Source organism: Aromatoleum tolulyticum (assembly GCF_900156155.1).
Lineage (GTDB): Bacteria > Pseudomonadota > Gammaproteobacteria > Burkholderiales > Rhodocyclaceae > Aromatoleum > Aromatoleum tolulyticum.
Genome location: NZ_FTMD01000015.1, coordinates 57672 through 115342, shown reverse-complemented (window position 1 = coordinate 115342; position 57671 = coordinate 57672). Strand labels below are relative to the sequence as shown.

The following is a 57671-nucleotide window of genomic DNA, read 5'->3' as shown; positions in this document are numbered from 1 at the left end:
GTACATCGGCGGGATCTGCTCGATCTCGCCGGTGAGGCGCCCCAGCGCCGTGCGTACATCATTCTCCGCGACCGACACCGGCGCTTCGGCAATCGGACGCCCTTCGGCATCGCCGGTGTCCGTCTCGATACCCAGACGAACCGTCGCCTCGTATTCCTTGTCGGCGTCGAGGAGCATCTGCGAGAACTTCGTCGCCTCCCCGAAAGTCAGCGGCAGCAGCCCCGTCGCCATCGGATCGAGCGTGCCGGTATGCCCGGCCTTGGCCGCATTGAGCAGGCGACGCGCCGTCTGCAGCGCCGCATTTGACGTGATGCCCTGCGACTTGTCGAGCAGCAGGACGCCGTCCAGCGCGCGGCGCTGGTGCCTGAATTGCTTCTGCGCTTTCAAGACCGCTCAGCTTTCCGGATCGTCCTTGTGGCGCGCATCATCCTCGCGCACCACCTGGTCAATCAGTTGCGACATGCGGCTGCCGCGCTCAACCGACGGGTCGTAATGAAAATGCAGCTCGGGCAGCGTGTGGATACGCACACGCTTTCCGAGCTCCCGGCGCAGGAAGCCGCTCGCGCGACGCAGGCCGGTGAGGATTTCGTCGAGCCCCTCCTCGCCGTGCATCGAGGTGAAAAACACCTTGGCGTGCGCGTAGTCGGGGGTGATTTCGACATCGGTCACGGTGATGAAGCCCACGCGGGGGTCCTTCACTTCCAGCCGGATCAGCTCGGCCAGTTCGCGGCGGACCTGCTCCGCCACGCGCTGGCTGCGGGAATACTCCTTGGGCATCTCTTACAGCGTCCGGGCAATTTCCTGGATTTCGAACACTTCGAGCTGATCGCCTTCCTGGACATCGTTGTAGTTCTTCACTGACAAGCCGCATTCAAAGCCGAACTTGACTTCCTTGACGTCGTCCTTGAAGCGCTTGAGCGATTCCAGCTCGCCCGTGTGGATGACCACGTTGCCGCGCAGAACGCGGATCTGTGCACCACGCTTGACGACACCCTCGAGCACGTAGCAGCCCGCGACGGTACCGATCTTGGGCACGCGGAACACCTGGCGGACTTCGACGAGACCCAGCTGATTCTCGCGCTTTTCCGGCGACAGCAGACCCGACAGCGCCGACCGAACATCATCCACGGCATCGTAGATGATGTTGTAGTAGCGGATATCCACACCGAAGGTCTCGGCGAGCTTGCGCGCACCGGCATCGGCACGGGTATTGAAGCCGATGATGACTGCGCCCGAAGCCTGCGCCAGGTTCACGTCGGACTCGGAGATCGCGCCGACTGCGGAGTGGATCGCATTGACACGGACCTCGTCCGTGGACAGCTTGTTGAGCGACTGCACGAGAGCTTCCTGCGAACCTTGCACATCGGCCTTGATGATGAGCGGCAGGGATTTGACCTCGCCTTCGGCCATCTGCTCGAACATGCTCTCGAGTTTGGCCGCCTGCTGCTTGGCCAACTTCACCTCACGGAACTTGCCCTGGCGGAACAGTGCGATTTCGCGCGCCTTCTTCTCGTCGGCGAGGACGATTGCCTCGTCGCCGGCAGACGGCACATCCGAAAGACCGAGGACCTCCACCGGAATGGACGGACCAGCCTCGTCGATCGCCTTGCCATTCTCGTCCAGCATCGCGCGGATGCGGCCGAAGGTGGCGCCCACCAGCATGACATCGCCCTTGCGCAGGGTGCCGGACTGGACCAGCAGCGACGCGACCGGGCCGCGCCCCTTGTCGAGGCGCGCCTCGATGATGAGACCCTTGGCCGGCGTATCGACCGGCGCCGTCAGCTCGAGCACCTCGGCCTGCAGCAGAACGGATTCGAGCAGGCTGTCGATCCCCACGCCGGTCTTCGCCGAGACGTTGATGAACATGACCTCGCCACCGTATTCCTCGGGCACGACGCCCTCGGCGATCAGCTCCTGCTTGACGCGATCCGGGTTGGCCTCGTGCTTGTCGATCTTGTTCACCGCAACGACGATCGGCACTTGCGCGGCCTTCGCGTGATGGATCGCCTCGCGCGTCTGCGGCATCACGCCGTCGTCGGCAGCGACCACGAGGATGACAATGTCGGTGGCCTGCGCGCCGCGGGCACGCATGGCGGTGAATGCCTCGTGACCCGGGGTATCCAGGAACGTGAGCATGCCGCGCGGCGTCTCGACGTGATAGGCGCCGATGTGCTGCGTAATGCCGCCGGCTTCACCCGAGGCGACCTTGGTACGCCGGATGTAGTCGAGCAGCGATGTCTTGCCGTGGTCGACGTGACCCATGACGGTCACGACCGGCGCACGCGGTTCCACCGTGGCATCGGCCTGCGCAGCAGCGTCCTCGAGGAAGGCGTCCGGGTCGTCGAGCTTTGCAGCGAACGCCTTGTGGCCCATTTCCTCGACCAGGATCATCGCGGTTTCCTGATCCAGCACCTGGTTGATGGTGACCATCGATCCCATCTTCATCAGGGCCTTGATCACTTCAGCAGCCTTCACGGCCATCTTGTGAGCCAGGTCGCCGACAGTGATGGTTTCGGGCACGTGAATCTCGCGCACCACCGGCTCGGTCGGCATCTGGAATGCCTTGTGATCGTCCTGCTGTCCCCGACCCTGGCGGCCACCACCACGGGCACCGCGCCATGAGCCGGTCGTGGCTCCGACTTCACCGCGGGTCTTCAGACCGCGGCGCTTTGCGCTGTCGCCGGCACCCGCGTCCGCGGCACCACCGCGTGCACCGCGCTTGGCGTCCTTGCCGCCCGCCTTTTCATCGGTCTTTGCCGGGCGATGCAAGGTACCGGTGGGCGCCTTGGCGGCCTCGCGGGATTCAGGCTTGGCGGCTTCCGCGCGCTTCTCGGCTTCCGCCCGGGCGCGCGCCTCCTCTTCCGCACGGCGAGCCTCGGCGGCTGCACGTGTCGCGGCTTCGCGCTCCTGCTTGGCCTTCAGATCGGCCATCTGGCGCGCGCGCAATTCCTCGTGCCTGCGGGCCTCGCGCTCGCGCGCGGCGCGCTCCTCATCGCTGAGAATGGAAACGCGCAGACGCTGCGTGGACGCCGGCGCGGCGGGAGCATCGTCGACCGCCTCCGTGGCGGCTTGCTGCTCGGGCTCCTCGGCGGCGGCTTCGATGACCGGCTCGGGTTCAGGCTCGGGTTCCGGTTCGGGCTCCGGAACGGACTCGACGACCGGCTCGGGTTCTGCTTCGACCACGGGAGGAATCTCTACCGCAGGAGCGTCGGACACGGTCTCGGCCACGGGCTCGATGAACTCCTCGACTGCGGCAGCAAGCACTTCCTCGACTGCGGGCATCTCGCCGGCGCCGGATTCTCCACCGAGTTCGTCGCGCTTGACGAACACTCGTTTCTTGCGCACTTCGACCTGAACGGTACGGGCTCGGCCGGACGAGTCGGTTGCGCGGATTTCGGAGGTCTGCTTGCGGGTCAGCGTGATCTTGCCCTTGGGCTGGCTGTCACCGTGCGAGCGACGCAGATACTCGAGCAACCGCGCCTTGTCCTGCTCGGTCAGCAACTGGTCGGGGCTGGTCTTCTCAACACCGGCTTTCTGCAACTGCTCGAGCAGTACCGCTGCCGGCATTCTTAGTTCGCCGGCGAACTGGTTTACGCTCATTTGTTCCATCAGTCAGAGCCCTCCGCTCATTCTTCGAACCAGTGCGCACGCGCGATGGATATCAGCGCGCTGGCACGTTCTTGTTCGATTCCGGCGATTTCGACGAGCTCATCGACTGCGAGATCGGCCAGATCATCGCGGGTGCGTACGCCATGCTCGGCCAACTTGGCAGCGAGCGGCTTGTCCATCCCATCGAGATTGATCAGATCGTCGGAAACATTTTCCAGCTGCTCTTCGGTCACGATGGCCTCGGTGAGCAGGACGTTGCGCGCACGATTGCGCAGCTCGTTGACCGTCTCTTCATCGAAGGCTTCGATCTCGAGCATTTCAGCGAGCGGCACGTACGCAATTTCCTCGAGCGACGAGAAGCCTTCGTCGATCAGGATGTCGGCAAGCTCCTCGTCGACATCGAGCTTTTCCATGAAGAGCTCGCGCAGCCCCTGGCGCTCCTGCCCGGACTTCTGCGCCGACTCCTCTTCGCTCATCAGGTTGATCGTCCAGCCGGTCAGCTCGGACGCGAGCTTCACGTTCTGCCCGTTGCGGCCGATCGCGATCGCGAGGTTGTTCTCGTCGACGACGACGTCCATGCTGTGGCTTTCCTCATCCACGACGATGGACACGACCTCGGCCGGCTGCAATGCGGAGATCACGAACTGAGCGGGATCCTGCGACCATACGATGATGTCGATCTGCTCGCCGGCGATCTCGTTGCGCACCGCGGTCACACGCGAGCCGCGCAGACCGACGCAGGTGCCGATCGGATCGATGCGTGCGTCGTTCGACTGCACCGCGATCTTCGCGCGCAGGCCGGGATCGCGGGCGCACGCCTTGATGGCAAGGAGGCCATCCTCGATCTCCGGCACCTCGAGCTCGAACAGCTTGCCGAGGAATTCCGGAGCCGTGCGCGACAGAATCAGCTGGGGACCGCGGGCACCACGGTCGATTCGCAGCAGGAAGGCCTTGACGCGGTCGCCGACGCGCAGGTTCTCGCGCGGGATCATCTGGTCTCGCGGGATCATGGCCTCGAGGCGCCCGACTTCGATGATCGCGTTGCCACGCTCCATGCGCTTGATCGTGCCGGAAACGAGGTGTTCCTTGCGATCGAGGAAATCGTTGAGCACCTGCTCGCGCTCGGCGTCACGAATGCGCTGCAGGATCACCTGCTTGGCAGCCTGGGCACCGATGCGGCCGAAATCGATCGGCTCGAGCGGCTCTTCGATGTATTCGCCGACCTGGATGCCGGGCTCGACTTCGCGGGCATCGATAATGCCCATCTCGGCCTCGTCGTTGACGACCTCCTCGTCCGGCAACACGACCCAGCGGCGGAAGGATTCGTAATCGCCGGTCTCGCGGTCGATCGTCACGCGCACGTCGGCTTCGTCATTGATCCGCTTCTTCGTTGCGGAGGCGAGCGCCGTCTCCAGGGCACCGAACACGATGTCCTTGGCTACATTCTTTTCGCGCGCCAGCGCATCGACAAGCAGCAAAATTTCGCGGCTCATTAATCAAAATCTCCAACTCGAATTCAAAATCTGGGCACGAGACGCGCTTTCTCGACTTCGTCGAAGGGAAGGGCGACTTCGCCCTTCTCGGTGCTCAGATGCACCACACCTTCGGCAAAGCCCTTGAGCACGCCGGCGAAATTCCGTTGATTGCCGATCGGCATGCGCAGGCGAACCTGCACGTCGCTACCGACGAAGCGCTCGAAGTCGGCTGCCTTCTTGAGCGGCCGGTCGAGGCCGGGCGAGGAAACCTCGAGGCGGTCGTAGTCCACATTCTCGACTTCGAAAACGCGCGTCAGCTGGTTGCTGACCGTTGCGCAATCATCGACATCCACACCGCATTCGATATCGATGAACACGCGCATCAACCGCCCCTTCGGGGAAGTCTCGAAATCCACCAGTTCGAAACCGAGGCCGGTGACCACCTGCTCGACCAGACGTTCGACGTCCATTTCCACGCCCACAAATAAAAAATGGGCTAACGCCCATCTTTGTTGATTCCATCCACAAATACGATGCCGACACGAAGCCGGCATCAAAGCTTTGCAATGATAACAGCCCCATTGAAAACAGGCAATTGCGAAGCCGGCCGCGCGGCCCGGCTCTCAGCCCCGTCCGCGCGGCGCGGTGCGGTGCAACCTGACCTGGCGCTCCTTCTCGGCGGTTCGTGCCGAAACCTGGCGTTGCGGCCGCGGGACTCCGGCGAGCTTGCACACTTCTTCCTCGGGCAGCTCCATCCACATGCCGCGCTTGAGCCGGGGCGACAGCGTCACCGGGCCGTAGCGCACGCGCATCAGGCGGCTGACCGTCAGCCCCACTGCCTCGAACATGCGCCGCACCTCGCGATTGCGCCCTTCGGACAGTGTGACCTTGTACCAGTGGTTGGAGCCCTCGCCGCCCTGGTCGGTGAGGTCCGTGAAGCGGGCCAGCCCGTCCTCGAGCTGTATGCCGGCCTTGAGCGACTCGATCTGCTCGTCGGTGAGTTCGCCGAGCAGGCGTACCGCATATTCGCGCTCCAGTTCGTAGCGCGGATGCATGAGACGGTTGGCGAGTGTGCCGTCATTGGTGAACAGCAGCAGGCCGGAAGTGTTGAAATCGAGCCGGCCGACGGCGATCCAGCGCCCCTTGCGCAGCAGCGGCAGGCGTTCGAAGACGGTCGGCCGCCCTTCCGGATCTTCGCGCGAAACGATTTCCCCTTCGGGCTTGTGGTAGATCAGCACGCGCGGCGCACGCGTGGTGAATCTCACCGAAACGAGTCTGCCATTGACCTTGACGCGATCCCCGGGACCGATCTTCTGACCCAGTTCCGCCGGTTCGCCGTTGACGGTGACGCGCCCGGCGACGACCCATTCCTCGATCTCGCGCCGCGAGCCGACCCCCAGCCGGGCGAGAACTTTCTGCAGCCGTTCCGGTTCGTGCTCTTCCTGCGGCGCTCCACGCCCCGCGGCCTGCCCCCGCCGGGGCGGATGTTCGCGCCCCTGCTCTGCCGGCATGCCGACGCCATCCTGCTGACGAGCGCCGTGTGCGCGCGCGGACTGAGGCCCGGCAGCAGGCTCAGCTTTCTTCTTCGTTGGCGGCCGGAGCGGCCGATTCGATTTCTTTGGTGTCGACAAGGTCCATGATCCTTTCAATTTCGGTTAGCGCGGGCAATTCGGTGAGGCTTCGCAGACCCAGATCGTCGAGAAACCGCCGCGTCGTCGCGAACAAGGCCGGGCGCCCCGGGGTATCGCGATGCCCGACGATGTCTATCCATCCCCGCGACTCGAGCGTCTTCAGCACGTTGGGGGACACGGCGACGCCGCGGATATCCTCGATGTCGCCGCGCGTGACAGGCTGACGATAGGCGATGATCGCCAGCGTTTCCAGTACGGCGCGCGAATACTTCGGCGGCTTTTCTTCCTTGAGGCGATCGAGGAAGAGCTGATACTCCGGTCGCGTCTGGAAACGCCAGCCGGAGGCGATCTGCACCAGCTCGACCCCCCGCCCGCTCCACTCGCCACGCAGTTCGTCGAGCAGGCGCCGGACGAGATCCGCCCCGGGATCGGGATCGAAGAGGCGCCGGACATCCGCCACCTGCAACGGCGCAGTGGCCGCCAGCAGCGCAGTCTCGATCACGCGCTTGAAGTCCTCAGGCGTCGTTGGCAGCATCGGCGAGTTTCACATAGATCGGAGCGAAGGGCTCGTTCTGGGCGACCTGCACGAGCTTTTCCTTCACGAGTTCGAGCACCGCGAGAAAGCTCACGACCACGCTCGCCGGACCGCGCGCGGCGTCGAACAGGGAGTCGAAGACGACGAAGCTGCCGTCCGCCAGCTTGCGCAGGATCGTCGTCATGTGCTCGCGCACCGACAGTTCGTCGCGCTTCACCTGGTGGTGCTGCGTGAGACGGGCCTTCTTCATGATCTTGAGCCAGGCGAACTGCAGGTCATGCAGACTGACGTCCGGCAGGCGCTCGACGACCTTCTCGGCCACGAAGATGCTGACCCACTCGTGATCGCGTTCGATCCGCGGCAAGGCGTCGATCCGCGCTGCCGCCATCTTCATCTGTTCGTATTCGAGCAGCCGGCGCACGAGTTCGGCGCGCGGATCGAGCGACTCATCCTCGCTCTCGCGCGGCGGACGCGGCAGCAGCATGCGCGACTTGATCTCCAGCAGCGTCGCGGCCATCAACAGGTAGTCGGCCGCAAGCTCGAGGTTGTGCCGGCGCATCGCCTCGACATAGCCGAGATACTGCGCCGTGAGCGGCGCCATCGGGATGTCGAGAATGTTGAGATTGGCCTTGCGGATCAGGTACAGCAGCAGGTCGAGCGGCCCCTCGAAGGCTTCGAGGAACACCTCCAGCGCGTCGGGCGGGATGTAGAGATCCTTGGGCAGCTCGAGGAGCGGCTCACCGTACAGGCGAGCGAAGACCTCGACCGGGACGGGCGTCTCGGCCGGGGTCAGTGCGAGCGGCAGGGTCATACCGAACTCATCCTGCAAGCCACCCTTTTCCGGCGCGTCAGCGATACGAGAGCCCCATCGCCTCGCGCACGTCGCGCATCGTCTCTTCGGCCAGCACGCTTGCCCGTTCGCAGCCATCGGCGACGATGCGCCGCATCAATGCGGGATCCTCGATGTAACGCTGGGCGCGCTCGTGCATCACGACCTGCTCCTTAAGTACGCCGTCGATGACCGGCTGCTTGCACTCGATGCAGCCGATGCCGGCGCTGCGACAGCCTTTCTGGACCCAGCTGCGCGTATCGTCATCGGAATAGATGACGTGGAACTGCCACACCGGGCACTTGTCCGGATCGCCCGGATCGGTACGGCGAACGCGCGCCGGGTCGGTCTGCATGGTGCGGATCTTCTTCGTGACGGTATCCGGATCCTCGCGCAGGAAGATGGTATTGCCGTAGCTCTTCGACATCTTCTGGCCGTCCAGGCCGGGCATGCGGGCCGCCTCGGTGAGGAGCGCGCCCGGCTCCACCAGGATCATCTTGCCGCTGCCTTCGAGATAGCCATGCAGACGCTCGAGATCGACATGCCCCACGCTGCCGGCTTCGCGCAGGATGAGCCGGGCCTGCTCGAGGGCCGCGGCGTCGCCCTCCTGCTGGAAACGCTTGCGCAGCTCCTCGAACAGCTTGCCGGTCTTGCCGCCCAGCTTCTTCACGGCATCCTTCGCCTTGTCCTCGAAGCCGGGCTCGCGCCCGAAGAGGTGGTTGAAGCGGCGGGCGATCTCGCGCGTGAACTCGATATGCGGCACCTGATCCTCGCCGACCGGAACCTTGTCGGCACGGTACAGGAGGATGTCCGCGGACATCAGCAGCGGGTAACCGAGGAAGCCGTAGGTCGCCAGATCCTTGTGGGCGAGCTTTTCCTGCTGGTCCTTGTAGGTCGGGACGCGCTCGAGCCAGCCGACCGGCGAAATCATCGACAGCAGCAGGTGCAACTCGGCATGTTGCGGAACCTTGGACTGGATGAAGATCGTCGCCTTCTCGGGGTCGACGCCGGCCGCGAGCCAGTCGACGAGCATGTCCCACACGCTGTCTGCGATGACCTCGGGGCTGTCATAAACCGTGGTCAGCGCGTGCCAGTCGGCGACGAAGAACAGGCAGGGATATTCTTCCTGCAGCTTGACCCAGTTCTTGAGCACACCGTGGTAGTGGCCGAGATGAAGCCGCCCGGTCGGGCGCATGCCAGAGAGAACGCGTTCTGCGTACATGATTTAGAACCCGAAAAGCGTCGCGAGAAGTGTCTGGAAGATTGCGATCAGCGGCCACAGGATGTGACCGAGGATGCCGGTAAAAAGGAGCACGAGAAGAATCGGAAAGCCGTAGGGCTCGATGCGCGCGAACTTCCATGCCAGCCGGTGCGGCAGCAGGCTGACCACGATGCGACCGCCGTCGAGCGGCGGGATCGGCAGGAGATTGAGCAGCATCAGCACCGAATTGATCTGGATGCCGGCCATCCCCATCTCGCGCATCGGCTCCGCGTAGGTGCCGAGCGGATCGGACAGGCCGAACTTCAACAGCAGGGCCCAGCCGAGGGCCATCAGGAAATTCATGAACGGACCCGCCGCTGCCACCCACAGCATGTCCGCCTTCGGCCGGCGCAGGCGGTTGAAGTTGACGGGCACGGGCTTCGCCCAGCCGAACAGCATTCCGCCGCCGCCCAGCAACGAACTGAGTGCAAGGATGGCGCCGGGCACGAGCACGGTTCCGACCGGGTCGATGTGCTTGAACGGGTTGAGCGTGATGCGCCCCTCCTGCTCCGCGGTGGGATCGCCGAAATGCCGTGCCACATAGCCGTGCGCCGCCTCGTGCAGCGTGATGGCGAGCAGCACCGGCAAGGCCCAGATGGCAAGGGTGGCGATCAGCGATTCCATGAAGTCAGGGGGCAAAACGCCGCATTCTAGCAGAGCGGGCAAATCCGCTCCGCTCCCACGCGCAGTCCGCCCGTGCGCTCAGTCGGCTTCGAATCCGAACGGCGCCAGGTCGCCGCGGCCCGCGCGGATCAACACCGGCGCGCCCGACGTGAGGTCGATCACGGTCGTCGCCTCGGGGCCGCAATAGCCGGCCTCGATGACCAGTTCGACCTGCTTCTCGAGCCGGTCGCGGATCTCCTCGGGGTCGGTCAGGGGGAAGTCGTCGCCCGGCAGCAGGAGCGTCGAGGTGAGGATGGGCTCGTCCAGTTCCTGCAGCAGGGCGGCCACGACGGGATGCTCGGGAACGCGCAGGCCGATCGTTTTGCGCTTCGGATGCAGCACACGCCGGGGCAATTCCTTCGTACCCTCGAGAATGAAAGTGTATGGGCCGGGCGTGACCGCCTTCAGCAGACGATACTGGGCGTTATCGACCCTCGCGTACTTCGCGATCTCGGAAAGATCGCGACACATCAGCGTGAAGTTGTGTCGTTCATCCACGCCGCGCAACCGCCGGATGCGCTGCAGCAGATCGGCGTCGCCGGTGATGCCGCCGAGCGCATAGGCCGAATCGGTCGGAAATGCCACCAGCCCGCCGGCGCGCATGATCTCGGCCGCCTGACGGATCAGCCGCGGTTGGGGAATTTCGGGGTGAAGCGAAAAGAACTGGGCCATGAATGCTTCCGGATCAGGAGTGCAGGTGGGCGGCCGGCGCAGCAGCGCGAAGTCGCGACCAGACGGGAACGAGGTCGGGCGGCAGCGGGTCGCAGCGGCCGAGATCGACGGGACTTTCGCTGCCGCCGTGGAAATCGGAGGCGCGCGAGGCGAGCAGCCCGCGGCGGCGCGCGATGCTTGCAAAGCGCAGCACATCGGAATCCGCATGGGCACCGGAAACGACCTCCAGCGCCTCGCCGCCGCAGGCGACGAAGCCGTCGAAGAGCGCCTCCATGTCGCTTGCGGAGAGCCGGTAACGCCCCGGATGGGCGATCACCGCGATACCACCCGCCGCACGGATCCAGCCCACCGCGTCCTCGAGCCGCGCCCAGACGTGCGGAACAAAGCCGGGCTTGCCGCGGGCGAGGTAGTAGCGGAACACCGTCCCGACATCGGGCATCAGTCCACTCGCAACGATGTGGCGGGCGAAATGTGCACGGCCGACCATCGCCGGATTGCGCGCAAAGCGGCGCGCGCCCGCGAGCACGCCGTGCAGTCCGACGGCGTCGAGCGCATCGCTCATTGCCTGCGCCCGCTGCTCGCGACCACTGCGCACCTGTGCCAAGCCGTCGAGCAGCTGCGCATTGCGGTGGTCGATGCCAAGACCGACGACATGGATCGTCTCGTCGCGAAAGGTCACCGAAATCTCGACCCCCGGCACCAGGCCGATGCCACACTCATGCGCGACCGCTACCGCTTCGTCGATCCCCCCGACCTCGTCGTGATCGGTGAGCGCAAGCAGTTCAACGCCATTGGCCGCGGCGCGCCGCACCACCTCGGTCGGAGTCAGCCAGCCGTCCGATACGGTCGAGTGGCAGTGAAGATCGGCATTCGGGGACATTGTCGGGGGCCTGCGGTGCTATCCCGGCGGGCAGCCGGGACTGATGTTTTTTTCATGATAGCAAACCGCACGGACGCCCCGGTCGTTGCCAGCCCCTCACCTTGGTGCTATCGTCCGCCCGTCGCGCGGGGGAGCTTCCTGCCAAGGGAGTCGCCAATGGCAATGCCCCGAAGATCGCGCAGGCAAGTGGACCGACGACCGAATGCCGGCCCGGGGAACGACGCGAGCATGTGAACGCATGCAGCAGCCGGTGCATCGACCGGATCGGCTGCGGCCTCGACCGAAATCTCCCGGGCCCGGAGTCGGGCGAGCACGGCTCTGCAACGCGGGCCCCAGGGCATTGCGCTTGCAGTCTCGACAACCCGCAGTTCCGACAACGAATTCCGCGTTTCGGCAGGAGCGCCCCGTTCCCATGCAGACGCCTTTTCACTCAGCCCGATCCGTCGCCCGTTTTTCCCCACCCCACAACGTCAAGCTCGTGCCGTCCGCCGATCGTCCCGACCAGATGAACCGGGCCGCAAACGACGCCTCGGCGCTGAAGGGCGGCACGGTCGCGCACCGGGCGAGCAGCGCCTACGGCCCGCCAGCCTGACGCCGATCTTCCGATATTTCCCGACGCAACACTGCATCCGGACCGACAGCCCGGCATACGAACCTTCCATCACTGGAGCCCGCCATGAGCAACATTCCCGCAAATCTGAAGTACACCGAGTCGCACGAGTGGATCCGCGTCGAAGCCGACGGCACGCTGACCGTGGGCGTGACCGATCACGCCCAGGAGGCGTTGGGCGACGTGGTCTACCTCGAGCTGCCCGAAGCGGGCCGCACCCTTGCTGCGGGTGAAGCGTGCGCGGTGATCGAGTCGGTCAAGGCGGCATCGGACATCTACGCTCCGGTAGCGGGCGAGGTCGTCGAATCCAACCAGGCGGCCGTCGATGCGCCCGAGTCGGTGAATGCCGACGCCTATGCGGCCTGGCTGTTCAAGATCAGGCCCGACGCAGCCGCCGATCTCGGCAAGCTGCTCGACGCCGCCGGCTACGAAGCCGTCGTCGCCAACGCCTGATCCCGCCGCACGCACCTCCCTCCCGGGCCGACGACGCGCGGCCCGGCACACCAGTCGAGTTTCCTTCATGTCGAACACCCCTGTCTCCTCCTCCGTGCGCGCCCCCCTTTCCCGGCTCGAGCAGCGCGACGCCTTCATCGCCCGCCACGTCGGACCGAATCCCGCCGAGGCCGCGCAGATGCTCGCGGCCATCGGCGCCCCAACGCTGGACGCGCTGATCGACCAGACCGTCCCCGCGGCGATCCGTCTGCCTGCGCCGCTGCCCCTGGGCGCGGCGAAACCGGAGCACGAGGCGCTGGCCGAGCTGCGAGCGATCGCGCAGAAGAACGTCGTGAAGAAATCGCTGATCGGCATGGGCTATTACGGCACCCATACGCCGGCGGTGATCCTGCGCAACGTGATGGAAAACCCGGGCTGGTACACCGCCTACACCCCGTATCAGGCGGAAATCTCCCAGGGCCGCCTGGAGGCGCTGCTGAACTACCAGCAGATGGTGATCGACCTCACCGGGCTGGAACTCGCGAACGCCTCGCTGCTCGATGAGGCCACGGCGGCCGCCGAGGCGATGACGATGGCGCGACGGGTGAGCAAATCGAAGGCGAACGCCTTCTTCGTCGACGAGGCCTGCTTCCCGCAGACCATCGATGTCGTGCGCACCCGCGCGACGTATTTCGGCTTCGAACTGGTGTTCGGCCCGGCCGCCCGCGCGGCCGAGCACGAAGTGTTCGGCGCGCTGCTGCAGTATCCGAACGAGCGCGGCGAGATCGCCGACCTCGGCGACGCGATCGCGGCGCTGAAGGCAAAGGGCGCGGTGACCGCCGTCGCATCGGACCTGATGGCGCTGGTGCTGCTGAAGTCCCCCGCTGCGCTGGGCGCCGACATCGCGCTCGGCTCGGCCCAGCGCTTCGGCGTGCCGATGGGCTTCGGCGGCCCGCACGCCGCCTTCTTCGCCACGCGCGAAGCGAATGTGCGCGCGATGCCGGGCCGCATCATCGGCGTATCGAAGGACACGCGCGGCAAGACGGCACTGCGCATGACGCTGCAGACGCGCGAGCAGCATATCCGTCGCGAGAAGGCGAACTCGAACATCTGCACCTCGCAGGTGCTGCTGGCGAACATGGCCGGGTTCTACGCGGTGTATCACGGCCCGGACGGACTGCGCACCATCGCGGCACGCATCCACCGCCTCGCCGCGATCCTCGCCGAAGGCCTGCGCCGGGCCGGATTCCCGGTGCCGACGGCGGCCTTCTTCGACACGCTGCAGGTCGAAACCGGCGCACGGACCGGTGCGATCGCCGCCGCGTGCGCCGCTGCCGGCTTCAACCTGCGCAAGGTCTCGGACAAGGTGCTCGGCATCTCGGTAGATGAAACGACCACGGCCGCCGACATCGCTACCGTGCTGCAGTGCTTCGGCGCGAGCGCCGACATCGCCGCGCTCGACGCCGTCGTCGCCGCCAACGGAGGCGCCATCCCGCCGGCGCTGCTGCGCGACGATGCGATCCTGAAGCACCCGGTGTTCAACACACATCACACCGAACACCAGATGCTGCGCTACCTGAAGAAGCTGCAGAACCGCGATCTCGCCCTCGACCACTCGATGATCTCGCTCGGCAGCTGCACGATGAAGCTCAATGCGACGAGCGAGATGATCCCCGTGACCTGGCCGGAATTCGCGAACATGCACCCGTTCGCGCCGCGCGAGCAGGCGGCCGGCTGCCTCGAGATGATCGAGGGCCTGGCTGACTACCTCAAGGCGGTCACCGGTTTCCCCGCGATCTGCATGCAGCCGAACTCGGGCGCCCAGGGCGAGTATGCCGGGCTCGTGGCAATCGCCCGCTATCACGCCAGCCGCGGCGAAGCACACCGCAACGTGTGCCTGATCCCGAAGTCCGCGCACGGCACGAACCCCGCGACGGCGCAGATGTGCGGCATGGAGGTGGTGGTGGTCGCGTGCGACGACAAGGGCAACGTGGAAGTCGCAGATCTGCGCGCGAAGGCCGCGCTGCATGCCGACCGCCTCGCCGCGCTGATGATCACCTACCCATCGACACACGGCGTGTTCGAGGAGGCGATCCGCGAGATCTGCGCCATCGTGCATGAACACGGCGGCCAGGTTTACATGGACGGCGCCAACCTCAACGCCCAGGTCGGGCTGACCTCGCCCGCGCACATCGGCGCGGACGTCAGCCACATGAACCTGCACAAGACCTTCTGCATCCCGCACGGCGGCGGCGGACCGGGCATGGGACCGATCGGCCTCGCGGCACACCTTGCCCCCTTCATGGCCGATCACGTCGTTGCTGCGACCGGCGGCGAGGACCGCCCGAACAAGGGACAGGGCGCCGTCAGCGCGGCGCCGTTCGGCTCGGCGAGCATCCTCCCGATCTCGTGGATGTACATCGCGATGATGGGCGGGGAAGGTCTCCGACAGGCCACCCAGGCCGCGATCCTCAATGCGAACTACATCGCCGGCCGCCTCGGCGACCATTACCCGGTGCTTTACACGGGCTCGAAGGGGCGCGTCGCGCACGAGTGCATCCTGGACGTCCGCCCGATCAAGGCGGCGACGGGAATCAGCGAGGTGGATATCGCCAAGCGCCTGATGGACTACGGCTTCCACGCGCCGACGATGTCCTTCCCGGTCGCCGGCACGATCATGGTCGAGCCCACCGAGTCGGAAGACCTGGGCGAACTCGACCGCTTCATCGACGCGATGATCTCCATCCGCAACGAGATCCGCGAAATCGAAGCCGGCCGCTGGGCCGCCGAGGACAACCCGCTGAAAAACGCGCCGCACACCCAGGCCGACTTCCTCGGCGAGTGGACGCGCAGCTACACCCGCGAGCAGGCGGTCTTCCCCCTTGCCTGGGTGGGCGAGAACAAGTTCTGGCCCAGCGTCAATCGCATCGACGACGTGTACGGAGACCGCAATTTGTTCTGCGCCTGCGTGCCGGTGGAAGACTACGCAGGCTAAAATCGCGCCGCTTCTAGCCCACGGAAGCCACGCCACACCGGCGTGGCTTTTTTTCGACCATCGCAGTACAACCCAGAACGCATTTCCATGCCCAAGCACAGCCCGTCCCCGCTGAACGACCGCAACTGGCTCGGCCTGCTCGTCGCAAGCCTCGTCGTCCTGCTGGTCCTGGGCATCGTGCTCGTGCAGCAGACCCGGCCGGTGCCGATGCATGACCTCAGGCTCGCAGACGGCGAGCGGCTGAAATGCGTCTCCTACGCCCCTTACCGGCTTCCCGGCCAGACGCCCTTCGACGAAAAGCTCATGATCTCGCGCGAGCAGATCGCGGCCGACCTCGCCGCGCTGGCGAAGATCACCGAGTGCGTACGCATCTATTCCGTCGACCAGGGACTCGACCAGGTGCCCGCGGTGGCACGCGAGGTAGGGCTCAAGGTGCTGCTCGGCGCCTGGGTCAACGCCGATCCCAAGCGCAACATGAAACAGCTCGACCACGCGCTCGGACTCGCCAACGAATACGCCGACGTCGTTCGCATGCTGATCGTCGGCAACGAGGTGCTGCTGCGCCGCGAGCGGACCGAAGCGGAGATGCGCGAGCTGATCGAATATGCGCGCGCCCGCGCGAAGGTGCCGGTGACGTACGCGGACGTATGGGAATTCTGGCTCAAGCACCCGAAGCTCGCGGAGTCGGTCGACCGGGTCACGGTCCACATCCTCCCCTTCTGGGAGGATCACCCGGTCGCGATCGAGCGCGCCGTCGCCCACGTCGCCGAGGTGTTCGACGAGGTCCGCGGTCATTTCGACAAGCCGCTGATGATCGGCGAGACCGGCTGGCCCAGCGCCGGACGCCAGCGCCAGGGCTCGGAGCCCTCCCAGGTCAATCAGGCGCGCTACATCCGCGAGTTCGTGCATGTCGCGCACGCGAAGGGCTGGAACTACAACCTCATCGAGGCCATCGACCAGCCATGGAAGCGGCGGCTCGAGGGCACGGTCGGCGGCTACTGGGGCATGCTCGGCACCGACCTGAGCCCGAAGTTTCCCCTCGCCGGCCCCGTCACCGAACGTTCCGGAGTCACCGCCCCGCTGGCCGGCGCTGCGCTGGGTGCTGCCCTGTGTCTGCTGCTGACGCTCGGCACGCACGGGAGTACCGTACGCCGTGCCGCACTGGGTGTAACCGGCGCCGTCGCCGGGCTCGGCGCGGTGCTCGGGTGGGAGCATGCGCAGCTTGCCTGGCGCGATCCGTTCGAGTGGTGGCTGCTCGGCGGCATCGGCGCCCTGGGCCTGATGGCCGCCTTGGCCGCTGCGCGCTGGTCGGCCGCTACGCCCATCGCCGCGGCGAACGAGGCCTGGACCGCTGTTCGCGCGGGCAGCATAACGGGCCCGGCTACCGGACAGTGGCTCGGATTGCTGCGGGGATTCCTGCTGTTCGCCGCGGCGGTCGCTGCCCTGCTGCTGTTCGCCGACCCGCGCTACCGCGACTTCCCGGTGTTCCTGTACCTCGCTCCCGCCCTCGTGTTCGGCGTCACCGGCTGGTGGACGGCGACCCGTTTCGGCGTCGAGGAAAAGGTGTGCGGCCTCGTGATTGCCGCATGCGTCGTCGGCCGCTGGTTACCGGAGCCCCTCAACCCGCAGGCCATCGCCTGGCTCGCGACCGGCCTGTTCCTCGCCGCGCCGTGCCTGTATGCCATCGCGCGCAAGGACCAGTAGCGACAGCATGGCGCCGACGGCGGCGTAGTCGAAGCTGTAGAGCACGAGTCCGGCGATCCCGCAGAGCCATCCGCCCCAGGCGACGGACCGCCGGCGCGACACGAAGGCGAGCACGCCCAGAATCAGGCTCGCCCAGCCGAGCCGCTGCTGCATGAAGGTCTGGACGAGCGCCCATTTCGCGAGACACAGGCCCTCCGGACCATCGGCCAGCAGCGGCTTGCAGTCGGACGGGAACACGCCCGCCTCGAGCACTGCGTAACGCAACAGTAGGACCGCAACCAGCACGATCGAACTCACCCAGAGCAGCCTCACGACTGCGCCGCGCCACCGCATTTCGTTTCCTGACAACGCCGTTTTTCCTTATTTATCAACTTCCCCGATACCGGGTGGCAAGGTGTTGCAAATTAACCCACATTCTCTTTGCTAAGCGGAAGAAAAAGCGCATAAACTCCGCGGCCAACGGCTGTACGGGCCCGTATGCATGAATTCTGGCATAGCTTGAAGTATTTTATTGCACCGCAAAGCCCGGTGCCTCGCCCGTCGGGCGCTGGCGCCGCGGTGTTTGACGCAGTCCTCGAGGGACATTGATCCTGATGAAAAACGCGGCTTCGCTGATTTACCGAATTGTCGTAGCACTGATACTTGCCGGAATCGTCGCCGGCGCGCAGTACCTGATCGCAGAACGCTGGAACCGCGGCACCGAATTCGTCGGCGCCGCCAACAGCATCCACGGATACGCCTACAGCCCCTTCCAGCGCGACCAGAATCCGCTGCAGGGAACCTACCCGAGCGAAGCCGAGATCGGGGCCGACCTCGATCTACTCTCCCAGTCTGCCGAACACATCCGCACCTACGGCAGCCTGGAAAACCCCTCCATCGTCCCGCTCGCGCTCGATCGCAAACTGACCGTGATGGCCGGCGCGTGGATCGGTCCCGACGAGGAAAAGAACGCGAAGGAGGTCGACGCGGTCATCGAGTCGGCGCGCAAGTATTCCCATGTCGATCGGGTCATGGTCGGGAACGAGGCGCTGCTGCGCGGCGACCTCACCGTGAAGGAGCTCGCCGTACATCTCGACAAGGCGCGCAAGGCGCTGCGACGGGCGAAGAAGCCGGTGTCGACCGCCGAACCCTGGCACGTGTGGCTGAAGAATCCCGAGCTTGCCGACAGCGTCGACTTCATCACCGTGCATCTCCTGCCCTACCACGAGGGGGTGCCGGTCGAGAACGCCGTCGATTACGCCCTCATGCGCTATGACGAACTCGTGAAGCGCTTCCCCAAAAAGAAGATCGTCATCGGCGAAATCGGCTGGCCCAGCCGCGGGCCGGTCATGGACAGCCTGGGCGGCGGCGACACCAAGGGCATCGCCTCGGCCGAAAACCAGGCGCGCTTCATACGCGAATTCCTCGCGCATCCGCGTTCGGCCACGCTCGACTACTACATCATGGAAGCGATCGACCAGCCATGGAAGATCGAGATCGAAGGCTGGGCCGGCGCGTACTGGGGCATGTTCAATGCCGACCGCCACCCGAAATTCGCGCTCGACGGCCTCGTCGTGAAGGATGTGCGCTGGCACGAGAAGGCGCGCACCGCGGGGCTGATCGCTTTCCTGCCGATGTTCCTGATCGCGTTCTTCCTGCGCGACTGGAGCGTGCTGGGGCGCCTGTGGCTGGCCGCCCTGGTGCAGGCGTGCGCGACGACGCTCGTCATCGGCATCAACGTACCGGCCGACTACTACCTCACGCAGCGCGACCTCATCGGCCTCGCAATGCTGATCGGCGCAACGGTGCTGACCATCGCGGTGCTGCTGTCGCACGGCTTCGAGTTCGGCGAGGTGCTGTTCAAACGCAAGTGGAACCGCCGCTTCCTGCCCCTGCCTCCGCACGATGCGGACAGGGAGCCCTTCGTCTCGATCCACCTCGCCTGCTGCAACGAACCGCCGGAGATGGTCATCGCGACCATCGACAGCCTCGCGGCGATGAAGTACCAGAACTTCGAGGTGCTCGTCCTCGACAACAACACCAAGGACGAGGCGCTGTGGAAGCCGTTGGAGAAGCGCTGTGCCGAGCTGGGACCGCGCTTCCGCTTCTACCATCTGGACAACTGGCCCGGCTTCAAGGCCGGCGCGCTGAACTTCGGTCTGCGCCAGACCGACCCGCGCGCCGAAGTCGTCGGCGTCGTCGATGCGGACTACGTCGTGTCGCCCGACTGGCTGTCGTGCCTGATCCCGCATTTCGACGTCCCGGACGTCGCCGTCGTGCAGGCGCCGCAGGCACATCGCGACTGGGAAACCCATCCCTTCCGCCGCATGTGCAACTGGGAATTCGACGGTTTCTTCCGCATCGGCATGCACCACCGCAACGAGCGTAATGCGCTGATCCAGCACGGCACGATGACGCTCGTGCGCCGCCTGGCGCTCGACGACGTCGGCGGCTGGTCGGAATGGTGCATCTGCGAGGACACCGAACTGGGTCTGCGGCTGATCGAAAAGGGTTACGACACCCGCTACGTCGACCACATTCTCGGCCGCGGCCTCACGCCGGCGGACTTCCCGGCGATCAAGAGCCAGCGCTTCCGCTGGGCGTTTGGCGCGATGCAGATCCTCAAGCACCACCTGCCGGCGATGATCGGCCCGAGCCGGCTCAACCTCGCCCAGCGCTACCACTTCCTCACCGGCTGGTTCGCGTGGCTTGGCGACGCCCTGCAGCTCGTGTTCGCGTTCGCCAGCCTGGCGTGGACAGTCGGCATCCTGTTCTACCCCAAGGCCTTCGGTCTGCCCGTGACCTCGCTGGCGCTGCCCATCCTCGCCTTCATGGCGTTCAAGGCCGGCTTGGGCCCGATCCTTTATCGGCGCACGATGGATGCGCCGTGGAAGGACATCCTCGGCGCGTCGGTGCTGTCGGTCGGCCTCGCGCATGCGATCGCGCGCGGCGTGTTCGCCGGTCTCGTCAAGCGGCGCGGCGAATTCGTGCGCACGCCCAAGGGGTGGAAGGACAAGGGCACCCTCGCCTTCTTCTCGCCGCTGCGCGAGGAGATCGGCCTGCTGCTTGCGCTGGTGCTGGGTGGCGTCGTGCTGGTGCTGCAGCGTGGCTACGACGACCTCGAGGTGCAGCTGTGGGTCGGCATCCTCGGACTGCAATGCGTACCCTACCTCGCCTCCATCGCCTGCCAGGCTGCCTCCTACATGCCCGAGGCGGAGCCTTCGAAGCCGTTGGCGGCCGGCCACGGCGGCACGGCAGGACAAGCCGGCTGAGCCGCTCACTACCAAAGACCACACAGGGCGCCGCAAGGCGCCCTTTTCACGTCTGCGAACGCCTTGGCGCCGATCGCCCCCGGAAGATCAGGGGATGTAGGCGAGCGGAATCTCGTCGCTGGTGCGTGCGCCCGCAGTCATCTCGCGACACAGGGCAATGAAGGCGCGCATGCCCGGCGTCGTGAACTTCTGGCGGTGCCAGAGGAAATGGAAGGAGCGCTGGAGGTCCAGTTCCGGCGTATCGACGGGCACCAGACTGCCGCGCCGGAACGCCTCCCGCAGCGCGAGGCGCGAAATGCAGCCGATCCCCAGCCCGGACTCCACCGCCCGCTTGATCGCTTCCGTATGCTCCAGTTCCAGGCGTACGTCGATGCGCGCCGCGATGTGGCGCGTGGCCTGATCGAAGGTCTCGCGCGTGCCGGAGCCTATTTCGCGCAGGATCCACGGCTGCCGGGTCAGATCGTCGAGGCTCGCCCGGCGCGCGCTCGCCAGGGGGTGCGAGGGTGAGCAGAACACCACCAGTTCGTCTTCCAGCCAGGGCACGGCCTCGAGGTCGGGATGGTGACAGCTGCCCTCGATCATGCCCATGTCGAGCTCGAAGCCCGCGATCTGCTGGACGATGGTTGCCGTGTTGTGCACGCTCAGGTGGATGCGGCTCTCGGGATGGCGCTGCAGGAAGGTCGCCACGATCAGCGTGCCGAGATAGTTGCCGATCGTGAGCGTCGCGCCGATCCTCATGCTGCCGAAGCCCATGCCGCCTTGCAGCAGATCCTCGATATCCTCGGCGCGCGCAATCAGTTCGACCGCGCGCGGCAGCAGGCGCTGACCGAGTTCGTTCAGGCGCAGTGACTTCCCGACACGATCGAAGAGGCGCACGTCGAACTGGCGCTCGAATTCCGCAAGACTGCTGCTCGCGGCGGACTGCGACATAGCGAGATGCTCGGCCGCCTTCGATACCGTACCTGCACGAGCCGTCGCGACGAAGATCTCCAGCTGCCTTAGGGTATGCCTCATATCGATTTCTCAGATATTGATTATCTGAATTATCCACGCATCAGCTTAGCGTCGGTAACTAGAATCGCACCATCTGACACCGGAGCGGAGCAAGACCCGAGATGAGCAACCTGGCGACCGAACGCGTCCTGAGCGTGCACCACTGGAACGATTCCCTCTTCAGCTTCCGTACCACCCGCGACCGGGCGCTGCGATTCACGAACGGCCAATTCGTGATGATCGGGCTCGAAGTCGAAGGCCGTCCGCTGACACGTGCGTACAGTATCGCGAGCCCGAACCACGAAGAGCACCTCGAATTCTTCAGCATCAAGGTGCCCAACGGTCCGCTGACCTCGCGTCTCCAGCACCTGCGGGAGGGCGATCCGATCGTCGTCAGCAAGAAGCCCACCGGCACCCTGGTGCTGCACGACCTCAAGCCGGGCAAGCACCTCTACCTGCTCTCGACCGGTACCGGGCTGGCTCCCTTCATGAGCGTGATCCAGGATCCCGAGACCTACGAGCGCTTCGAACGCGTCGTGCTCATCCATGGCGTGCGCACCGTGTCCGAGCTGGCGTACCGCGACTTCATCACCAACGAATTGCCGCAACACGAATTCTTTGGGGAATTCGTGCGCGACAAACTCATTTACTACCCGACGGTCACGCGCGAACCGTTCGAGAACCAGGGCCGCCTCACCGACCTCATCAACAGCGGCAAGCTGTTCCGCGACATCGGACTGCCCGAGCTGGATCCCGCCATCGACCGCGCCATGATCTGCGGCAGCCCCGCGATGCTCAAGGATTGCTGCGACCTGCTCGACTCGCGCGGTTTCCACATTTCGAAGCACATCGGCGAGCCCGGCGACTACGTGATCGAGCGCGCATTCGTCGAGAAGTGAGATCGAGAAGCGAGCGCCCGTCCGGCGCAGGACGCCGGATGAGCGCCCGTTACGTGCAGCAACAAGGACTGGATGCGCGAACGGCCATGCAGGAGTACACTTCCGCTTACTTGCAGCAAGCCGGATCGAAGCATGGAATTCCCTCGCCGGACGGTCGTGTTCCCTATGCACGCCGCCGCACGCTTGTCCCTCCCCCTGTTGGCGGCGCTGTTGGCCATGGCGCCCCAAACCGCCCGGCCTGCACCGCCCCCAGGGCACCCCTCACCGGGCGCTGCAATGCAGCTGATCCGGCCCGGCGCGGAACATTCCACCGCCTTGCGCCGTACCGGCGTCGCGCTCGATTCGATCGATGCCAACGAGTACACCTACATCGAGGTCGATGAGGCCGGAAAAAGCTACTGGATCGCGACCGCGAGGATGAAGATCATGCGCGGCGACATGGTGCAGTTCGCCGAGGGGGTGACCATGGAGCAGTTCTACAGCAAACTGCTCAAGCGCACCTTCCAGTCGGTGATGTTCGTCGACGCCGTATCGACCACCTCCGGAAAACGATGACCGTGGCGGCTCAGGTCGTCGAAATCCGCATGCCGAAGTTCCCGGAATGTTGGGACAGCTGCGGAAACTGCCGCACCGAGGATGTCTTCGTGCAAAGCGTGCTCGTGCGGGCCGGCGAATCCATCGGCTACGACGAACCGCTGATCGTCCTGGAAACCGGCAAAACCGCGATGGACATCCCCTCGCCCCGCGCCGGGACCATCGTCGAGGTCAAGGTCGATGAAGGCGATCTGATCGACGAGGGCGACCTGATCGCGCTGGTCGCCATCGGCTGACGCGCGCGGGGTCGCACCCTGTCGCTAGCGCGCCCGGCAAGCGCGGTTGCGCCCACCTAGCTTCGCGCGGTACATGGCCTCGTCGGCACGGCACATCAGCTCATGTTCGTCCTTGCCGTCCTCGGGATAGAGGGCGATGCCGATGCTCGACGAGATGCGCACCTCGCGCCCCTCGAGCACGAACGGCTTTTCGAGCGCAGCACGGATCTTCTCTGCGACGATCTCGGCGTCCTTGTCGGCACCGACTTCGGGCAGCAGCACGACGAATTCGTCCCCACCCCGCCGCCCCAGCGCATCGGAGGACCTGATCGAGCCCTGCATGCGCCGGACCGCCTCGCACAGCAGCAAGTCGCCGACATGGTGTCCCAGTTCGTCGTTGACCTGCTTGAAGTGGTCGAGGTCGATGAACAGCAGCGCAAACCGGTGCCCCGAGCGCCGTGCCTGGACGAGCGCGTATCCCAACAGTTCGCCGAACATGAGCCGATTCACGGCACCGGTCAGGATGTCGTGCGTAGCCATGTGCGCAATGCGCCGCTCGGCCTCCTTGCGCTCGGTGATGTCCGACAGGAGCGCGATGACACCCTTCATCCGGCCCCAGCCGTCGTTGAGCGGCGCCAGCGAGGCGAGGACGGTCAACTGCCTGCCATCTCCGCGCGTCACTCGTACTTCGTAGCGTTTGCTCTGCCCTTCCTCGAGACGGGCGAGTATCAGTTCGCGGCTTTCACCACTGCCGTCGGCCCACAACTCGTCCAGCGCATGTCCGAGCAATTGCGATTCGGCGCGCCCGACGAGGTCCACAAATCCGGGGTTGACGAAGGTCAGCCGGAAATCCGCGTCGGTCGCCGCAATGCCGTCGTGGGCAAGATTCACCAGCGTGCTGTATTTCGCCTCGCTCCGACGCAACGAACCCGTGGTCCGCGCCAAGCGCGCCGCGCGCTCACGGGTAATCGCAAAAAACAGCGCCATCATGACGAGCAGGACGCCGACCAGCACGACCGATATGAATTCCGCCTGGCGGATGTCGGGTTCGGCGTCGAATGACGGCAGGGCCTCGAGGCGGATGATCCACTCGATCCCGCCGAGCTGGGCGCGCTCGGTACTGACCTGACCGGTAGCGGACTCCGGCATTCCGGCATGACTGTCGTAGAGCAGGGCTTCCGGTGCGTGGATCCCGTCGAACACCTGCATGCGGACCTGGCCGCGATGCTGGTCCAGCATCTGGCGCATCAGGCTGGCCATCCGGAACGGCAGGTAGACCCACCCCCTGAGTGCGATCCAGCGCTCGGCCTCCGTCGCGACCGGCATCCCGTCGCCGAACAGCGGCATGTAGAGCAGAACGCCCGCCTGCACGTCCGTTTCCGTTTCCTGGACGAGAACGGTCTTTCTGCTCAGGGCCGCCTCGCCGGACTGCACGGCCCGATCCATCGCCTCGCGCCTGACGGGTTCGGAATACATGTCGTAACCGATCGCACGTGCATTGCGCCAATCGGCCGGTTCAAGCACGACGATGCTGCTCAGGAACTCCCGCTGCCCCTCGGGCCACACCCTGTAGTCGCTGCTGCCGAATTCGCGCATGGCCCGCGTATGTGCCTCGAGCTGATCCGGCAATATCCATTGGGCAAATCCGATTCCCTGCACACCCGGAAAGTCTTCCTGGAACGACAGCCGCTGCAGGTAGGTCCGCCACGCGGCAAGATCGAGATCCTCGCGTGAGCGCAGAAAGGCCTGGCCGCTGCGCAGCAGCATGCGGTAGGAGTGAAAGCGCTCGCTGACCTTCAGGACGACTTCGGCAGAATGACTGGCGAGATGCGCGTACACCTGCTCTTCGTGACGCTGGCCGAGATGGCGCCAGACAACGAAAGCCGCACCGATCGCACAGGCGAGTGCGACTGCGATGAATACGCCCCCCACGGGCGACCAACTACGCACCGGCGCGGTGTCGGCACCCAGATCTTCGGCATCGTGCATTTCGCGATCCATCGGGGGCTGAGGCGCGCAACAGGAACGCACCTCATGTGGCCATTGTGTAACAAAACAATAACGGCCGCGTCAGCCGACGGCGCGGGATTCCTTCTCACTTCCGCGACAGCGCAAGCACCGGCGGGCTTGAGGTATCCTTTGCGCACTTCATCATATCGGTTTGACCGAAACAAAAAAGCGACCCAATGGCCCAATACGTAATGTCGATGCTCCGCGTGAGCAAGGTCGTGCCGCCCAAGCGGCAGATCATCAAGGATATCTCCCTGTCGTTCTTCCCCGGCGCAAAGATCGGCCTGCTCGGCCTGAACGGGTCGGGCAAATCCACGGTCCTGCGCATCATGGCCGGCGCCGACAAGGAATACGAAGGCGACGTGCAGCACCTTGCGGGCATCCGCATCGGCTATCTGCCGCAGGAACCCCAGCTCGACCCCGCCAAGACCGTCAAGGAAGAGGTCGAGTCCGGCCTGGGCGAGATCGTCGAAGCGCGCGTGAGACTCGAAGAGATCTACGCCGCCTACGCCGAACCCGATGCGGACTTCGACAAGCTCGCCGAGGAACAGGCGAAATACGAGAACATCCTCGCCGCAGCCGGCTCCGATATCGAGAACCAGATGGAGATCGCCGCCGATGCGCTGCGCCTGCCGGCGTGGGACGCCGTCGTCGGCAATCTCTCCGGCGGCGAGAAGCGCCGCGTGGCGCTGTGCAAGCTGCTCTTGTCCAAGCCCGACATGCTGCTGCTGGATGAACCGACGAACCACCTCGACGCCGAATCGGTGGAGTGGCTGGAGCAGTTCCTGACGCGCTTCCCCGGCACCGTCGTCGCGGTCACGCACGATCGCTACTTCCTCGACAACGCCGCCGAGTGGATTCTCGAACTCGACCGCGGCCACGGCATCCCGTGGAAGGGCAACTACTCCTCCTGGCTGGAGCAGAAGGAAGAGCGCCTCGAGCAGGAGCAGAAACAGATCGACGCCCACATGAAGGCGATGAAGACGGAGCTGGAATGGGCGCGCTCGAACCCGAAGGCCCGCCAGGCGAAGTCCAAGGCCCGCCTGGCACGCTACGAGGAAATGGCCACCGTCGAGTACCAGAAGCGCAACGAGACACAGGAAATCTTCATCCCGCCCGGCGAACGATTGGGCGACAAGGTCATCGAGTTCAACGGGGTGACCAAGGCCTTCGGCGACAAGCTGCTGATGGACAAGGTCAGCTTCAGCATCCCGCCCGGCGCGATCGTCGGCGTGATCGGCCCCAACGGCGCCGGCAAGTCGACGCTGTTCAAGATGATCGAGGGCCGCGACCAGCCCGATGCGGGCGAGATCACGATCGGCTCGACGGTGAAGCTCGCGGCGGTCGACCAGTCGCGCGAGGGACTGGCGAACGACAAGACGGTGTTCGAGGCGATCTCGGACGGTGCCGACGTGCTGACCGTGGGCCGCTTCGAGATGCCCAGCCGCGCCTACATCGGCCGCTTCAACTTCAAGGGCGGCGATCAGCAGAAGCTCGTCGGCAACCTGTCCGGGGGCGAGCGCGGCCGCCTGCACCTGGCCAAGACGCTGATTTCGGGCGGCAACGTGCTGCTGCTCGACGAACCGTCGAACGACCTCGACGTCGAGACGCTGCGTGCGCTGGAAGACGCGCTGCTCGAGTTTGCCGGCTGCGCGCTGATCATCAGCCACGACCGCTGGTTCCTCGACCGCATCTGCACGCACATCCTCGCGGCGGAGGGCGACTCGCAGTGGACCTTCTTCGCGGGCAACTACCAGGAATACGAGGAAGACAAGAGGAAGCGGCTGGGTGAGGAAGGCGCGAAGCCGAAGCGCATCCGCTACAGGCCGATCACCCGCTGACAGGCATGACCGGGTGGCCGGCACATGCCGCCGCCCGCCTCGCGATGGGCACGTTTTGCGCTATTCTCCATGACGTGCTCATCGCCCCAACCGACAGGAGAATGTACATGTACAAGAGCCTCCAGCGAGTCCTCGCCGTGAGTGCTGCGCTGTTCGCCCTCGCACCTGCAGCCCCGGCGCTGGCGGAAGCCCCCATGGTTAAGACCCAGGTTCCGGGCTACTACCGGACCATGGTCGGACAGTTCGAAGTCACCGCGCTCTATGACGGTGCAATCGAGCTCGATACCAAGCTGCTCAAGAACGCCGAACCGGAAGACCTCAACCGGATGCTGGCCCGCATGTTCGTGGGCAACCCGAAGATGCAGACCGCGGTGAATGCCTACCTGATCAACACCGGGGGCAACCTGATCCTGGTTGACGCCGGGGCAGCCAAGCTCTTCGGCCCCACGCTCGGCTTCGTCGTCGACAACCTCAGGGCCGCAGGCTACGACCCCGCGCAGGTCGACACCATCATCCTGACCCACATGCACCCCGACCACATCGGCGGGCTCGGCGATCCGGCGGCTCCGCCGGTGTTCCCGAACGCGAACGTCTACGTGTCGGTGCTCGACAACGACTTCTGGCTGTCGCAGCAGGCCGCCGCCGCAGCCAAGCCCGAGATGCAGGATTTTTTCAGGATGGCACGCGACGTCGCCGCGCCCTACCAGGCACGCGGCAAGTGGCGCACCTTCGCCGACGGCACGGAGATTGCGTCCGGCGTGCGCGCGGTCAAGGCTTACGGCCACACACCGGGACACAGCGCGATCTCCGTCGAGTCGTCCGGCCAGAAGCTGCTCATCTGGGGCGACATCGTGCACTCGCATGCGGTCCAGTTCGCGCTGCCGGGCGTCTCGATCGAGTTCGACTTCGATCAGAACCAGGCGATCGCAACCCGCCGCAGCCTCATGTACTCGCTGGCCGCGAGCAAGACCCTGGTCGCCGGCATGCATCTGCCCTTCCCCGGCATCGGCCACGTGCGCGCCGACGGCAAGGGCGTGTACGCCTGGGTGCCGCTCGAGTATTCGCCGCTTCCCAAGCCGGCGCACTGATCAGCGCTCCTGCCAGAAACGCTCCATCAGCGGCTTGACGCTGATCCCGTGACACAGGATCGAAAGGGTAACGACGATCAGTGTCATGTGGATCAGCTCGAGCGCGAGTTTTTCCGGCAGCCCGTGCTGGATCGCATACATCAGGTAGTACAGGGAGCCGATTCCGCGCACGCCGAACCAGCCGGCGAGCGCCTTGGCATTCCCGGGCGTGCGCGTGCCTGCAAGCCCGACGAACACGCTCACCGGACGTGCGACGAGAAACAGGAACAGCGCCAGTGACACCGCGCGCCAGCTCCACGAGTCGACGAACAGGGTGCCGCCGATCAGCAGGATGAGCACCACCTCGGACAGGCGCTCGAGGTGCTCCTTGAACACCAGCGAGCCCTCGCTCACCGTCACCGCCGGCATGCCCTCACCGCCCTCTCCGCTGTCGTTCGCCAGCAGCCGCTCGGGCACGTCGGGCCCGGCACCCGCCAGCTGCCGCTCGGTCTGACGCAACGCGACCGCGGCGAAGAACACTGCCAGGAAACCCCATGCGCTGATCAGCAGGCTGACGCCATACACCAGCGCGATCAGACCCAGGCCCAGGAAGTCGTCGAGCAGTCCGTGCCCGGGCCGACTGCTGCGCAGGCGATACGCCAGGTGGGCGAGCCCGGCACCGGAAACCGCGCCCAGCGCGATGCCGGCGAGCGTGGCCCACACGACGTCCACCAGCAGCCAGCGCGTACCCAGTTCGCCCAACTCGTGCAGACCGAGCAGACCGAGTCCGAGCATGACGAAGGGAAACGCGCTGCCATCGTTCATGCCGGCCTCGCAGGTCAGCGTAAAGCGCAGGCGATCGCGGTCGCCCGGATGGCGGATCTGGACGTCGGTCGCGAGCACCGGATCGGTCGGCGCAACGATCGCCCCGAGCAGGACCGCGGCCCCGAGCGGCAGCCCCAGCGCGTAGTGGGAAAAGGCGGTCACCAGGAGCACCGTGACCGCCATCGACACGAACGCGAGGAGAATGGGCGTGCGCCACCGCGCCAGGCTGACCGGAACGGGCATCTTGACACCCGCCGCGTACAGAGAGATCAGCGCGGCCGCTTCGGTGAGGATCTCGAGTAGCGCGGATTCCTTGAGCGGATTGAAATGGAAGAGGTGCAGCACCGTCGGCCCGACCAGCATGCCGACCGCGAGGTAGATGATCGCGCTCGTGACCGGCAAGCGCTTGAGGAGCGACGAAGTCAGGCCCATCGCGAGCAAAAGGCCGCCCACCAGCAGGAACCACTGCGCGTTAGTCATTGCGTATTCCGTGAATGCGGAAAGGCGCCGCGGGCGATCCTTTCCCTCGATATCGAACGCGTCCCGCCCCGAAGCAGGCAGGACGATACCTGTCGATGACAGGCTGGCGCGGCCGAAGCCCGGCTTCGCACGGACCGCCTGCGCCATATGGTGCCCAAGAAGGGACTCGAACCCCCACGCCTCGCGGCGCCAGAACCTAAATCTGGTGCGTCTACCAATTCCGCCACTTGGGCCCCGCCGTGCCCGCGATGCGGGCTGCCGCCATTGCAGCGGCGCGCGCATTATACACGGCCTCACATCCGCAGGCGTTCGGCGTAGCCGGTCATCTCGAGGTAACCGCGACCGATCTCGCGGCCCGATTCGAGCAGCCGTACGGCGCCCTCCCAATACACGGCGCCGGTCGAACGGCGGCTGTCGAGCTCCTGGTCGTCCATCAGCGGGCGCAGCTCCAGCCGGCGGCCGTCGATGTCGATGCTCCATTCGACCGCATACTCGGCGCCGGTGCGGGGCGAGCGCCAGCGCCGCTGCGGAGTGAAGGCCACCTGTCCAGGTCGCAGGGCGCGGGTTTCGCCATCGGTGCGCAGCGTGCCGGCGGACCACAGCGCCCCGCCCCGCTCGTCGCGCATGCGGAAAGCCATCAGCGAGCCGCCGTCGTGGAGGTTGATGCCGATCCAGTCCCAGCCGCGCGCGCCCTCGGGCAGCAGTTCGCTGGACCACTCGTGGTCCAGCCAGGCACGGCCCGTCACCGCGACGGTGGCGCCATCCACACGCAGCGAGCCGCTGACCGCGAGCTGCGGGCGGCTGTAGTAATGGCTCGCGTGCTTCGGATCGCCGGCCTTCTGGCTGAAGCCGTTGTCGCCGTTGAGCACGGGAGGGCCGGGCGGAACGAAACGCAGGTCGAAGGCGAAGGATCCGGCATCGACGCGGCTGCGATAGTGATCCTGCGTCCATGCGAGCTGCCAGTCGCGGATCCATACGCGCGTCGCCCCGGTAGCGGCGCCGGCAAGCGGGTCGAGCGCGCGTTCGCTGCGCTCGGCGTGAAGGAGGCGCCCCGCAGCAGGATCGGCGATCGCCGCATGGGCGAGCACCAGCTGGCGCGGTGCGAAGCGGCTCGGGTTGTCTTCCCCGATCCCCGTGCGGACGCGGAAGAAGGTGACCTGGAAGCCGCGCTCGACGCCCCGTTCGTCGGTGATCCACCCGGTGACGTACCACCATTCGGTACGGAAGTCCGGATGTGCGCCGCCATCTTCGGGAAAGCGCAGCACCGTCCCGGCCAGCACGGGGGGATAGTCGGGGCCGGCCGTCGCCGCAGACACGGCAAGCTCGCCGCACACGGCGAAGACAAGGGTGCGCCAGATCCGCCTCCAGGCCATCACCAGTCCTCCCGCACGGCCAGCACGGCCGAGCCGCGCATCGCCTGATAGCCCGACACGCGTGCCGCGAGCCCCGCAAGCGCGATCACGATGGCGGCGAAAACCAGCAGACCGCCGAACGGAACGTGCAGATCCATGCTCCAGTGGAAACTCTGGCGATTGACGACTTCGATCAGGACGAAGGCCACCGCGGTTCCCGCAACCAGTCCGAGCGCGGTGCCGGCCGCCGCCGTGAGCACGCCTTCGAGCGTAATCAGCCGGCCGACCTCGCCGCGCGTCATCCCGAGATGGCGCAGCACGCCGAATTCCTTGCGCCGCGCGATCGCCAGCACTGCAAAGCTGGTGCTTACGCCGAACAGGCCGATGAGCACGGCGACCGCTTCCATCGCGTAGGTGACCAGGAATGTGCGATCGAAGATCGCGAGGCTCCGGGCGCGAATCTCGCCGGGGCTCGCGATCCGCACCGCGTTCTCGCCGAGGATGTCGCGCACTGCCGCAGCGACCGTGTCGAAGGACGTGCCCGCGGCGAGAAAGACGCCGACGTCGTTCGCGACGAGATCGCCGGTCGCTGCGCGGTAGTCCGCCAGCTCGATCGCGACCGCGCCCTGCTGTCGCGCGTAGTCGCGCCACACGCCGGCGACGCGGAAGGCCACCGGATTTCCTCCCAGCGGCAGGACGAGGCGGTCACCGGCCCCGAGCGCGAAGAGGTCGGCCATCGCTTCCGACACCCACGCAGGCTTCTCGCCCACGGGGGGCGGCGTCGCCAGACCGACCAGCGGGAGCAGCCTTCCGCCGTCCAGCGGACGCGCGATCAGGGATACCGGGAGGTGGCGGTCGTCGAGGCGCACGGTGTCGAAGCGCACCGGCATGGTTCGAGACACGCCCGGCAGGGCCGCGATCCGCGCCAGCGCGGCAGGATCGAGGAAGCCGCTGGTCCCCTGCGGGGAGGCGCTGACGTAAAGATCGGCGGGCAGCACGGCGGTGAGCCAGCGATCGACCGAGTCGCGGAAGGAGGCGACCATGATCGCCATCGCCACGGCGAGCGCGACGCTCGCGACAACCCCGGCGCCGGCGACGACACCCTGACCGGGGGCAGCCGCAAGGCGGGCATTCGCCAGCCTCCACAGGGCCCGGCGCGGACGCGACGCGATGCGCGTAACGCCGCGCACGAGCATCGGCAGCACCAGCACGGCGCCGACCAGGATGAGGGCGACGGCGAGGTAGCCGAATACGGGCACGCCGCCGAGCGGCGGCAGCAGGCACAGCACCGCGGCGCCCGCCAGGCAGGCTGCGGCACGGCGCGGGCGCGGATGGAAGCGGAACATGCTGGCCTCGTCGCCGGACTTGAGCGCGCGCGCGGGCAGCATGCGCCGTGCCTCGCGCGCCGGCAGCCATGCTCCCGCCAGCCCGGCGAGAACGCCCAGCAGGAGATAGGTGCCGCTCGCGGGCAGGTCGAAGCGCAGCGCGGGGGTCATGCCGCTGAAGTAGCCCGCGCCGAGATCGCCGCCGGCGACATCGAAGGCGACGGCGGCAAACCCGTGCCCGAGGGCGATCCCGAGCAGGCCGCCGGCGAACCCGACCACGGCACCTTCGACCAGCAGTCCGCGCATCAGCGCCCCGCGCTCCAACCCCAGCGCGCGCAGGAAGGCGAACTCCTGGCGACGGCGTGCAACGGCGAGAAACTGGGTGGAAAAGACGAGAAACCCGCCGGTGACCAGGGCGATCGCGGCCAGCATCGTGAGATTCACGCGGTAGGCGCGCGAGAGGCCCGCCGCCAGCGCCTCGGACGCGCGCGGAGTGAGCACTTCGACGCCCGCGGGCAGCCCCGGCGCGAGCGCATCGCGTGCGGCGGCGACGTCGATGCCCGGCTTCAGGCTCAGATCGATGCGCGTGATGCGGCCCGATCGGCCGAAGAGCTGCTGGGCAGCGGCGATATCCATGACCGCCAGCACCCGCCCCTGTCCCGCACCGGGCACCGCTCCGGCGACACGCAGCGACACCACCCGCGTGCCGGCCAGGACCTCCAGCCGCTCGCCGGCGGAGACGCCGAGTTCGGCCTCGGCCGCCGGGCTTAGGAACAGCGCGTCGGACTGCAGCGCGGCCAGGGCAGCGCCGTCGCGCCGGGCCTCATCGACCTGCGGCATCAGGGCCGGATGGACGCGAGCGACCCGCAGGGCATCGATACCGAAGATGGGGAGCGACCGGTCATGTGCCGGCAGGCGGACCTCGAGCTCCACGACGGGACTGGCATCGGCCACCTCGTCGCGCATCGCCAGCCGGCCGTACAGCGCATCGTCGAAGCCGTCGCGCGGCCCGGCCACCTGCAGGTCGGCCTCGCCGGCAAGAAGCCGCATGCCGCGGCCGAATTCGTCGAGCGCCGCACCGTGGATGATCTGCACGGCGAGGCCGAGGGCGACGCCGAGCGCGATCGCGAACAGCGACAGCGCCGTTGCGAGACGGCGGCGGGCAAGGCTGGCGACGAAGATCCGACCCAGTACCCGGCTCACGTGCGCTCCGCCTCCGGCAGCAGACCACCCGCGGTCAGGCGCAGGATGCGGTCGGCGCGCAAGGCCGCGGCCTGCGAGTGCGTCACGAGGATGCCCATCGCCCCCGCGTCGCGAATGCACTCGAGGAGCAGGTCGAGCACGCCCGCCGCGCGGCCGGGATCGAGGTTGCCGGTCGGCTCGTCGGCGAGCACCAGCGACGGCCGATGCACGAGGGCGCGGGCAATCGCGACGCGCTGCAGTTCACCGCCGGAAAGTTCGCGCGGCCAGTCGCGGGCACGGTCGCGGAGTCCGACCCGCTCCAGCATTGCCCGGGCGCGCCTGTCCGCCTCGGCGTCATCGACGTCGAGCAGCCACAGCGGCAGGGCGACGTTCTGCGCCACGTCGAGGTGCGGGAGGATGTGAAATGCCTGAAACACGAAGCCGAAGCTGCGCCGGCGCAATCCGGCCAACGCGTCGTCGCCGAGCCCGACGAGCTCGCTTCCGTCGAGGCGGATGCTCCCGCCATCGGCCGGTTCCAGCCCGGCCATGCAGTTGAGCAGCGTCGACTTGCCGACCCCCGATTCGCCCATGATCGCAACGCACTCGCCACGTTGCACGCGCATCGACAACCCCTCGAAGAGCGCGCGCGCGCCGGCCGTCCCGAATCCCTTCTTCAAATCGTCGATCTCGAACATTGCGGCCGCCTCCCGCCCGGCGCGTGGTCCCCCGAAGCATCGACCGCACGACATCCCCGGAAAAAGACATGACGCACGGCCGCGATGCAAATCCATGCAGCTTATGATGGGCACATCCGGGATTGACTCGACCCGGCATAAATGGAAAGCTGCACGATTTGAATAGCACAGTGTATCCGGCGCGCATGACGCGGATGAAGATCACCCGGGCCGTGCCCCCCTCGCGCGCAGCCTCCGCAACGGCGACGAGCACGCCCGCTCCGACGCGAGCCCTGTTGCAAGCATACGCTGCCCTGTTCCTCCGCGACGCTGGTCGCAGGCCATGGATGACATGCTGAACCGCTTCGCGCGACTCGTCCTTGCCCTGTGGGTGCTGGCGCTGCTGGCCCCGTCGGCGTTCGCCCTCGAAGCGGCGGTGGTCCTGTCGAAGCGGAGCGATGCGCAGACGGCCTTCGCGACCGCTCTGGGCCGGGAAGTGTCGTCCTCGGCTTCCGTCCGTCTGAACGATGCCGGCAGCACCGGTGAAGCGATCAACGAGGCGGCCCTCAAACGCGCCGACGTCGTGATCGCGGTGGGCACGGAAGCGGCCGACGCAATCGCCGAGCGCAGCACGGCCCCCATTCTGGTGGCACTGATTTCGACGCCCAACCTGCGGGCGCTGCAGCAACGCCATCCGCGCGCAAAGCTCGGCGGTTTCGTGCTCGACCAGCCCCTTGGCCGGCACATGCGCCTGATCCGCGCAACCAACCCGAAGACGACACGCGTGGGCGTGCTGCTCGGCCCCCAGTCCGCTCCGATGCGCAGCGCACTTGCCGAGGCCGGCGCCCGCCATGGGCTGACGATGAGCTTCGAGACCATCGAGGACACCGACGCCCTGTTGCCTGCGCTCGAACGCCTGCTGGAAGGTTCGGACGCGATTCTCGCGGTACCCGACCCCATCGCGTACAGCTCCGGCACGGCACGCCCGATCCTGCTCACCACCTACCGCTACCGCAAACCGCTGTTCGGCTATTCGCAAGCTTACGTGACGGCCGGAGCGATCGCCTCGGTCTACACGGCGCCGGAAGATGCAGCTCGCCAGGCGGGCGAATGGCTCGTCGCGCAACAGGGTGCAGGACACATCGACCTGCCGGTGACGGAGGCGCCCAGGTATTTCAGTGTCGGGGTCAATCGCCACGTCGCGCGTTCGCTGCAGTACCCGGTTCCGGACGAATCGGCCCTCCTCGAGGCGATCGAAAAGAGGAGGCCGCATTGAACCCGAGCCGCCTTTCCCTGCATAACCGTCTGCTGCTGGTGGCGCTGCTGCCGGCGGCGCTGCTCGCCACGCTGGTGACGGCGCTGGTGCTGTATCGCGGCGCACAGACCCTGGACCGGACGCTGCACGAGCGCGGCAACGCGATCGTCAGCTTCCTTGCCCCCGCGGCCGAATACGGCGTCATTTCCGGCAATCGCGCCACGCTGCAATCCCTGCTGCAGGCGGCGACGGCGCAGCGGGAAGTAAGCGCCGCCGCCGTGTATGACGACCGGGGCACCTTGCTCGCCAGCAGGGGGCGAATCAGCGTATTGGAGCCCGAGATGCTGCGCCGCGTCCAGGATGGCGCGATTCCGCACACGGCCCCGGAAATGCTCGCCGTGGTCGCGCCGATCAAGTCGGGCGGCATCAACATCGACGACGAACTCGTCGACGGCTGGCAAGCCGGCGCCACGCAGCAGGGGATGCGCACAATCGGCTGGGTTCACGTGGAGCTCGACACCCGGCCGTCGTCGCGGGAAAAATCGCTGATCATCTGGTCGTCCTTCGGGATCCTCGCCGTCGGCCTGCTGCTCACCGCGGTGATTGCGGTCCGACTGGCGCGATCCGTTTCGCGTCCGGTCGCACGCCTGGTCCGCGGGGTCGGACAGATGGCTGGCGGAGCGCTCGATGTCGAGATCCCCGAACATGCCACCAGCCAGGAGCTGTCTGCCCTGGAACGCGGCTTCAACACGATGGCGCGGGCGATCTCCGAAAACCATCGCACCCTGCAGTCGCGCATCGACGATGCCACCGCGCTGCTGGCGTATCAGGCGCAGCACGATCCGCTGACCGGCCTGCCGAACCGCCGCGTGTTCGAGCAGAAGCTCGAAGAATGCGTCGTGGCATCCCGCCGGGCGGGCGATCACGGGGCGCTGTGCTTCATCGATCTCGACCGCTTCAAGATCGTGAACGACACCTGCGGCCACGCTGCCGGCGACGACCTGCTGATGCGCATCGCGCTCCTGATCCAGCAGCGTTTGCGCGATCAGGACATCATCTGCCGTATCGGCGGCGACGAATTCGCGTTGATCCTGCGCGGCTGCAGCCCGTCCGACGCGATGACCATCGCCGAAGAACTGCGCGACAGCATCTCCTCGTTCGACTTCGAGTGGCAGGGACGCATCTTCTCGATCGGCGCCAGCATCGGCATGGCCTATATCGACGGCACGCACACCGACCCTTCGGAGATCCTGATCACGGCCGACGCCGCGTGCTACGAGGCCAAGCGCAACGGCCGCAACCGCGTCGTGCGGTATCCGCTGGAACCGGAGCGCGGCGACTCAACCGCGCTCGAAGGGCCGGACAACGAGAAAGCGGACTGACCCCGCCAGAGGGCGCGACTTCCCTGTGGCTCGTGCGATTGCCCCGGCGCGCCATGCGGCAGCGCGCGCGGCTTCGCGTATACTCGCGGCGCCCCGATCATGCCCGTCGACCACTACGAAAACTTTCCTGTCGCATCGCTCCTGCTTCCGGCCCGCCTGCGCGAGCCAGTGGAGGCGATCTACGCGTTCGCGCGCAGTGCCGACGACGTCGCCGACGAGGGCGACATGGCGCCCGTCGCGCGCCTCGCACGGCTCAACGACTACCGCATCGAACTGAATGCGATCGGCGCCGGCCAGCCTCCGCGCGATGCCTCGCTCGCGCCGATCTTCACCCGCCTCGCGGCGAACGTTCGTGACCACAAGCTGCCGCTGCAGTACTTCCGCGACCTGCTCGACGCCTTCAGCCAGGATGTCGGCAAGACGCGCTATGCCGATTTCGCCGAACTGCTCGATTACTGCCGCCGCTCGGCGAGTCCCGTCGGCCGCCTGCTGCTGCACCTCTACGACGCCGCGGCGCCGGACAACCTGCGACGTTCCGACCTGATCTGCACGAGCCTGCAGCTCATCAACTTCTGGCAGGACGTCGCGATCGACTGGCGCAAACGGCGCATCTACCTGCCGCAGGCCGACATGGCGCGCTTCGGCGTCGACGAAGCGCACATCGACAGCGGGCGCTGCGACGCTGCGTGGTGCGCCCTGATGGACTTCGAAGTGCAACGTGCGCGCGCGATGATGCTCGAAGGGGCACCGCTCGCACGGCAACTGCCGGGACGCATCGGCTGGGAGCTGCGCCTGATGGTGCTGGGCGGCCTGCGCATCCTCGAACGCATCGAGACGGTCGGCTACGACGTGTTCCGCCGCCGGCCCACCCTCACCCGCAGCGACTGGCCGCGCCTGGCATGGCGGTCCGTGCATTACCCGAGAAACAGATGAATCCGCACGATTATTGTCACGACAAGGCCGCGAAGAGCGGCTCCAGCTTCTACTACAGCTTCATGTTCCTGCCGCCGGAGCGCCGCCAGGCCATCACGGCCCTGTATGCGTTCTGCCGCGAGGTGGATGACGTCGTCGACGACTGCCACGACGTGCAGGTCGCGCAGACCAAGCTCGACTGGTGGCGCAAGGAGGTGTCGCGGGCGTATGCGGGCTCCCCCAGCCATCCGGTGGGATTCGCGCTGAAGGACGTCAGCGCGCGCTTCAACCTGCCGCGCGAACAGCTGCTCGAGATCATCGACGGCATGGAGATGGACCTCACGCAGAGCCGCTATCTCGACTTCAAGGGCCTGCAGCTTTACTGCTACCGCGTCGCCAGCGTCGTCGGCCTGCTTGCCGCCGAGATCTTCGGCTACCGCGAGCGCCAGACGCTGAAGTACGCGCACGACCTCGGCATGGCGTTTCAGCTCACCAACATCATCCGCGATGTCGGCGAGGATGCGCGCCGCGGCCGCATCTACCTGCCGATCGAGGATCTGCAGCGCTTCAAGGTCCCGGCGAGCCAGATCATGGAAGGCCGCCACGACGACAACTTCCGCGCGCTGATGGCCTTCCAGGCCGAACGCGCCGAAAAGTTCTACGACCAGGCGCTCGCCCAGCTCCCCGCGGCAGACCGCAAGAGCCAGCGCCCCGGCCTGGTGATGGCGGCGATCTACCGCACGCTGCTGCGCGAGATCGCCAGCGACGGTTTCCTCGTGCTCGACCGCCGCACGTCGCTGACGCCGGTGCGCAAGCTGTGGATCGCCGGCAAGACCTGGGTGCGCGCGTGACGACGCGGCGGGCCCGGCGATGAACCACCCGGTCGCGGTCATCGGCGCCGGCTACGCCGGCCTGGCGTGCGCGGTCGAACTCGCCCGGCGCGGCGTGCAGGTGACCGTGTTCGAGCGCTCGCACACGCTCGGCGGACGTGCGCGCGCGGTGGTGAAGGACGGCTGGCGGATCGATAACGGCCAGCACATCCTGCTCGGCGCCTACGGCGAACTGCTGCGCCTGCTGCGCGTGACCGGCGGCTCGCCCAAGGAGCTCGCCCACCTGCCGCTCACCCTGCACACCCCGGGGCAGCTGCACCTGCAGGCCGCCCGCCTGCCCGCTCCGCTGCACCTGGCGCTCGGCCTGCTGAGCGCCAAGGGCCTGGGCTGGAGTGACCGGTTCGCGATGCTGCGCCTGATGCGGGCGCTGAAGAAACGGCGCTTCCGCGTCGACTCCGGGCAGAGCGTGGCGGCACTGCTGCACGAGCTGCGTCAGCCGCAACGCCTCGTGCAGCTGGTGTGGGAACCGCTGTGCGTCGCCGCACTGAACACGCCGCTGGCCGAGGCCTCCGCGCAGGTGTTCGCGAACGTGCTGCGCGACAGCCTTGGCGCCGGCGCAGCGGCGAGCGAGCTGCTGATCCCGCGCGTCGACCTGTCCGAACTCTTCCCCGTGCCGGCAGCGCGCTACCTCGCCGTGCGGCGCGGCAGGCTGCGCACCGGAACGCCGGTCGAAGCGATCCATCAGGTGCATGGCGGATTCCGGCTGGAAGGCGACCCCGCGCAGCGGCAGGTCTATGCGCAGGTGGTGCTCGCGACGGCACCCCACCACGCCACCGCCCTGCTGAATTCCGTCGGCAACTGCGAGCGCCTGTCGGCCATGATCGCCGCGCTGCCGAGCGAACCGATCACGACCGTCTACCTCGCGCTCGGGCCCACGGTCCGCCTGCCCTATCCGATGATCGGCCTCGCGCGCGGGCCGGCCCAGTGGGCCTTCGACCGCGGTCAGCTCGGCGGGCCGCATGGCCTCGTCGCCTGCGTCATCAGCGCGCACGGGCCGCACGACGCCTTGTCCCGCGAAGACCTGCTGCTGGCCGTGCATGCACAGCTCGAGCAGGAACTCGACCAGCGCCTGCCGCCGCTCGAGTGGTCGCAGGTGATCACCGAAAGACGCGCGACCTTCGCCTGCCGTCCCGGCGTCTCGCGGCCGGGCGCGCAGACGCCCGTGCCGGGGCTGTGGCTCGCCGGCGACTACCTCGATTCGGACTACCCCGCGACGCTCGAATCGGCCGTGCGCTCGGGAATCAATGCGGCGTCGCGCGTGCTGCGCCGCATCGCCAGCACTGCGGTCTGAACGCGCCTCTTCAGACGGGCCGCAGCGCCGGTTCGGATAGGCGCCCCGCCTGCATGTGCAGCACGCGGTCGCAGCGCGCGGCAAGCGACTCGTCATGCGTGACGAGAATCAGCGTCGTGCCGGACTCCCGGTTCAGGGCGAACATCAGCTCGATCACCGCTTCGCCGGTCACCGCGTCGAGGTTGCCGGTGGGCTCGTCGGCGAGGAGCAGGCGCGGATCGGGTGCGAAGGCGCGCGCCAGCGCGACGCGCTGCTGTTCGCCGCCGGAAAGATGCTTGGGATAATGGCGCAGGCGGCTGCCGAGGCCTACGCGCTCGAGCCACTTGCGTGCCGTGGCCGCCGCATCGCGGGCGCCGGCGAGTTCCAGCGGGAGCATGACGTTCTCGAGCGCGGTCAGCGCCGGCAGCAATTGGAAGGCCTGGAACACGAAGCCGATCGACTCGCCGCGCAGCGCCGCGCGGTCGTCCTCGCCGAGCGCGAACAGGTCCTGGCCGAGAATATGCACGCCGCCGCTGCTCGGAACATCCAGGCCGGCGAGCAATCCGAGCAGGGTCGATTTGCCCGAGCCGGAGGCGCCGACGATCGCGACCGACTCGCCGGCCGCGACGCTGAACGTGACATCCTGCAGAATCCGGAGCGTACCCTGGCCGTCGGCCAGCTCGACGCTCTTCGACAGGGCCGAGACCTGCATCACCGGAACGGAGAACTCAATGCCGCTGCGATCCATCGTGACCTTCTTGTTTGCGATCCTGTTGTCGGGCGCCGCCCAGGCGGCAACGATACTCGTGTGGGGCGACAGCCTGTCCGCCGGCTACGGCCTGCGGCCGAAGGAAGACTGGCCCACCTTGCTGCAGACGCGACTTGCACGCGAAGGGTTCCGCCATACCGTGATAAACGCTTCCGTCAGCGGCGAAACCACGGCCGGAGGACGCACGCGCCTGAGCGCGGCCCTCGACCGTCACAACCCGGATTTCCTCATCCTCGAGCTCGGCGCCAACGACGGCCTGCGCGGCCTGCAGCCCGCGCTGATGGGCGAAAACCTCAGCGCGATGATCCAGGCGGCGCGCAGCAAGGGCGCGAAGGTGCTGCTGGTGGGCATGCAGCTGCCGCCCAACTACGGCCCTGCCTACACGCGGCGCTTCCAGCAGACCTTCGCCGAGGTCGCGCGAGCCGAAAAGGTGCCCCTCGTCCCCTTCCTGCTCGACGGCTTTGCCGACAAGCCGGAACTGTTCCAGCCCGACGGCATCCATCCGACCGCCGAGGCCCAGCCCTTGATCGTCGAAACGGTATGGAAGGGACTGAAGGCGCTGCTCAAGGGCTGAGGCAGCCTGCCGGGCCGGCGTACAACCGGCCCCATCGATCTCACTCGACGCGCAGCACCGCTGCGCCCGCGACCATGCGTCCGATGACGTGGCCTTCGCTGCCCTGCTCCTCACGGATCGCCGCCAGCACCGCATCGACGCCGGACTCGGCGCAGGCGATCAACAGGCCGCCGCTGGTCTGCGGGTCGGTGATGAGCTTGCGCTGCCACTCCGGCGCATCGGCAGCCATCGCCACGTCGTCGCCGTAGCTCGCCCAGTTGCGCGTCGAGGCCCCGGTGGCGATGCCGTCGCGCACGAGCTTCTCGGCGGCGGCGATCTTCGGCAACGCATCGAAGTTCACGGTCGCGCCGAGCTTCGAACCGCGGCAGATCTCCAGCAGGTGCCCGGCCAGCCCGAAGCCGGTGACGTCGGTCACCGCATGCACGCCGCCCATGCCCGCGAGGCGTGCGCCGACGCGGTTGAGCAGCGTCGTCCAGCGCAGCATCTCGGCGTAGTCCGCATCCGCCAGCAGGCCCTTCTTGAGCCCCGCGGAGAGGATGCCGATGCCCAGCGGCTTGGTCAGGATCAGCACGTCGCCCGCCTGCGCGCCGGCGTTCTTCTTGACCTGCGCCGGATCGACGACGCCCAGCCCGACGAGGCCGTAGATCGGCTCCAGCACGTCGATGGAATGGCCGCCGGCGATCGGGATGCCGGCGTCGCGGCACACCGCGGCGCCGCCCTCGAGGATGCGGCCGATGACTTCGGGCGGCAGCTTGTCGAGCGGCATCCCGACGACAGCCAGCGCCATGATCGGACGCCCACCCATCGCGTACACGTCCGACAGCGCATTGGTCGCGGCGATACGGCCGAAATCGTAGGGGTCGTCGACGATGGGGGTGAAGAAATCGGTCGTCGCCACGATGGCCTGCCGCTCGTTCAGCTGGTACACCGCCGCATCGTCCGCGGTTTCGGTGCCGACGAGGAGCTCGGGCGGGACGATGCCGGCCGGCGCATGGGCGAGGAGCTTCGACAGCACGGCGGGCGCTATTTTGCAGCCGCATCCGCCGCCGTGGGAGAATTGCGTGAGTTTGATCTGATCCATGGATTCCGAAGGGGAAAGACGGCCGCCCGGCAAACACCGGCGCGCCGCGACAAGGCATGAAAAAAGGCATCGCGACCGTAGCACAGCTGGACACCTTTGACGAGTTCATCGACGCCCGCAGCCCCGCGGAATTCGAGGAAGACCACATCCCCGGCGCGATCAGCTGCCCGGTGCTGGACAACGAGCAGCGCGCCATCGTCGGGACGATCTACAAGCAGCAGTCGGCTTTCGCGGCGCGCCGCATCGGCGCCGCGATGGTCGCCGAGAACATCGCCCGCCACCTGCGCGAGCGCTTCCAGGACAAACCCAAGGACTGGCGCCCGCTGGTCTACTGCTGGCGCGGCGGCCAGCGCAGCGGCTCCTTCGTGACCTGGCTGCGGCTCATCGGCTGGGACGCATGCCAGCTCGAAGGCGGCTACAAGAACTGGCGCCGCATGGTCGTCACCGAACTGGAAACCCTGCCGCAGCGCTTCGACCTGCGCGTGATCTGCGGCGCAACCGGCAGCGGCAAGACGCGCGTGCTCGAACAACTCGCGGCGCTCGGCGCGCAGGTGCTCGATCTCGAGGATCTCGCCGCGCACAAGGGATCGGTGCTGGGCGCCCTGCCCGACCGTCCGCAACCGACGCAGAAGTCCTTCGAAACCAGCCTGTACGAAAAGCTGCACGGCTTCGACCCCGAGCGCCCGGTCTTCGTCGAGGCCGAAAGCCGCAAGATCGGCCGCATCCACCTGCCCGAAGGCCTCATCGCGCACATGCGGGCGAGCCCCTGCGTCGCGATCGAAGCGACCCGCGACGCGCGCATTGAGTTCCTGGTGCGCGACTACGACTATCTCGGCCGCGACGTGCCCGACCTGCAGAGCCGCATCGATTTCCTGCGCGGCCTGCAGAGCAACGAGATCATCGACCGCTGGAAGGATCTCGCCCGCCAGCACGACCTGCCCACGCTGTACGGGGAGTTCATCGACCTGCATTACGACCCGCTCTATCGGCGCTCGCAGAACCGCAACTTCGCGCGCTTCCCCGACGCCCCGAGCTTCGCCTGCGACGATCTCACCCCCGCCGGCATCCGCGAACTGGCGCAGAGGATCCTCGCGGCGCAGGCATGAGCGCCGTCACAGGCTCGCGACCGTGAGCCCGAACTTGTCGATGCGGTAGCGCAGCGTATCGCGGCTGATACCGAGCATGCGGGCCGCACGCGACACGTTCCAGCCGGTCTGGCGCAGCGCATCGAGCAGGGCCCGGCGCTCCATGTCCTCGAGCGTCTGCGACGCGGCGGGCGCGGCTGACGCGGCAGGCGCTGCGGAGGCGGACTCCGGCGCGGCATGGGGCAAGGACTGCACCGTGACGCCGGTCGACAGCGACAGCTGAGGAGCGTCGATGGTCGGCCCCGTCGCCAGCAGCACGGCCTGTTCGAGCACGTTGCGCAGCTCGCGCACGTTGCCCGGCCAGCAGTGCGCCAGCAGCAGCGCCTCCGCCTCGCGCGTCAGCGCCGGCGGGCTCTTGCCGTAGCGCGCGGCGTGGAGCGCGATGAAATGACGTGCCAGCGACAGGATGTCCGCACCACGCTCGCGCAGCGGCGGCAGGCTGAGCTGGAACACGCACAGGCGGAAGTAGAGGTCGGCGCGGAAACTGCCTTCGCGCACCAGGGTCTCCATCGGCCGATGCGTGGCCGCGACGATACGCACGTTCACGCGCTGGTCGCGCAGGCTGCCGATGCGCCGCACGGTCTTTTCTTCCAGCAATTTCAGCAGCTTGGCCTGCAGCGAGAGATCCATGTCGCCGATCTCGTCGAGGAACAGGGTACCCCCTTCGGCCGTCTCGACGAGGCCCAGCTTGCGCTCGCGCGCATCGGTAAAAGCGCCGCGTTCATAGCCGAACAGTTCGGATTCGAGCAGTTGTGCGGGAATCGACGCGCAGTTCAACTCGACGAAAGGCTTGTCGCGCCGCGGTCCGTTGAAGTGCAGGGCCCGCGCGACCAGCTCCTTGCCGGTCCCCGTTTCGCCCAGCACCAGCACCGCCGGCGCATCGGTATCCTGCAACTGCGATTCCGCGTCGAGCAACTGGCGCAGGGTGTTCTTCAGCGCCACCATGGGCGGGGAGTCGCCGAACAGGCTGGCCAGATCTGTGGCATCGGCCTCGCGGCGATGGTAGTAGTCCAGCGCGCTGTCGCGCTGCTTCTCGTCGAAAGCCTTGTCGATCAGCAGCTTGAGCTTGCCCAGCGCGACCGGCTTGGTCAGGAAATCGCGCGCCCCCGACTTCATCGCCTCCACGGCAAGTTCGACCGTGCCGTGCCCGGTGATCATGATGACGGGGATACCTGAATCGAAGGCCCGCACGCGCGTCAGTGCCTCCAAGCCGTTGAGGCCCGGAAGGTTGAAGTCGAGGATCACCGCGTCGGGCTTGAATACGTCGAGCATCGCCAGCCCATCCTCCGCGCTGCCGGCGACGCGCACGTCGTAGCCGCTGCGCTCGAGATAGATGCGGATGTTCTTGCCGAGAACTGCCTCATCCTCGATCACCAGAATCGCGCGCCCCATAGCCCTCCTCCTGCCGGATCGAACCCGTCATGCACACGTCAGCGTCAGGTGCACCGCAGTTCCGCAGCCCGGCGCGCTGTCGATTTCCATCGTGCCGCCGTAGCGCTCGACGATACGCCGGGCGAGCGCAAGGCCGACGCCCAGCCCCTGCGTCTTGGTCGTATAGAACGGTTTGCCCACCCGCTGCAACTGCTCTACGGTCATGCCGGGGCCGCTGTCGCGCACGGTGAGCACCACGTGGCGTCCGCCGCGCACGCTCTCGCAGCCGATTTCCAGCCGCCCGTCGGCCTGGATCGCCTCGATCGCGTTCGCGACCAGGCTGTGCAGGACCTGCGCGAGCAGCAGCGGGTCGCCATGCACGGCCGGCGCCTGGGGAGGCATCTGCAGCGAGGCGGTGATGTGGCGCCGGTGCAGTTCGCGCCCGAATTCCTCGACGCAGCGCGCCACGATGGGCGCGAGCGACACCGCGCCGGCCTTTTCGTCCAGCGGCCGCGAGTAGGAGAGCAGTTCGCGCACCCACGCTTCGAGCCGGTCGGATTCGGAAATGATGTCGCCCGCCGCCTCGCGTCCCGTCTCCTCGTCGGTGACCAGGATCAGCTCGGCGGAGCTGCGGATCGATGCGAGCGGATTGCGGATGCCGTGGGCGACAGCGGAGCTCATCTCCCCCACCACGGCCAGCGTCTCCGCATCGACCAGGCGGCGCTGCTGCTCGGAGATCAGCAGGTCCGCCCGCCGCACCATGCCGAACAGGGCGACATACAGGAAAAGCCCGGCCAGCGCGGCGCCGAACGCGATGTTGCGATTGAGCTGTTGCAGGGCATTGAACAGCGCCACGGGATTCTTGTAGAGCTCGATCGCGCCCAGCACCTTGCCGTCCGCGTCGCGCACCGGCAGGTAGATCTCGACGAAGAAGTTGGCCGCGCGTGCCAGATGCATGTGCTCCGCCTTTTCCCTGACCTCATGACGCTTGCCGTGAGCGACGAGCTGCCCCGCAAGGGCCTCGTCGAGCTCCTCGTTGGCGCCGAACTGCTGCCCGATCAACTCCGCCTCGCTCGACCACAGGATGCGGCGCGACGTATCGTAGAGATTCGCCCGCAGCACCCCCGGCATCAGTGCGAGATGGGAAAACGCCCCGCCCGGCTCGGCCACGCTGACCGGCTCGCGATCGACGAGGAGCTTGCGCATGGACTGCTCGGTCATGACCAGATTCTCGACCATCTCCATAGTCAGCTGGCCTTCCTGCCGGACCATGCGCTCGGTGACGAAATCCGAGATCAGGTATCCCGCAATCGCCGAGATCGACGCGATCGACAGCAGCCCGATCAGCGCGAACCAGCGACTCAGGTTGAACGGTCGCAACAACACGGGCGTCGCTCGTCTTTCGCGTCTGGTTCCGGTCATCGCACCATCCCCCCCGCCCGCACTCATACGCGCACTCAAGCCCGCAGACAATTCGCGTCCCCATGCATCGCCGGTGGAACCGGGAACGACACATGCGCATGTTAGACGCATGGAGAGGAAGTCGGCACTCATTCCGTGCCCCGCCCTTCAGGGCCCGGAGATGACGTGCTTCCCAACTCCGCCATCCGCAGCGCGTTCTCCTCGAGCCCGAACAGGTGGGCGAACACCCGTTGCCCCAGCTCGCCACGGCGCATGCTGCGCCGGAAGGAATGCGGCGAGCGCGGCAGCTGCTCGAAGCGTACCGGCGCCGCCAGCCCCAGTTCGGCGGCCCTGGCGTTGACCGCATCCACCCAACGGAGTCCGCGCTCCATCCGCGACAAGCCCTGCTCGACCATCACGCGCTCGGTCTTGCGCATCGCCGTGCCCTCGTGCACATCGCGCTCGCCCACCAGCACCCATCCCGGTACTGCAAGGAACCGGCCCAGTTCGAAGCCGCCCATCTTCAGGCGCTGGCTGTATCGTAACCCGTAGGGATAGCGGCGCTGCGCGTCCGGGAAGGTGTACCAGCCGGCCGAGCCGACCACGTAGCCGGCCACCCGGTCCGGATGGGCCATCGCGTAACGATGCACGAACTGGCCGCCCCCCGAAAAACCGAAGAGGTGCAGACGCTCCCCGCTGGCCCCGGTCGTACGCGCCACTTCGGCGACGATCGCCTCCATGACGGCGACCGGACTCTCGCCGCGCTCGTTCGCGCTCAGACGCTGGTAGCGGGGAAACCGTGCCTGCTCGTACAGCGGCGCCACCAGTACGACGCCGGCGCGCTCCGCGTACGGGGCAAACATGCTCACCTGCTCCCATGCATTGCGCGAGATGCCATGCACGGTGACGAGTATCGGCGCCCCGGCGCCGCCGCGCGACGGTACGTACACGACGTACTGCAGACTCGCGTCGGATTCGAGAACGCGCTGCTCGACCCGGCCGGGCGCAATCGGCACATCCGCCGCGGTCGAAGTCGAAACCACTTCCTTCGCGGACGTCCAACTCGCCTGCGGTATTGTCAGCGGCATGGGTACGGCTGCAGACATCCGGCACGGCGCGGCAGCGACGATTGCAGGCGGCGGCGGAGGCATTTCGCCACAGTCCATGAGCTCACCCCGCCGCATTGGCTTCACGCTGGAACAGCCGCCGGGTGCGGCTCACGCGGCCCATGAGCGCTTCCGGCGTGCCGGATTCGAGCAATCGTCCGGCCTCGACGTACCACACGAGGTCGGCCTGGATCATCCGCGCATAGCTGTGCGTCACCATCAGCGTGGTGCCGGCGAAACTGTCGAGAATCTGCACGAGACCGCGCGCCGAGACCGGGTCGAGGTTTGCGTCGGCCTCGTCCAGCAGCAGCACCGAGGGATTTCCGAGCAGAGCCCGCGCCCACGCGATGCGTTGGCGCTGTCCGTACGACAGATTGCCCCCCGCGTCCGCGACGCGCGTGCGCGCGCCGTCCGGCAAATCCGCCAGCAGTTCGTCGATGCCGCACAGGCCGGCCACGCGGGCGACTTCGGCATCCGGCGCGTCGGGCCAGCGATAGCGCAGATTGCGCTCGATCGAACCGCGCAGCAGCGGCAGGTCGGGCATCACGACGCCGAACGCGCGGCGCAGTTCGGACAACCGATACTGTCCGATCGGAACCCCGGCGATGAGGACTTCCCCGTTGTCCGGTTCGAGCAGGCGGGCCGCCATCGCGAGCAGGGTCGACTTGCCCGCCCCGCTCGGTCCGACGATCGCGACCATCGCCCCGGCAGGCGCACGCGCGCTGAAATTCCGCAATGCGGTCCCGCTCGACACGTCGCAGAACTCGATATCGACCGCCGCGCCGCACGCCGCAAGCGGCACCGGAGCGGGATTGCCGTTCTCCCGCAGCGATGTCACGAACCGCGGTGCAGCAAGGAAGGCGGCGAGCTTCTCCATCGACACGCGCGCCGAACGCCAGTAGCCGAGGGCCTGGCCGAAGTCGCGGAACGCCGGCGAGATCAGGCCGACCGCAGTGATCGCACCCACGACCTGCGAAGTCTTCAGCTCACCCGTCGCCACCTCGATCGCACCCGCGAGGAGCACCCCGGCGGTCGCGAAGGACGAGCTGAATTCCGCAGCGGATTTCAGCAGGGCCATGCCGCGCGTCTGCGCGACCATGGCGTCGGCGAGACCGGCCCCCTGCCGCTCGATCAGGGCGCGCTCGCGTGCGACCTGATCGAACACCTGCACCACGGCGATACCGCCGATCTTGTCATTCACGTTCGCCGCGAGGCGCGCCTGCCGCCGCCGTGCCTCGCGCACCGCGGGATCGACGCGCTCGCTGAGGAGCGCCAGCGTCACCGCCGCGCCGACGAAGCCCACGCTCGCGGCGAAGGCCATGACGCCATTGACCAGGGCCAGCACGGACAAGGCCACGCTTGCGCTCAACACGCCGACCGCAATTCTCGGCAAACCAAGGCTGATCCAGCGCCGGATCCCTTTTACATCGCCGACGAAGCGCAGGAACGTCGCGCCGCGGCTGCGTGCCTGCATGCGCCGCGGCGACTGCCCCGCCATGCCGTCGTAGAGTGCGAGCCGCAGTTCCGAAGCGTAGTCCTGCCCCAGACGCTCGGCCTGCACCCGCTCCATCACGCGCAAGGCCGCGAGCGCTGCCCCCGCGCCCAGCAGCGCGCCGATCAGCGCGAACGCCAGCCCCGAGCCCCCGGTGCGCTGATCGATCACGACGTCGAAGAAGCGATGCGTCAGCCAGGCGCAGGCCAACGCCACGACGGCCTGCGCAATGCCGTTGAGGGCCAGCCCGGCCAGCATGGTGCGCCGTGCCCCGGCCCACATGCGCGGCACGGCCGACGCTGCGCCCGGCATCACATGGCTCCCACGGCGAGGCTTTCCTCAGCCCGAAACCCCATGAAGTCGAGAATGCCGGGGCTGCGCAGCGCATCGAGATCGAGCACCTCGAGTCCGGTCGCATGGGCAGCCTCGCGCATCGCCAGCGGCGACGCCGTCAGCAGACCGCTCGCCGCCACCACGGGCAAGCCCATCGCGCGCAAGGACTGCACGCCGCCGGCCGACCCCATTGCATCGCCGGCCGCGAAGACCACCGCGTCGACCGCCCGTGCAAACGCCGGCGACTTCAGCAGCTGCGCGGTCTCGCGCTGGTACAGGCCATCCGCGACTTCGAACACCACCACATCGACGCCGCTCGCATACAGCACGTCCAGCAGCGTGGTCATCACCCGTTCCACATCCTGGGGCTCGGCGAGGTAGGTCGACGGCAGCCCGGCATCGGTGAAATCCAGCACCGACTGCGCGCCTGCATCGACCATCATCCAGATGTCGCAGCCCGCCCCCGTGCCCGTCACCTTCGCCGCCCCGACACGCAGTCCGGCACTCGCGAAGCCGCGGATCAGGTTCGACGCCGTCTCGGTCTTGCCGGCGTTCATCGAGGTTCCCACCACGGCGACAGTGAAGGCGCGGCGACCGTCGGCGCGCGGCGCATCCAGCGCGAAGTCGGCGAGATTGAGCGGGCGCCCGTTGCGATCGCCCAGCAGCCCCAGCGGCTGCACCACCGTCGCGCCGCGCATCTTGTCGTGACGCGTGATCACGCGCGCCGCCACCCCTCCCCCGGCGACCATGTGGCAGGGACCGAGATCGGACGGCACCTCGGCCTCGAACTGGTCGGGGGCGTAGCGGTTGCCGTAGGCCAGGACGATCTCGTCGCCCTCATACAAGCGTGCCCGCCGTCCCGAGGAGAGTTCCAGGTGGCGGTGCTGCCCGAGCTTGTCGACACGCGCAAGGATCAGATCGCCCACGCGCGGGACACGCGGGCCGCCGAGCAGGGTGACGAAAGCGGACGCCGGAACGCGGCGGGTCGTGTAAGGCGTCTTCAGGCGGGCGACACGGTTGGCATTGAGCAGGGTGACGTTGGGGGTATTCATTTTTCGGCCTCCGCTAGGTTGGCTGGTTATCCCCGGACTGGACCGCCGGGTTTGATGCCTTCCATGCACGTGGCGTGCCATCGATGAAAAACACGCCCACCGTCAATGACCGCGCCGTCCGCAGCCGAGACGGCCATTTCAGGGCCTAGTGCGAAAACCCCCACCTGGGGCATATCCCCCATCTCGTGCAGCAAGTTCGGGGGATGCTACCCACGCTTTTCCTCACTCCGATGCGGGCGGCAGCGCAGTCGCGTCCGCCGGACGCCTGACCGCGCACACGCGCTGCACGACCGCCGCTTTCGGCCGCTCCACGACCCCCTGCTCGAACGCGAGCACCGTGAAACCCGCTCCCAGGCAGCCGAGCAGCTCACCCGGACGCAGCAGGAACTCGGGACTCGACGGGCGCCCGAAGCGCTCGTTGCCCAACATGAAAGTCTCGTAGAGCAGCACGCCGCCGGGCCCGACACATGCGAGCATGTCGGCGAAGCGCGGCCGGAACAGGTAGTTCGTGACGACCACCGCGTCGAAGACCTCACCGGCCAGCGGCCACGGGCCATCCTCGAGATCCTCGCAGCGCGGCTCGATGCGCGGCACCCCCTCCAGCGTTGCGAGGGCCTCGGCGTTGCGGTCCACCGCCACGACGCGGAAGCCGCGCGCCGCGAACAGGCGTGCATGGCGTCCGCTGCCGCAGGCGTAATCGAGCACCGTGCCGCCCGGCGCCACCAGCGGCAGGAAGCGGCGCACCCACGCCGAGGTTTCGCCCGGCTGCGGGTGGCCGACCGGGATCGCCTCGCTCATCGATCGATGCCCGCGACGCAGATCGACTTGATCTCGAGGTATTCCTCGATGCCATACACCGACCCCTCGCGCCCGAGGCCGGACTGCTTGATGCCGCCGAAGGGGGACACCTCGTTCGACATCAGTCCGGTATTGACGCCGACCATGCCGTACTCGAGCTCCTCCGAGACGCGGAAAATGCGCCCGACGTCGCGCGAATAGAAATACGCCGCCAGACCGTATTCCGTGTCGTTGGCCATGCGGATCGCCTCCTCCTCGGTGTCGAAGCGGAACAGCGGCGCCACGGGACCGAAAGTTTCCTCGCGCGCGACGCGCATCGCCGGCGTCACGTCGGCCAGCACCGTGGGTTCGAAGAAGGATCCGCCCAGTGCGTGGCGCCGGCCCCCGATCATCACCCGCGCGCCCTTCCCCACCGCGTCCGCGATGTGGCTCTCGACCTTGGCGACGGCCGCGTCGTCGATCAGTGGCCCGATATTCACCCCGTCCGCGGTCCCGGGGCCGACCCGCAGCGTCTTCACCGCTTCCGCAAGGCGCTCGGCGAAGCGGTCGTAGATGCCCGACTGGACCAGCAGGCGGTTCGCACACACGCAGGTCTGGCCGGCGTTACGGTACTTCGACCCCATCGCGCCCTCCACCGCGGCATCCAGGTCCGCGTCGTCGAAAACGATGAAGGGCGCGTTGCCGCCGAGTTCCAGAGACAGCTTCTTCAGCGTCGGCGCGCACTGCCCCATCAGCAGGCGCCCCACCTCGGTCGATCCCGTGAAGGACAGCTTGCGCACGACGGGGCTCGAAGTGAGCTCGCCGCCGATCGCCACCGGATCGCCGGTGACGACGTTGAACACCCCCTTCGGGAAACCGGCCTTCTCGGCCAGCGCCACCAGCGCCAGCGCCGTCAGCGGCGTCTGCTCCGCGGGCTTCACGATCACCGTGCAGCCCGCGGCGAACGCCGGCGCGACCTTGCGCGTGATCATCGCCGCGGGGAAATTCCACGGCGTGATCGCCGCGCACACCCCCACCGGCTGGCGGATCACCAGCAGGCGGCGGTCCTGGCCCACGGTCGGGATCACGTCGCCCATGGTGCGCTTCGCCTCCTCGGCGAACCACTCGGCAAAGGACGCCGCATACGTCACCTCACCCTTCGCCTCCGCCAGCGGCTTGCCCTGCTCGGCGGTCATGATCGCCGCCAGTTCGTCGGCCGCGTCCACGATCAACGCGAACCAGCGCCGCAGCAACGTCGCGCGCTCCTTCGCCAGCGTGCGTCGCCACGCAGGCAACGCCGCATTCGCCGCGGCGATGGCGCGCGCCGTCTCTGCGGCGCCCATGTCGGGAACGTGCGCGATCGTTTCACCGGTTGCCGGATTGCGGACGGCGAAGGTCGCGCCCGAGTCGGCGTCCGACCAGCAGCCGTCGATATATGCCTGGCGGCGGAAATTGGGGTAGTCGGCGATATTCTTCATGATGGGGGAATTGGTCCGTGTAGCCCGAAAAGCCTTGGGGAACGTTGATTCTAGTCGCGGCGCCGCGCATGCGCACGGACGTCGCCTCGCCGTGCACGCGGGATGCCCGACCGGCCTTGCGGTTCGTACTGATCCGATATCGTTAGCGTTTATGTCACAATAAGATTTGTGCACTGCGGTAAACTTGAGTTTCACGTACGGTGAACCAGACTGCATCACCACGAACACGATTCACGCGGCATGGCCGGCAGCAGCGCGCCGCAACTGGCGGACGGCCACTGACGAACCTGGATCCAGGCAAATGACAATGAAAGAAAAGCACTACCTCAGCCCGCTGCTCGAACCGAAATCGGTCGGAGTCATCGGCGCCAGCGAGCGCGAGAACTCGATCGGCCACGTGGTCGTGCGCAACATGCTCGACGCCGGCTTCCGCGGACGCCTGTTCGCGGTGAACCCCAAGCACGAATCCGTGCTCGGCGTTCCATGCCACAAGTCGGTCGAAGACGTGCCGCACCGGCTCGATCTGGCCGTCATCGCCGTGCCGGCCGAGAAGATCCTCGCCGTCGTCGAAGGCTGCGGCCGTGCCGGGGTCAAGGCGATCATCATCCTGTCCGCCGGCTTTTCCGAAAGCGGCCCGCGCGGCGCCACCCTCGAGCGCCACGTCGTCGAGGCCGCGCGCCGCTACCGCATCCGCCTGCTGGGCCCCAACTGCCTCGGCATCATGCGCCCGGAACTCGGCCTGAACGCGACCTTCGCCCACGTCAGCGCGACCAAAGGCACCATCGGCCTGATCTCGCAGTCCGGGGCGCTGGTCACCTCCATCCTCGACTGGGCCAAGCCGAACAACATCGGTTTCTCCACCGTCGTCTCGCTCGGCTCCTCGAGCGACATCGACTTCGGCGAAATCCTCGAATTCATGATCTCGGACCCGCGGACCGAGAGCATCATCATGTACGTCGAAGGCATTCGCGATGCGCGCCGCTTCATGAGTGCGCTGCGCGGCGCCGCGCGTGTGAAACCCGTGCTGCTGATCAAGGTCGGCCGCCATCCGCAGGGTGCCCGCGCGATCCGTTCGCACTCCGGCTCGGTGAGCGGCGACGACACGGTGTTCGACGCCGCCCTGCGCCGCGCCGGCGTCATCCGCCTGTACAACATGGGCCAGCTCTTCGCCGCCGCGAACGCGCTGTTCTCGCACTTCCGCCCGCGCGGCAACCGCCTCGCGATCGTCACCAACGGCGGCGGGCCCGGCGTCATGGCTGTCGACCGTGCCGCCGACCTCGGAATCCCGCTCTCGGAGTTCTCCGAGGGGACGATGGAAAAACTCAACACGATCCTGCCCAACGGCTGGTCGCGGGCCAATCCCATCGACATGCTCGGCGATGCCGACGTCGAGCGCTACAAGAAGACGCTGCAGGCCGTGCTGGAAGGCCCCAACGTCGACGGCGTGCTGGTGATGCTCACGCCGCAGGCGATCACCGATCCCACCGCCGTGGCCGAAGCCATCGTCGAGGTGGAAAAGACCGCCGACAAGCCGGTCGTCACCTGCTGGATGGGTGAGGAGCTCGTGCGCGAGGGACGCAAGACCTTCGAAGCCGCGGGGATTCCCACCTTCCGCACGCCCGAACCGGCCGTCGAGCTCTTCAGCCACCTGTCCGCGTACTACCGCAACCAGAAGCTGCTGATGCAGACGCCGGCCTCGCTGTCGCATCTGAAGCCGCCGAGCATCGAAAGCGCCCGTCTGGTCATCGAGACCGCGCTCGCCGAGCGCCGCAAGGTGCTCAACGAGATGGAATCCAAGGCGCTGCTCGCGGCCTTCCGCATCCCCATCGCGCAGACCGTCGTGGCCCGCTCCGCCACCGAGGCGATGGTGCTGGCCGAAGAGATCGGCCTGCCCGTCGTCATGAAGATCGACTCGCCGTCGATCATCCACAAGGCCGACTCGGGCGGCGTGCGCCTGAACCTCGGCAGCCTCGCCGCGGTACGCACCGCCTACCAGGAAATCCTCGAGGACGTCCGCCGCAACAAGCCGGACGCCGCCATCAACGGCGTCGCGATCGAGCCGATGATCATGAAGCGCAACGGGCGCGAGCTGGTCGTCGGCGTGCGCCGCGATCCCGTCTTCGGGCCGGTGATCACCTTCGGCGAGGGCGGCAACCGCGTCGAAGCCAACAAGGATCTCGCCGTCGCGCTGCCGCCGCTGAACAACTACCTCGTGCACGACCTCATCAAGTCGTCGCGGGTTGCCAGCCTGCTGGGCGAATTCCGCACCATGCCGCCGGTTGACATGGAGGCTCTGGAATTCGTGCTGCTGCGCGTGTCGGAAATGGTCTGCGAACTGCCGTGGATCACAACGCTGGAGATCAACCCCCTCATCGTCGACGAACACGGCGCCGTCGCCGTGGACGCGCGCGTCACGGTCGAGAACGTCTCGCCGTCGGTGGACCGCTACGCCCATATGGCGATCCACCCCTACCCCTCGCAGCTCACCAGCACCTGGACGCAGCCCGACGGCACCATCGTCACGATCCGCCCGATCAAGCCCGAAGACGCCGAGCTCGAAGTCGAGTTCGTGCGCAAGCTCTCGTCGGAATCGAAGTACTACCGCTTCATGAACACCATGCGCGAACTGCCGCCCGCGATGGTCGCGCGCCTGACGCAGATCGACTACGACCGCGAAATGGCCTTCCTCGCGACGATCCCCGGCGAGGATGGCGTGACCGAGGTCGAGGTCGGCGTGTGCCGCTACGCCGTCAACCCCGACGGCGAGTCCTGCGAATTCGCGGTCGTCGTCGCCGACGACTGGCAACACCGCGGCCTCGCGCGCAAGCTCATGGGCGTGCTCATCGAAACCGCGCGCAACAAGGGGCTGCTGTACATGAACGGCGTGTTCCTGGCCAACAACGAGCGCATGCTCAAGTTCGTGCAGGGCCTCGGCTTCGTGCTTTCCAGCGACCCCGAGGACAGCACCGTCAAGCTCGGCGTGCTCGCGCTGCAGGACTGAACGCCAGCGATGCCAGCCACTATCGAAACCATCGACTTCCACGGCCAGCCGGCCCTCGCACTCGCCACGCAGGCGGGCGCCCGCGCCGTCGTGTCGCTTTTCGGCGCCCAGGTCCTGTCGTGGATCCCTCCCGGCAGCGAGGAACGTCTCTACCTCAGCCCCGCCGCCGTCAACGACGGCAGCTCCGCAATCCGCGGCGGCATCCCGGTGTGCTTCCCGCAGTTCGCAGGACTCGGCAAGCTCCCGAAGCACGGCATCCTGCGCACCCGCCCGTCGGTCGTGAACGAACAACGCACCGGTGACGACTACGCGCTCGTCACGCTGCGCTTCACCGAGACCGACGAGACCTGGGCGATCTGGCCGCAGAACTTCGTCGCCGAACTGACGGTGGTCGTCGACGGCGGACGCCTCGATGTCGAACTCGAAGTCGAGAACACCGGCCACGCCCCGTTCGCCTTCACTGCGGCGCTGCACACCTACCTGCGCGTGCGTGAAGTCGAGAACGCACGCCTCGAAGGCCTCTACGGCCACAACTACCGCGACTCCGCCGACCACGACCGCATCAAGCGCGACTCCGGCGACGTGGTCGTCGTCGAGGACGAAACCGATCGCGTCTACCATGACGTGAAGCGCCCGCTGCTGCTGCGCGACGGCAACCGCAACCTCGGCATCAACGCGGAAGGATTCCCCGACGTCGTCGTGTGGAACCCTTGGGAAGAGCGCTGCGCCGCGCTCGCCGACATGCCCGCCAACGGCTTCCGCCACATGCTGTGCGTCGAGGCCGCCGCCGCGCGCCAGCGCATCGAACTCGACGCCGGCGAAAGCTGGGTCGGGCGCCAGAGCCTGATCGCGCTCTGACGCGACAATTTCTGCAACCGGGCGGCGCTTGCACATGCAAGCCCGCCTGTTGCACCATCGCCCCCCTCTTTCCAGACAAACGGCGCTGCCCGCGCACGCGCCCGCCAGAATCCATGCTTCCGCCGATCGAACACCGCATCGCCGCAGAACTCGCCGCCCAGCCTCGCCAGGTGGTCGCCGCCATCCAGCTCCTCGACGAAGGCGCCACCGTGCCCTTCATCGCGCGCTACCGCAAGGAAGTCACCGGCGGCCTCGACGACACCCAGCTGCGCAACCTCGAAGAACGCCTCGGCTACCTGCGCGAACTCGAGGATCGCCGCGCCGCCGTGGTCGCGTCGATCACCGAACAGGGCAAAATGACCGACGCCCTCGCCGCCGAAATCGCCTCCGCCGAGACCAAGCAGCGCCTCGAAGACCTCTACCTCCCGTACAAGCAGAAGCGCCGCACCAAGGCGCAGATCGCCCGCGAGGCCGGCATCGAGCCGCTCGCGCTGGCCTTGCTGGAAAATCCGAACCTGGTCCCGGAGACGGAAGCCGAACGCTATTTCAATGCCGACGCGGGCTTCGCCGACGTCAAGAGCGTGCTCGACGGCGCGCGCCAGATCCTCATCGAACGCTTCGCCGAGGACGCCGAACTGCTCGGCACGCTGCGCTCCTGGCTGCAGGAAAACGGCCAGGTCAGCTCGACGGTGATCGAAGGCAAGGAAACCGAGGGGGCGAAGTTCCGCGACTGGTTCGATTTCCGCGAACCCGTCGCCACCATGCCCTCGCACCGTGCGCTGGCGCTGCTGCGCGGCCGCAACGAAGGCATGCTGCGCCTTGCGCTCACCGTCGACCAGCCCGACCCGGACGCACCGCACCCCTGCGAAGGCCGTATCGCCGCACGCTTCGGCATCCGCGACCAGGGCCGCGCGGCCGACCGCTGGCTGCGCGACAGCGTGCGCTGGGCGTGGAGCGTGAAGATTTCGCTGCACCTCGAACTCGAACTGATGAACGAGCTGCGCGAGCGGGCCGAAGAGGAAGCGATCCGCGTGTTCGCACGCAACCTCAAGGATCTGCTGCTCGCCGCCCCGGCCGGCGCGCGCTGCACGATGGGCCTCGACCCCGGCATCCGCACCGGCGTGAAAATCGCGGTCATCGACCGCACCGGCAAGCTCGTCGATACCGCGACGATCTACCCCTTCGAGCCGCGCCGCGACCGCGAAGGCTCCCTCGCGACGCTGGCCGCCATGGCGAAGAAACACGCGGTAGACCTGGTTGCCATCGGCAATGGCACCGCCTCGCGCGAAACCGACAAGCTCGTCGCCGACCTGATGGAAGCGCTGCCGCAACTGCGCCTGACCCGGGTCACGGTGTCGGAGGCCGGCGCGTCCGTGTATTCCGCGTCCGAACTCGCCGCGCGCGAATTCCCGGATCTCGACGTGTCCCTGCGCGGCGCCGTGTCGATCGCCCGCCGCCTGCAGGACCCGCTCGCCGAACTCGTCAAGATCGACCCGAAGTCGATCGGCGTCGGCCAGTAC

At 67.1% G+C, this 57671-nt stretch carries 48 protein-coding genes and 1 tRNA gene (2 of these 49 cut by a window edge); 20 read left to right on the top strand and 29 right to left on the bottom strand.

Translation table 11 applies throughout. The features are described 5' to 3' along the window. The 12 genes from truB to BW991_RS19400 form a co-directional block, all read right to left on the bottom strand. Positions 1 to 387, bottom strand: partial view of a tRNA pseudouridine(55) synthase TruB gene (gene truB / locus BW991_RS19455; RefSeq protein ID WP_076603778.1) — the beginning only. It extends 543 nt beyond the left edge of the window; the window shows 387 of its 930 coding nt (coding positions 1-387); it begins with the start codon at positions 385 to 387; the stop codon falls past the left edge of the window. 6 nt (positions 388 to 393) lie between these two features. Next, on the bottom strand, positions 394 to 777 hold the full coding sequence (gene rbfA / locus BW991_RS19450) for a 30S ribosome-binding factor RbfA (RefSeq protein ID WP_076603777.1): 384 nt from the start codon (positions 775 to 777) through the stop codon (positions 394 to 396). A gap of 3 nt (positions 778 to 780) precedes the next feature. Then, the gene (gene infB, locus BW991_RS19445; protein WP_076603776.1) at positions 781 to 3609 is read right to left on the bottom strand and encodes a translation initiation factor IF-2; all 2829 of its coding nucleotides are present in this window, start codon (positions 3607 to 3609) and stop codon (positions 781 to 783) included. Positions 3610 to 3626: 17 nt separating this feature from the next. Beyond that, positions 3627 to 5102: a transcription termination factor NusA gene (nusA, locus tag BW991_RS19440; RefSeq protein WP_076603775.1), complete on the bottom strand. Its 1476-nt coding sequence runs from the start codon at positions 5100 to 5102 to the stop codon at positions 3627 to 3629. A gap of 23 nt (positions 5103 to 5125) precedes the next feature. Further along, positions 5126 to 5554: a ribosome maturation factor RimP gene (gene rimP, locus BW991_RS19435; RefSeq protein WP_076603774.1), complete on the bottom strand. Its 429-nt coding sequence runs from the start codon at positions 5552 to 5554 to the stop codon at positions 5126 to 5128. A 153-nt stretch (positions 5555 to 5707) separates the two neighbouring features. Beyond that, positions 5708 to 6595 (bottom strand): 23S rRNA pseudouridine(2605) synthase RluB, encoded by an 888-nt coding sequence (rluB, locus tag BW991_RS19430; RefSeq protein ID WP_244551766.1) that lies wholly within the window; start codon positions 6593 to 6595, stop codon positions 5708 to 5710. Positions 6596 to 6656: 61 nt separating this feature from the next. Beyond that, positions 6657 to 7250 (bottom strand): SMC-Scp complex subunit ScpB, encoded by a 594-nt coding sequence (gene scpB / locus BW991_RS19425; protein ID WP_076603772.1) that lies wholly within the window; start codon positions 7248 to 7250, stop codon positions 6657 to 6659. Then, on the bottom strand, positions 7231 to 8061 hold the full coding sequence (locus BW991_RS19420) for a segregation and condensation protein A (protein WP_076603771.1): 831 nt from the start codon (positions 8059 to 8061) through the stop codon (positions 7231 to 7233). Before BW991_RS19420 ends, scpB begins: the two co-directional genes overlap by 20 nt. Before the next feature lie 37 nt (positions 8062 to 8098). Then, positions 8099 to 9301, bottom strand: a complete 1203-nt coding sequence (locus tag BW991_RS19415; protein WP_076603770.1) for a tryptophan--tRNA ligase — start codon at positions 9299 to 9301, stop codon at positions 8099 to 8101. Positions 9302 to 9304: 3 nt separating this feature from the next. Next, positions 9305 to 9964, bottom strand: coding sequence for a site-2 protease family protein (locus BW991_RS19410; protein WP_076603769.1), 660 nt, complete (start codon positions 9962 to 9964; stop codon positions 9305 to 9307). A gap of 78 nt (positions 9965 to 10042) precedes the next feature. Beyond that, positions 10043 to 10675, bottom strand: coding sequence for an L-threonylcarbamoyladenylate synthase (locus BW991_RS19405; protein ID WP_076603768.1), 633 nt, complete (start codon positions 10673 to 10675; stop codon positions 10043 to 10045). 13 nt (positions 10676 to 10688) lie between these two features. Continuing rightward, a complete protein-coding gene (locus BW991_RS19400; protein ID WP_076603767.1) occupies positions 10689 to 11555 on the bottom strand; it encodes a 3',5'-nucleoside bisphosphate phosphatase in 867 nt (288 codons plus the stop codon). Positions 11556 to 11967: 412 nt separating this feature from the next. On the opposite strand from BW991_RS19400, the gene BW991_RS23745 reads away from it, so the two are divergent. The 4 genes from BW991_RS23745 (at position 11968) to BW991_RS19385 (ending at position 17296) form a co-directional block, all read left to right on the top strand. After that, positions 11968 to 12147, top strand: coding sequence for a hypothetical protein (locus BW991_RS23745; protein WP_139335961.1), 180 nt, complete (start codon positions 11968 to 11970; stop codon positions 12145 to 12147). 84 nt (positions 12148 to 12231) lie between these two features. Next, complete coding sequence (gcvH, locus tag BW991_RS19395; RefSeq protein WP_076603766.1) at positions 12232 to 12618, top strand: glycine cleavage system protein GcvH; 387 nt, start codon at positions 12232 to 12234, stop codon at positions 12616 to 12618. 67 nt (positions 12619 to 12685) lie between these two features. Next, positions 12686 to 15592 (top strand): aminomethyl-transferring glycine dehydrogenase, encoded by a 2907-nt coding sequence (gene gcvP, locus BW991_RS19390; protein WP_076603765.1) that lies wholly within the window; start codon positions 12686 to 12688, stop codon positions 15590 to 15592. A gap of 87 nt (positions 15593 to 15679) precedes the next feature. Next, positions 15680 to 17296 carry a glycoside hydrolase family 17 protein gene (locus BW991_RS19385; protein ID WP_076603764.1) on the top strand — a complete coding sequence of 539 codons (1617 nt, stop codon included), beginning with the start codon at positions 15680 to 15682 and terminating at the stop codon, positions 17294 to 17296. Here BW991_RS19385 and BW991_RS19380 read toward each other — a convergent pair. Then, the gene (locus BW991_RS19380; RefSeq protein WP_244551765.1) at positions 17198 to 17629 is read right to left on the bottom strand and encodes a hypothetical protein; all 432 of its coding nucleotides are present in this window, start codon (positions 17627 to 17629) and stop codon (positions 17198 to 17200) included. The genes BW991_RS19385 and BW991_RS19380 overlap by 99 nt on opposite strands. Before the next feature lie 260 nt (positions 17630 to 17889). Between BW991_RS19380 and BW991_RS19375 the strand changes: the two genes are divergently transcribed. Continuing rightward, on the top strand, positions 17890 to 20547 hold the full coding sequence (locus tag BW991_RS19375) for a glycosyltransferase family 2 protein (RefSeq protein WP_076603790.1): 2658 nt from the start codon (positions 17890 to 17892) through the stop codon (positions 20545 to 20547). An 87-nt stretch (positions 20548 to 20634) separates the two neighbouring features. Here BW991_RS19375 and BW991_RS19370 read toward each other — a convergent pair whose 3' ends face one another. Further along, positions 20635 to 21561 carry a LysR family transcriptional regulator gene (locus tag BW991_RS19370; protein WP_076603763.1) on the bottom strand — a complete coding sequence of 309 codons (927 nt, stop codon included), beginning with the start codon at positions 21559 to 21561 and terminating at the stop codon, positions 20635 to 20637. Between the two features lie 101 nt (positions 21562 to 21662). On the opposite strand from BW991_RS19370, the gene BW991_RS19365 reads away from it, so the two are divergent. From BW991_RS19365 to BW991_RS19355, 3 genes are all read left to right on the top strand, one after another. Then, positions 21663 to 22439: a ferredoxin--NADP reductase gene (locus BW991_RS19365; protein WP_076603762.1), complete on the top strand. Its 777-nt coding sequence runs from the start codon at positions 21663 to 21665 to the stop codon at positions 22437 to 22439. A 132-nt stretch (positions 22440 to 22571) separates the two neighbouring features. Then, positions 22572 to 22994, top strand: a complete 423-nt coding sequence (locus BW991_RS19360; protein ID WP_139335960.1) for a hypothetical protein — start codon at positions 22572 to 22574, stop codon at positions 22992 to 22994. Continuing rightward, positions 22991 to 23269 carry a biotin/lipoyl-containing protein gene (locus BW991_RS19355; protein WP_076603760.1) on the top strand — a complete coding sequence of 93 codons (279 nt, stop codon included), beginning with the start codon at positions 22991 to 22993 and terminating at the stop codon, positions 23267 to 23269. Before BW991_RS19360 ends, BW991_RS19355 begins: the two co-directional genes overlap by 4 nt. 24 nt (positions 23270 to 23293) lie before the next feature. Here BW991_RS19355 and BW991_RS19350 read toward each other — a convergent pair whose 3' ends face one another. After that, on the bottom strand, positions 23294 to 25237 hold the full coding sequence (locus tag BW991_RS19350) for a CHASE domain-containing protein (protein ID WP_076603789.1): 1944 nt from the start codon (positions 25235 to 25237) through the stop codon (positions 23294 to 23296). 197 nt (positions 25238 to 25434) lie between these two features. On the opposite strand from BW991_RS19350, the gene ettA reads away from it, so the two are divergent. Together ettA and BW991_RS19340 are read left to right on the top strand one after the other, a co-directional pair. Continuing rightward, positions 25435 to 27099 (top strand): energy-dependent translational throttle protein EttA, encoded by a 1665-nt coding sequence (ettA, locus tag BW991_RS19345; protein ID WP_076603759.1) that lies wholly within the window; start codon positions 25435 to 25437, stop codon positions 27097 to 27099. A 107-nt stretch (positions 27100 to 27206) separates the two neighbouring features. Beyond that, positions 27207 to 28187: an MBL fold metallo-hydrolase gene (locus BW991_RS19340; protein WP_076603758.1), complete on the top strand. Its 981-nt coding sequence runs from the start codon at positions 27207 to 27209 to the stop codon at positions 28185 to 28187. Here the strand turns inward: BW991_RS19340 and BW991_RS19335 are convergent, their stop codons facing one another. From BW991_RS19335 to BW991_RS19315, 5 genes are all read right to left on the bottom strand, one after another. Further along, the gene (locus BW991_RS19335) at positions 28188 to 29471 is read right to left on the bottom strand and encodes a cation:proton antiporter (protein WP_076603788.1); all 1284 of its coding nucleotides are present in this window, start codon (positions 29469 to 29471) and stop codon (positions 28188 to 28190) included. Positions 29472 to 29619: 148 nt separating this feature from the next. Next, positions 29620 to 29704: transfer RNA gene (locus BW991_RS19330), tRNA-Leu, on the bottom strand. A 60-nt stretch (positions 29705 to 29764) separates the two neighbouring features. Beyond that, positions 29765 to 30844, bottom strand: a complete 1080-nt coding sequence (locus BW991_RS19325) for a lipocalin-like domain-containing protein (RefSeq protein ID WP_076603757.1) — start codon at positions 30842 to 30844, stop codon at positions 29765 to 29767. Next, positions 30844 to 33351 (bottom strand): FtsX-like permease family protein, encoded by a 2508-nt coding sequence (locus BW991_RS19320; protein WP_076603756.1) that lies wholly within the window; start codon positions 33349 to 33351, stop codon positions 30844 to 30846. The genes BW991_RS19325 and BW991_RS19320 overlap by 1 nt, the downstream gene beginning before the upstream one ends. After that, positions 33348 to 34025 (bottom strand): ABC transporter ATP-binding protein, encoded by a 678-nt coding sequence (locus tag BW991_RS19315; RefSeq protein ID WP_076603755.1) that lies wholly within the window; start codon positions 34023 to 34025, stop codon positions 33348 to 33350. Before BW991_RS19315 ends, BW991_RS19320 begins: the two co-directional genes overlap by 4 nt. Positions 34026 to 34347: 322 nt before the next feature. On the opposite strand from BW991_RS19315, the gene BW991_RS19310 reads away from it, so the two are divergent. The 5 genes from BW991_RS19310 to hpnE all read left to right on the top strand — a co-directional run bounded on the left by BW991_RS19310 (position 34348) and on the right by hpnE (position 39734). Then, positions 34348 to 35280, top strand: coding sequence for an ABC transporter substrate-binding protein (locus tag BW991_RS19310; protein ID WP_244551764.1), 933 nt, complete (start codon positions 34348 to 34350; stop codon positions 35278 to 35280). Further along, positions 35277 to 36641, top strand: coding sequence for a sensor domain-containing diguanylate cyclase (locus BW991_RS19305; protein WP_084205158.1), 1365 nt, complete (start codon positions 35277 to 35279; stop codon positions 36639 to 36641). Before BW991_RS19310 ends, BW991_RS19305 begins: the two co-directional genes overlap by 4 nt. A 99-nt stretch (positions 36642 to 36740) precedes the next feature. Then, positions 36741 to 37574 (top strand): squalene synthase HpnC, encoded by an 834-nt coding sequence (hpnC, locus tag BW991_RS19300; RefSeq protein ID WP_076603754.1) that lies wholly within the window; start codon positions 36741 to 36743, stop codon positions 37572 to 37574. Beyond that, positions 37571 to 38404, top strand: a complete 834-nt coding sequence (gene hpnD, locus BW991_RS19295) for a presqualene diphosphate synthase HpnD (protein WP_076603753.1) — start codon at positions 37571 to 37573, stop codon at positions 38402 to 38404. Before hpnC ends, hpnD begins: the two co-directional genes overlap by 4 nt. A 19-nt stretch (positions 38405 to 38423) precedes the next feature. After that, entirely contained in the window at positions 38424 to 39734 is a 1311-nt protein-coding gene (gene hpnE / locus BW991_RS19290) for a hydroxysqualene dehydroxylase HpnE (RefSeq protein ID WP_076603752.1), read from the top strand. Between the two features lie 10 nt (positions 39735 to 39744). Here hpnE and BW991_RS19285 read toward each other — a convergent pair whose 3' ends face one another. After that, entirely contained in the window at positions 39745 to 40461 is a 717-nt protein-coding gene (locus BW991_RS19285; protein WP_076603751.1) for an ABC transporter ATP-binding protein, read from the bottom strand. On the opposite strand from BW991_RS19285, the gene BW991_RS19280 reads away from it, so the two are divergent. Then, positions 40445 to 41056 carry an arylesterase gene (locus BW991_RS19280; protein WP_076603785.1) on the top strand — a complete coding sequence of 204 codons (612 nt, stop codon included), beginning with the start codon at positions 40445 to 40447 and terminating at the stop codon, positions 41054 to 41056. The genes BW991_RS19285 and BW991_RS19280 overlap by 17 nt on opposite strands. A gap of 40 nt (positions 41057 to 41096) precedes the next feature. Here the strand turns inward: BW991_RS19280 and selD are convergent, their stop codons facing one another. Continuing rightward, positions 41097 to 42137 (bottom strand): selenide, water dikinase SelD, encoded by a 1041-nt coding sequence (gene selD / locus BW991_RS19275; protein ID WP_076603750.1) that lies wholly within the window; start codon positions 42135 to 42137, stop codon positions 41097 to 41099. Between the two features lie 56 nt (positions 42138 to 42193). Here selD and mnmH point away from each other — a divergent pair, with 56 nt between their 5' ends. Further along, entirely contained in the window at positions 42194 to 43243 is a 1050-nt protein-coding gene (mnmH, locus tag BW991_RS19270; protein ID WP_076603749.1) for a tRNA 2-selenouridine(34) synthase MnmH, read from the top strand. A 6-nt stretch (positions 43244 to 43249) separates the two neighbouring features. On the opposite strand, the gene BW991_RS19265 is transcribed toward mnmH, so the two are convergent. From BW991_RS19265 to BW991_RS19235, 7 genes are all read right to left on the bottom strand, one after another. Next, positions 43250 to 44674: a sigma-54-dependent transcriptional regulator gene (locus tag BW991_RS19265; RefSeq protein ID WP_076603748.1), complete on the bottom strand. Its 1425-nt coding sequence runs from the start codon at positions 44672 to 44674 to the stop codon at positions 43250 to 43252. 27 nt (positions 44675 to 44701) lie between these two features. Further along, a complete protein-coding gene (locus tag BW991_RS19260; RefSeq protein WP_076603747.1) occupies positions 44702 to 46075 on the bottom strand; it encodes a sensor histidine kinase in 1374 nt (457 codons plus the stop codon). Between the two features lie 128 nt (positions 46076 to 46203). Continuing rightward, positions 46204 to 47142: an alpha/beta hydrolase family protein gene (locus BW991_RS19255; RefSeq protein ID WP_139335959.1), complete on the bottom strand. Its 939-nt coding sequence runs from the start codon at positions 47140 to 47142 to the stop codon at positions 46204 to 46206. An 82-nt stretch (positions 47143 to 47224) separates the two neighbouring features. After that, the gene (locus BW991_RS19250) at positions 47225 to 48964 is read right to left on the bottom strand and encodes an ABC transporter ATP-binding protein (protein WP_076603745.1); all 1740 of its coding nucleotides are present in this window, start codon (positions 48962 to 48964) and stop codon (positions 47225 to 47227) included. After that, positions 48964 to 50037: a P-loop NTPase family protein gene (locus tag BW991_RS19245; RefSeq protein ID WP_076603744.1), complete on the bottom strand. Its 1074-nt coding sequence runs from the start codon at positions 50035 to 50037 to the stop codon at positions 48964 to 48966. Before BW991_RS19245 ends, BW991_RS19250 begins: the two co-directional genes overlap by 1 nt. 222 nt (positions 50038 to 50259) lie before the next feature. Then, entirely contained in the window at positions 50260 to 50835 is a 576-nt protein-coding gene (locus BW991_RS19240) for a class I SAM-dependent methyltransferase (protein ID WP_076603743.1), read from the bottom strand. Beyond that, positions 50832 to 52292 (bottom strand): NAD-dependent succinate-semialdehyde dehydrogenase, encoded by a 1461-nt coding sequence (locus BW991_RS19235; RefSeq protein ID WP_076603742.1) that lies wholly within the window; start codon positions 52290 to 52292, stop codon positions 50832 to 50834. The genes BW991_RS19240 and BW991_RS19235 overlap by 4 nt, the downstream gene beginning before the upstream one ends. A 307-nt stretch (positions 52293 to 52599) precedes the next feature. On the opposite strand from BW991_RS19235, the gene BW991_RS19230 reads away from it, so the two are divergent. From BW991_RS19230 to BW991_RS19220, 3 genes are all read left to right on the top strand, one after another. Continuing rightward, on the top strand, positions 52600 to 55293 hold the full coding sequence (locus BW991_RS19230; RefSeq protein ID WP_076603741.1) for a bifunctional acetate--CoA ligase family protein/GNAT family N-acetyltransferase: 2694 nt from the start codon (positions 52600 to 52602) through the stop codon (positions 55291 to 55293). A gap of 9 nt (positions 55294 to 55302) precedes the next feature. Beyond that, positions 55303 to 56151 carry a D-hexose-6-phosphate mutarotase gene (locus BW991_RS19225; protein WP_076603740.1) on the top strand — a complete coding sequence of 283 codons (849 nt, stop codon included), beginning with the start codon at positions 55303 to 55305 and terminating at the stop codon, positions 56149 to 56151. A 113-nt stretch (positions 56152 to 56264) separates the two neighbouring features. Continuing rightward, positions 56265 to 57671, top strand: partial view of a Tex family protein gene (locus BW991_RS19220; RefSeq protein WP_076603739.1) — the 5' portion only. Its footprint extends 930 nt past the window's final position; 1407 of the gene's 2337 nt are visible here — the first part of the coding sequence; the start codon lies at positions 56265 to 56267; its stop codon lies off the right edge, out of view.

What these genes read in the sequence shown, in the direction of transcription:
- scpB (WP_076603772.1), bottom strand. Translation starts at nt 7,250, where the DNA reads ATGCTGCCAACGACGCCTGAGGACTTCAAGCGCGTGATCGAGACTGCG.
- BW991_RS19410 (WP_076603769.1), bottom strand. Translation starts at nt 9,964, where the DNA reads ATGGAATCGCTGATCGCCACCCTTGCCATCTGGGCCTTGCCGGTGCTG.
- ettA (WP_076603759.1), top strand. Translation starts at nt 25,435, where the DNA reads ATGGCCCAATACGTAATGTCGATGCTCCGCGTGAGCAAGGTCGTGCCG.
- BW991_RS19260 (WP_076603747.1), bottom strand. Translation starts at nt 46,075, where the DNA reads ATGACCGGAACCAGACGCGAAAGACGAGCGACGCCCGTGTTGTTGCGA.
- BW991_RS19335 (WP_076603788.1), bottom strand. Translation starts at nt 29,471, where the DNA reads ATGACTAACGCGCAGTGGTTCCTGCTGGTGGGCGGCCTTTTGCTCGCG.
- BW991_RS19265 (WP_076603748.1), bottom strand. Translation starts at nt 44,674, where the DNA reads ATGGGGCGCGCGATTCTGGTGATCGAGGATGAGGCAGTTCTCGGCAAG.
- BW991_RS19360 (WP_139335960.1), top strand. Translation starts at nt 22,572, where the DNA reads ATGGAATTCCCTCGCCGGACGGTCGTGTTCCCTATGCACGCCGCCGCA.
- selD (WP_076603750.1), bottom strand. Translation starts at nt 42,137, where the DNA reads ATGGATCAGATCAAACTCACGCAATTCTCCCACGGCGGCGGATGCGGC.
- rbfA (WP_076603777.1), bottom strand. Translation starts at nt 777, where the DNA reads ATGCCCAAGGAGTATTCCCGCAGCCAGCGCGTGGCGGAGCAGGTCCGC.
- BW991_RS19225 (WP_076603740.1), top strand. Translation starts at nt 55,303, where the DNA reads ATGCCAGCCACTATCGAAACCATCGACTTCCACGGCCAGCCGGCCCTC.
- BW991_RS19245 (WP_076603744.1), bottom strand. Translation starts at nt 50,037, where the DNA reads ATGAATACCCCCAACGTCACCCTGCTCAATGCCAACCGTGTCGCCCGC.
- BW991_RS19340 (WP_076603758.1), top strand. Translation starts at nt 27,207, where the DNA reads ATGTACAAGAGCCTCCAGCGAGTCCTCGCCGTGAGTGCTGCGCTGTTC.
- BW991_RS19255 (WP_139335959.1), bottom strand. Translation starts at nt 47,142, where the DNA reads ATGCCGCTGACAATACCGCAGGCGAGTTGGACGTCCGCGAAGGAAGTG.
- hpnC (WP_076603754.1), top strand. Translation starts at nt 36,741, where the DNA reads ATGCCCGTCGACCACTACGAAAACTTTCCTGTCGCATCGCTCCTGCTT.
- BW991_RS19420 (WP_076603771.1), bottom strand. Translation starts at nt 8,061, where the DNA reads ATGACCCTGCCGCTCGCACTGACCCCGGCCGAGACGCCCGTCCCGGTC.
- BW991_RS19405 (WP_076603768.1), bottom strand. Translation starts at nt 10,675, where the DNA reads ATGGCCCAGTTCTTTTCGCTTCACCCCGAAATTCCCCAACCGCGGCTG.
- BW991_RS23745 (WP_139335961.1), top strand. Translation starts at nt 11,968, where the DNA reads ATGCAGACGCCTTTTCACTCAGCCCGATCCGTCGCCCGTTTTTCCCCA.
- hpnE (WP_076603752.1), top strand. Translation starts at nt 38,424, where the DNA reads ATGAACCACCCGGTCGCGGTCATCGGCGCCGGCTACGCCGGCCTGGCG.
- BW991_RS19365 (WP_076603762.1), top strand. Translation starts at nt 21,663, where the DNA reads ATGAGCAACCTGGCGACCGAACGCGTCCTGAGCGTGCACCACTGGAAC.
- nusA (WP_076603775.1), bottom strand. Translation starts at nt 5,102, where the DNA reads ATGAGCCGCGAAATTTTGCTGCTTGTCGATGCGCTGGCGCGCGAAAAG.
- BW991_RS19380 (WP_244551765.1), bottom strand. Translation starts at nt 17,629, where the DNA reads ATGCGGTGGCGCGGCGCAGTCGTGAGGCTGCTCTGGGTGAGTTCGATC.
- infB (WP_076603776.1), bottom strand. Translation starts at nt 3,609, where the DNA reads ATGGAACAAATGAGCGTAAACCAGTTCGCCGGCGAACTAAGAATGCCG.
- gcvH (WP_076603766.1), top strand. Translation starts at nt 12,232, where the DNA reads ATGAGCAACATTCCCGCAAATCTGAAGTACACCGAGTCGCACGAGTGG.
- BW991_RS19310 (WP_244551764.1), top strand. Translation starts at nt 34,348, where the DNA reads ATGGATGACATGCTGAACCGCTTCGCGCGACTCGTCCTTGCCCTGTGG.
- BW991_RS19250 (WP_076603745.1), bottom strand. Translation starts at nt 48,964, where the DNA reads ATGCCGGGCGCAGCGTCGGCCGTGCCGCGCATGTGGGCCGGGGCACGG.
- BW991_RS19325 (WP_076603757.1), bottom strand. Translation starts at nt 30,844, where the DNA reads ATGGCCTGGAGGCGGATCTGGCGCACCCTTGTCTTCGCCGTGTGCGGC.
- BW991_RS19355 (WP_076603760.1), top strand. Translation starts at nt 22,991, where the DNA reads ATGACCGTGGCGGCTCAGGTCGTCGAAATCCGCATGCCGAAGTTCCCG.
- BW991_RS19415 (WP_076603770.1), bottom strand. Translation starts at nt 9,301, where the DNA reads ATGTACGCAGAACGCGTTCTCTCTGGCATGCGCCCGACCGGGCGGCTT.
- BW991_RS19230 (WP_076603741.1), top strand. Translation starts at nt 52,600, where the DNA reads ATGAAAGAAAAGCACTACCTCAGCCCGCTGCTCGAACCGAAATCGGTC.
- mnmH (WP_076603749.1), top strand. Translation starts at nt 42,194, where the DNA reads ATGAAAAAAGGCATCGCGACCGTAGCACAGCTGGACACCTTTGACGAG.
- BW991_RS19235 (WP_076603742.1), bottom strand. Translation starts at nt 52,292, where the DNA reads ATGAAGAATATCGCCGACTACCCCAATTTCCGCCGCCAGGCATATATC.
- BW991_RS19285 (WP_076603751.1), bottom strand. Translation starts at nt 40,461, where the DNA reads ATGGATCGCAGCGGCATTGAGTTCTCCGTTCCGGTGATGCAGGTCTCG.
- BW991_RS19370 (WP_076603763.1), bottom strand. Translation starts at nt 21,561, where the DNA reads ATGAGGCATACCCTAAGGCAGCTGGAGATCTTCGTCGCGACGGCTCGT.
- BW991_RS19350 (WP_076603789.1), bottom strand. Translation starts at nt 25,237, where the DNA reads ATGCACGATGCCGAAGATCTGGGTGCCGACACCGCGCCGGTGCGTAGT.
- hpnD (WP_076603753.1), top strand. Translation starts at nt 37,571, where the DNA reads ATGAATCCGCACGATTATTGTCACGACAAGGCCGCGAAGAGCGGCTCC.
- rluB (WP_244551766.1), bottom strand. Translation starts at nt 6,595, where the DNA reads ATGCCGGCAGAGCAGGGGCGCGAACATCCGCCCCGGCGGGGGCAGGCC.
- BW991_RS19315 (WP_076603755.1), bottom strand. Translation starts at nt 34,025, where the DNA reads ATGTTCGAGATCGACGATTTGAAGAAGGGATTCGGGACGGCCGGCGCG.
- BW991_RS19385 (WP_076603764.1), top strand. Translation starts at nt 15,680, where the DNA reads ATGCCCAAGCACAGCCCGTCCCCGCTGAACGACCGCAACTGGCTCGGC.
- rimP (WP_076603774.1), bottom strand. Translation starts at nt 5,554, where the DNA reads ATGGACGTCGAACGTCTGGTCGAGCAGGTGGTCACCGGCCTCGGTTTC.
- BW991_RS19280 (WP_076603785.1), top strand. Translation starts at nt 40,445, where the DNA reads ATGCCGCTGCGATCCATCGTGACCTTCTTGTTTGCGATCCTGTTGTCG.
- BW991_RS19375 (WP_076603790.1), top strand. Translation starts at nt 17,890, where the DNA reads ATGAAAAACGCGGCTTCGCTGATTTACCGAATTGTCGTAGCACTGATA.
- BW991_RS19240 (WP_076603743.1), bottom strand. Translation starts at nt 50,835, where the DNA reads ATGAGCGAGGCGATCCCGGTCGGCCACCCGCAGCCGGGCGAAACCTCG.
- gcvP (WP_076603765.1), top strand. Translation starts at nt 12,686, where the DNA reads ATGTCGAACACCCCTGTCTCCTCCTCCGTGCGCGCCCCCCTTTCCCGG.
- BW991_RS19400 (WP_076603767.1), bottom strand. Translation starts at nt 11,555, where the DNA reads ATGTCCCCGAATGCCGATCTTCACTGCCACTCGACCGTATCGGACGGC.